The 41,427-nt window shown below is 63.4% G+C and carries 37 protein-coding genes and 1 tRNA gene; 14 read left to right on the top strand and 24 right to left on the bottom strand.

Annotated features, from left to right (window positions below):
- The 9 genes from RLN94_RS13285 to RLN94_RS13245 form a co-directional block, all read right to left on the bottom strand.
- Positions 1 to 273 (bottom strand): GDP-mannose 4,6-dehydratase (locus tag RLN94_RS13285; protein WP_350131296.1); only part of this gene is annotated, 273 nt, incomplete at its 3' end.
- 54 nt (positions 274 to 327) lie between these two features.
- On the bottom strand, positions 328 to 1,119 hold the full coding sequence (locus tag RLN94_RS13280; protein ID WP_350131294.1) for a glycosyltransferase family 2 protein: 792 nt from the start codon (positions 1,117 to 1,119) through the stop codon (positions 328 to 330).
- Positions 1,120 to 1,345: 226 nt separating this feature from the next.
- Positions 1,346 to 2,125, bottom strand: coding sequence for a class I SAM-dependent methyltransferase (locus RLN94_RS13275; RefSeq protein WP_350131292.1), 780 nt, complete (start codon positions 2,123 to 2,125; stop codon positions 1,346 to 1,348).
- Positions 2,126 to 2,578: 453 nt separating this feature from the next.
- A complete protein-coding gene (locus tag RLN94_RS13270) occupies positions 2,579 to 3,691 on the bottom strand; it encodes a glycosyltransferase (protein WP_350131290.1) in 1,113 nt (370 codons plus the stop codon).
- Entirely contained in the window at positions 3,688 to 4,908 is a 1,221-nt protein-coding gene (locus RLN94_RS13265; protein WP_350131288.1) for a hypothetical protein, read from the bottom strand. Before RLN94_RS13265 ends, RLN94_RS13270 begins: the two co-directional genes overlap by 4 nt.
- Positions 4,905 to 5,810 (bottom strand): hypothetical protein, encoded by a 906-nt coding sequence (locus tag RLN94_RS13260; protein ID WP_350131286.1) that lies wholly within the window; start codon positions 5,808 to 5,810, stop codon positions 4,905 to 4,907. Before RLN94_RS13260 ends, RLN94_RS13265 begins: the two co-directional genes overlap by 4 nt.
- The gene (locus RLN94_RS13255) at positions 5,807 to 6,448 is read right to left on the bottom strand and encodes a hypothetical protein (RefSeq protein WP_350131284.1); all 642 of its coding nucleotides are present in this window, start codon (positions 6,446 to 6,448) and stop codon (positions 5,807 to 5,809) included. The genes RLN94_RS13260 and RLN94_RS13255 overlap by 4 nt, the downstream gene beginning before the upstream one ends.
- Positions 6,445 to 7,707 carry a lipopolysaccharide biosynthesis protein gene (locus tag RLN94_RS13250; protein WP_350131282.1) on the bottom strand — a complete coding sequence of 421 codons (1,263 nt, stop codon included), beginning with the start codon at positions 7,705 to 7,707 and terminating at the stop codon, positions 6,445 to 6,447. Before RLN94_RS13250 ends, RLN94_RS13255 begins: the two co-directional genes overlap by 4 nt.
- Before the next feature lie 369 nt (positions 7,708 to 8,076).
- Positions 8,077 to 8,436: a MarR family EPS-associated transcriptional regulator gene (locus RLN94_RS13245; protein WP_350131280.1), complete on the bottom strand. Its 360-nt coding sequence runs from the start codon at positions 8,434 to 8,436 to the stop codon at positions 8,077 to 8,079.
- 446 nt (positions 8,437 to 8,882) lie between these two features.
- Between RLN94_RS13245 and nusG the strand changes: the two genes are divergently transcribed.
- The 3 genes from nusG to RLN94_RS13230 all read left to right on the top strand — a co-directional run bounded on the left by nusG (position 8,883) and on the right by RLN94_RS13230 (position 11,898).
- Positions 8,883 to 9,419 (top strand): transcription termination/antitermination protein NusG, encoded by a 537-nt coding sequence (nusG, locus tag RLN94_RS13240; protein WP_350131278.1) that lies wholly within the window; start codon positions 8,883 to 8,885, stop codon positions 9,417 to 9,419.
- 286 nt (positions 9,420 to 9,705) lie between these two features.
- The gene (locus tag RLN94_RS13235) at positions 9,706 to 10,845 is read left to right on the top strand and encodes a PAS domain-containing sensor histidine kinase (protein ID WP_350169085.1); all 1,140 of its coding nucleotides are present in this window, start codon (positions 9,706 to 9,708) and stop codon (positions 10,843 to 10,845) included.
- A 441-nt stretch (positions 10,846 to 11,286) separates the two neighbouring features.
- Entirely contained in the window at positions 11,287 to 11,898 is a 612-nt protein-coding gene (locus RLN94_RS13230; protein ID WP_350131274.1) for a hypothetical protein, read from the top strand.
- 497 nt (positions 11,899 to 12,395) lie between these two features.
- Here the strand turns inward: RLN94_RS13230 and RLN94_RS13225 are convergent, their stop codons facing one another.
- On the bottom strand, positions 12,396 to 13,382 hold the full coding sequence (locus RLN94_RS13225; protein ID WP_350131272.1) for a LysR family transcriptional regulator: 987 nt from the start codon (positions 13,380 to 13,382) through the stop codon (positions 12,396 to 12,398).
- An 82-nt stretch (positions 13,383 to 13,464) separates the two neighbouring features.
- Here RLN94_RS13225 and RLN94_RS13220 point away from each other — a divergent pair, with 82 nt between their 5' ends.
- The 4 genes from RLN94_RS13220 to RLN94_RS13205 are packed head-to-tail and all read left to right on the top strand — an operon-like array spanning position 13,465 to position 21,087.
- Complete coding sequence (locus RLN94_RS13220; protein ID WP_350131270.1) at positions 13,465 to 14,982, top strand: trimethylamine methyltransferase family protein; 1,518 nt, start codon at positions 13,465 to 13,467, stop codon at positions 14,980 to 14,982.
- Entirely contained in the window at positions 14,966 to 17,356 is a 2,391-nt protein-coding gene (locus RLN94_RS13215) for a GcvT family protein (protein WP_350131268.1), read from the top strand. The genes RLN94_RS13220 and RLN94_RS13215 overlap by 17 nt, the downstream gene beginning before the upstream one ends.
- Positions 17,353 to 19,764, top strand: coding sequence for a GcvT family protein (locus tag RLN94_RS13210; protein ID WP_350131266.1), 2,412 nt, complete (start codon positions 17,353 to 17,355; stop codon positions 19,762 to 19,764). Before RLN94_RS13215 ends, RLN94_RS13210 begins: the two co-directional genes overlap by 4 nt.
- 12 nt (positions 19,765 to 19,776) lie before the next feature.
- Complete coding sequence (locus tag RLN94_RS13205) at positions 19,777 to 21,087, top strand: aspartate aminotransferase family protein (protein WP_350131264.1); 1,311 nt, start codon at positions 19,777 to 19,779, stop codon at positions 21,085 to 21,087.
- Between the two features lie 13 nt (positions 21,088 to 21,100).
- Here the strand turns inward: RLN94_RS13205 and RLN94_RS13200 are convergent, their stop codons facing one another.
- From RLN94_RS13200 to RLN94_RS13190, 3 genes are all read right to left on the bottom strand, one after another.
- Positions 21,101 to 21,553, bottom strand: a complete 453-nt coding sequence (locus RLN94_RS13200; protein WP_350131262.1) for a YHS domain-containing (seleno)protein — start codon at positions 21,551 to 21,553, stop codon at positions 21,101 to 21,103.
- Between the two features lie 96 nt (positions 21,554 to 21,649).
- Positions 21,650 to 23,446 carry an ABC transporter transmembrane domain-containing protein gene (locus RLN94_RS13195; protein ID WP_350131260.1) on the bottom strand — a complete coding sequence of 599 codons (1,797 nt, stop codon included), beginning with the start codon at positions 23,444 to 23,446 and terminating at the stop codon, positions 21,650 to 21,652.
- A 150-nt stretch (positions 23,447 to 23,596) separates the two neighbouring features.
- A tRNA-Gly gene (locus RLN94_RS13190) sits at positions 23,597 to 23,670 on the bottom strand.
- Positions 23,671 to 23,886: 216 nt separating this feature from the next.
- Here RLN94_RS13190 and RLN94_RS13185 point away from each other — a divergent pair.
- Both RLN94_RS13185 and RLN94_RS13180 read left to right on the top strand, forming a co-directional pair.
- Positions 23,887 to 25,530: a GMC family oxidoreductase gene (locus RLN94_RS13185; RefSeq protein ID WP_350131258.1), complete on the top strand. Its 1,644-nt coding sequence runs from the start codon at positions 23,887 to 23,889 to the stop codon at positions 25,528 to 25,530.
- 234 nt (positions 25,531 to 25,764) lie between these two features.
- The gene (locus tag RLN94_RS13180; protein WP_350131256.1) at positions 25,765 to 26,244 is read left to right on the top strand and encodes an Lrp/AsnC family transcriptional regulator; all 480 of its coding nucleotides are present in this window, start codon (positions 25,765 to 25,767) and stop codon (positions 26,242 to 26,244) included.
- Positions 26,245 to 26,287: 43 nt separating this feature from the next.
- On the opposite strand, the gene wrbA is transcribed toward RLN94_RS13180, so the two are convergent.
- On the bottom strand, positions 26,288 to 26,911 hold the full coding sequence (gene wrbA / locus RLN94_RS13175; protein ID WP_350131254.1) for an NAD(P)H:quinone oxidoreductase: 624 nt from the start codon (positions 26,909 to 26,911) through the stop codon (positions 26,288 to 26,290).
- A gap of 100 nt (positions 26,912 to 27,011) precedes the next feature.
- On the opposite strand from wrbA, the gene RLN94_RS13170 reads away from it, so the two are divergent.
- The 3 genes from RLN94_RS13170 to RLN94_RS13160 all read left to right on the top strand — a co-directional run bounded on the left by RLN94_RS13170 (position 27,012) and on the right by RLN94_RS13160 (position 29,377).
- Positions 27,012 to 27,917: a LysR family transcriptional regulator gene (locus tag RLN94_RS13170; RefSeq protein WP_350131252.1), complete on the top strand. Its 906-nt coding sequence runs from the start codon at positions 27,012 to 27,014 to the stop codon at positions 27,915 to 27,917.
- A 404-nt stretch (positions 27,918 to 28,321) separates the two neighbouring features.
- A complete protein-coding gene (locus RLN94_RS13165; RefSeq protein WP_350131250.1) occupies positions 28,322 to 29,104 on the top strand; it encodes an alpha/beta fold hydrolase in 783 nt (260 codons plus the stop codon).
- Between the two features lie 96 nt (positions 29,105 to 29,200).
- Positions 29,201 to 29,377, top strand: a complete 177-nt coding sequence (locus RLN94_RS13160) for a hypothetical protein (protein WP_350131248.1) — start codon at positions 29,201 to 29,203, stop codon at positions 29,375 to 29,377.
- A gap of 33 nt (positions 29,378 to 29,410) precedes the next feature.
- On the opposite strand, the gene RLN94_RS13155 is transcribed toward RLN94_RS13160, so the two are convergent.
- From RLN94_RS13155 to RLN94_RS13115, 9 genes are all read right to left on the bottom strand, one after another.
- Positions 29,411 to 30,007 carry an ANTAR domain-containing response regulator gene (locus RLN94_RS13155; RefSeq protein ID WP_350131246.1) on the bottom strand — a complete coding sequence of 199 codons (597 nt, stop codon included), beginning with the start codon at positions 30,005 to 30,007 and terminating at the stop codon, positions 29,411 to 29,413.
- Positions 30,000 to 31,160: a transporter substrate-binding domain-containing protein gene (locus RLN94_RS13150; RefSeq protein WP_350131243.1), complete on the bottom strand. Its 1,161-nt coding sequence runs from the start codon at positions 31,158 to 31,160 to the stop codon at positions 30,000 to 30,002. The genes RLN94_RS13155 and RLN94_RS13150 overlap by 8 nt, the downstream gene beginning before the upstream one ends.
- Positions 31,161 to 31,175: 15 nt before the next feature.
- Positions 31,176 to 32,312, bottom strand: coding sequence for an AAA family ATPase (locus RLN94_RS13145; protein WP_350131241.1), 1,137 nt, complete (start codon positions 32,310 to 32,312; stop codon positions 31,176 to 31,178).
- A gap of 67 nt (positions 32,313 to 32,379) precedes the next feature.
- Positions 32,380 to 33,423 carry an aliphatic amidase gene (locus tag RLN94_RS13140; protein WP_350131239.1) on the bottom strand — a complete coding sequence of 348 codons (1,044 nt, stop codon included), beginning with the start codon at positions 33,421 to 33,423 and terminating at the stop codon, positions 32,380 to 32,382.
- A gap of 47 nt (positions 33,424 to 33,470) precedes the next feature.
- The gene (gene urtE / locus RLN94_RS13135) at positions 33,471 to 34,172 is read right to left on the bottom strand and encodes an urea ABC transporter ATP-binding subunit UrtE (RefSeq protein ID WP_350131237.1); all 702 of its coding nucleotides are present in this window, start codon (positions 34,170 to 34,172) and stop codon (positions 33,471 to 33,473) included.
- Between the two features lie 2 nt (positions 34,173 to 34,174).
- Complete coding sequence (locus RLN94_RS13130; RefSeq protein WP_350131235.1) at positions 34,175 to 34,903, bottom strand: ABC transporter ATP-binding protein; 729 nt, start codon at positions 34,901 to 34,903, stop codon at positions 34,175 to 34,177.
- 2 nt (positions 34,904 to 34,905) lie between these two features.
- Positions 34,906 to 36,009: an urea ABC transporter permease subunit UrtC gene (gene urtC / locus RLN94_RS13125; RefSeq protein ID WP_350131233.1), complete on the bottom strand. Its 1,104-nt coding sequence runs from the start codon at positions 36,007 to 36,009 to the stop codon at positions 34,906 to 34,908.
- Between the two features lie 10 nt (positions 36,010 to 36,019).
- Positions 36,020 to 36,889, bottom strand: a complete 870-nt coding sequence (urtB, locus tag RLN94_RS13120) for an urea ABC transporter permease subunit UrtB (RefSeq protein ID WP_350131231.1) — start codon at positions 36,887 to 36,889, stop codon at positions 36,020 to 36,022.
- A gap of 77 nt (positions 36,890 to 36,966) precedes the next feature.
- Entirely contained in the window at positions 36,967 to 38,193 is a 1,227-nt protein-coding gene (locus RLN94_RS13115; protein ID WP_350131229.1) for a transporter substrate-binding domain-containing protein, read from the bottom strand.
- Between the two features lie 398 nt (positions 38,194 to 38,591).
- On the opposite strand from RLN94_RS13115, the gene RLN94_RS13110 reads away from it, so the two are divergent.
- Positions 38,592 to 39,323, top strand: a complete 732-nt coding sequence (locus RLN94_RS13110; RefSeq protein ID WP_350169078.1) for an SDR family NAD(P)-dependent oxidoreductase — start codon at positions 38,592 to 38,594, stop codon at positions 39,321 to 39,323.
- Positions 39,324 to 39,367: 44 nt separating this feature from the next.
- Here the strand turns inward: RLN94_RS13110 and RLN94_RS13105 are convergent, their stop codons facing one another.
- Positions 39,368 to 40,030, bottom strand: coding sequence for an FMN-dependent NADH-azoreductase (locus RLN94_RS13105; protein WP_350131225.1), 663 nt, complete (start codon positions 40,028 to 40,030; stop codon positions 39,368 to 39,370).
- Between the two features lie 160 nt (positions 40,031 to 40,190).
- Between RLN94_RS13105 and RLN94_RS13100 the strand changes: the two genes are divergently transcribed.
- Positions 40,191 to 41,084, top strand: a complete 894-nt coding sequence (locus RLN94_RS13100; protein ID WP_350131223.1) for a LysR substrate-binding domain-containing protein — start codon at positions 40,191 to 40,193, stop codon at positions 41,082 to 41,084.
- The last annotated feature ends 343 nt before the right edge of the window (positions 41,085 to 41,427 follow it).

Raw genomic sequence — 41,427 nt, 5'->3', positions numbered from 1 at the left:
GACGTGGCTCTGCGCGGCGAGGTTATAGACCTCGTCGGGCTTCACCTTCTGCAGGATATGCGTCAGCGACGAGCTGTCCGTCATGTCCCCGTGATGCAGAACGAAACGGCCCTCACGCCCCGGCGCCCCCTCGATCAGGTGGTCGATCCGGGCGGTGTTGAACAGCGACGTGCGCCGCTTGATGCCATGCACCTCGTAGCCCTTGTCCAACAGGAACTCCGAAAGGTAGGCCCCGTCCTGCCCGGTGACGCCGGTGATGAGTGCTGTTTTCACCTTTGCTCCCCTCAAGAATTTGGCTGTTGGATTGCTCAAGAGCACATCGACGATTCAAAGAAACTGTGTGACCTTGGAAAAGTTCTTGGCGGCTAGTGTTCCCAGTCCACCAATGTGGTTTCGTCGGATAGCCGTATAATCTTCGCGACTCTTGCGAAGAATACGTTTCAAAGACCCGTTACTTGCTCCGCCTGTACGCATGCAGACCAAAACTTCAGGAATGTACGCCAGTTTGATACGCCCTTGGACAAAGTACCGCAACATCGCATCGTAATCCGCGGCAATTTGAAACTCGGTATCATAAAACCCCAATTGATCGAAGAGATGACGGCGCATGTAAAACGTGGGATGTGGTGGCATCCACCCCCATCGCAATTTGGACGCATCATAAGGGCCTGATTTCCAGTGTCGCAAGACTCGCGATGTGTCACTTGCCGCGACATAACTCAGATCGCCATATACGCCATCTACGTTCGGATCTTTGAATGCTGAGGCGACCTTGGACAGGACGTCGTCCGATGCGAAGTAGTCATCCGAATGCATCACACCGACCACATCGCCATTTGCGCGCAGTATGCCGCGATTTATCGCATCGTATATACCTGTATCGGGTTCACTAACGACACCTGTCGTGTCAGTTGCATGCTGCCGGACAACATCGAGGGTGCCATCCGTTGATCCACCGTCCTGAATGATGTGTTCAACATCGAAATGGTCTTGCGCATTAACACTTTCTATCGCCTGAGCGATTGTGTCTCGGCGATTGAACACGGCGGTGACAACTGAGATTTTCATAGTTTTCTGTGACCTATTACGATTTTGTTCGAGCATGGATACAAGGTACATGCTCTTAGCCTGATTGGCCTGTACTGACACACGTAGAAGGTTACGTGAAGATCAAAGCACAATTTTATGACGAGTGTGCGACGTGATACCATGAATTCCTGTATTCAACATGTTCATCGCATCAAACATCAGTAGGTTCAAATGCTCGATAACGCCGGCACCAAGCTGTATCTCAGCTCTCCGAACTCGATGAAAACTCAGTTGACACCCCCAGAGCCCCACACGCTCAGGCGGATTTCTCATCGTGAGCCGTGCGCACGCTAGAAGGTTTGCGGGCGCTGATGACAATACCCGACGCCAATGTGCTCAGGCCCAGCAGACGGCACACGTTTTCAAACAGCGTTACGCTTATAAAGGCGGGCGTGAAGAAAGCGAAATAGTCATTGGCGCGATAGAAGGGTTTAACGTCTATCTCGGTAAAACCGGCGGCGCGAAAAGCTTGCGTCATGGCGCGTGGCGTACAGAGATCGAAAAAGGCAGGATAGCCAGTGATTCCCTCGGTTCCCGGCCGGAGAATCGGAATGAGACGTCGCTGAAGCCGTGGCCCAATGGCGCGAAGTGCCAATGAATAGGGGTGCAATCCACACGGGATATAGTGATGCGTGCTCCCGCCGGCATTGAGACCTTCATACATAGCCCTGATTGATGCCGTATTGTTCGGCACGTGTTCGAGCAGGGTGAATGAGATGATCACGTCAGCCTTAACGGGCAACGGTATCTCGATGGACTGCACGAGGAAGCGGTCATAGAGACGTGCGCAGTCGGGGCGCTCGTCGATGTCGAGCCCGACGAACTCGTAATCTGGGGACCGATCAAGGACAGGCCGATCCACCCCCCCCGCTTCCAGCACCGTCCCCGGTTTCTTGATGCTGATATCGCGGTTAACGCGATCCAGTAGGGTTTCTCGATAACTTGGTTTTGGGTTAGAGAAGATGCGCGGGAACCGCATTGCGATCCACGCTGAAGCCGTACGGTTCAAACTCACGAAGTGGCGGATTGCGGACATCAGAATCTTCCTTCGTTGTAAATCGTTCAATCGACGGATGTAACCGATACCTCAAAGCACATTCCCGGTGATTATAGAAGCGCCTCTTGAACAGCTCTGACTTCTTGCACGCTAACCTACGATACGAATCGCCAGAGAATAGGGTTGCAATCCCCGCGGGATTATTGATGCATGCTCCTGCCGGCAGTGAGACTTTCATACATGTCAAAGATTGATGCCGAATTGCTCGGCACACGTGAAAGAAGAGTAAATGAGACAATCAAGTCGGCCTTTTCAGGCAGCGGTGCTTCGGGGCGTTTGTCGATGTGGAAGCCGACACACTCGTAGTCTGGAGATCGAGCAACAATAAACGATCAACTTCCACCGACCTCCAGCACCTTCACCAGCTTCTTGTTCCGGATTTCTTGTTCGTCCTCGCTCCATAATGGTCTCGATGAACCAGACAACACCTCTCTATGCGCGCTGTACTAACAACGCGGTATAGAGTGCTTTATATTCCTCTCCGATCTTTTGCGGAGAAAGCTCGGCCATCGCAAACCGCAGTGCCGCCTTGCAGGCGGCTGGATAGGAGCGCAGCAGAGACGCGATCTGGGCCGCGCCCTGTTCGACCCGGCCATCGAAATCGATCAACGCCCCAAACGTTGCCTCAAGATAGCTGTCCATCCCGCTTCCAATTTGCGCCACAACCGGGACCGCATGAGCTAGGGCCTCGGTCATCACATTCGGAGAATTGTCCAACTTCGACGGGCAAAGCAGGATATCAAAATTGGTAAAGGCAGTCGCCAGTGCGTCCCGCTTGAACGGTGGATGCGCCACGACCTCGATACAGTTCGTTGACGTCATTGTCTGATCGCTGCCTTCGCCGAAAAGGTGCAGTGCAACCGGCCCTGCGTGCGCGGCAAAAGCCGTTAGGACGGGTGGCACCGACATCAGCCCTTTGCGGGGATCATCGATGGGGTTGGAAATAAACCCGAACCGGATTTTCGCCCCCAACCGATCCCGTGGGGTGACGCCCGGTGCCGATGTAACCGCATTGCGGATGACCGTCGGTTGACGATCCGTCAACACATCGGCCAACCATTGCGACGGCGCAACAAATGCGTCTGGTTCGCCAGATCCATCGAAAATCATTCGGCGCAGCAGACGGTCGGCAACGCTTGGCGGGTCGGGTGGCGCGAGGTTATAATGCTTTGCGCCATGATAAGGCCAGAAATCGCTCAGCCGCTGGACGCTGGGACACGGGATATCATTTAGTTGGCGGAAGTCGATTGTATTTCCCGATATGTCGAACAGCTGCACGATATCGGGCCTGTGCTGTTCATAAAGCCTGACAAGATCGAAAACCGGCGACCATAGTTGCAAGCAATGCGTATCAGCGTTATGAAAGACGCGCTCATAGATGCGTTCGGTCGTGCGCATGGCGGACATTGCACAGCTCTTGGGCGTTTCGTAGGCTCCGAAAGCTACCACCTCCAAACCTGCCGCCCTCAGGCTGTTGATCGTATTGGATGCGCCTACTGCGGCGCCGCCCTTACACAGGGTCTTGGCAATCGCAAGAACTTTCATTGTCGAGGTTTAAACCTCATGCGACGGCCAAGCGCCACGGCGAAATAAAGGACGGCAAATACGTAGATCAGCCTGCTTCCAGTGCGGAGGTTGTACTGCATCAGAACAAGGAACGGGATCACGAAGAACGCTACGCATAAAATACCCTCTAGAAGGTCTCGCCGTGTCGACAGCACCCACCGCGCAGAAAGAAAGCTAAGAGCGGACAGGTAGACGACGAGAAGATAGATCGTTGGGCCAAGGAAAATGATGGCATATCCAAAGCCGGAGTAGGGAATGTTATTCCGGAAGCGGCTATGTGCGTCATACGCCGCTGTCTGATCTAAGAATGCCGAAGGCAAAGGCAGGATCGAGTACGTGAACCAGCGAGCCTCCGCCTCGACGGAGACAAACATCTCGCCTATCAGAACGAAAGAGAGGTTGAACAAGTAATTCACCCCATAACCCACCGCCGAAGTAAGAAGTTCGGGATCTCCACCAAACAATGTACGCAGGATGGCAAGCAAGCCTCCGCCGCCGTCCCAACGCAGGTAAAGAATGATGGCCAGCATCCAGATGCCCAGGATGGATATCATGATCGGAAACCATTTTCTGTGCCGCCTGACGATGAAGAACTCTATCGTTGCGAAGATTAGAAGCATTACAACACCCGACCGGCTCCCGATAAGCAAGAAAGCCAGCGATACAGAAAAGAGTACAAATAATTTAAGAGGCACACTTTTAATGAATGGGGTCATGATCGCAGATATGAAGAGCAAAAGATCCGCGAACCGCATCCAGTGGCCGTTATCCGTTTCCACAATAAAACTTGGCCGGTCCCAGAGTTCCGATAACGGGGTTGCGAGCAGGACGAAAAGGACCGGCAGCATGCAAAATAGCGCCCCGAACGGCCCGACGGAGAAGGCGCGCAGTGAAATGGATTGCATTCTCTTGTAAGGTCTGTGGTCGAATGCGCGAACAGATAGAAGCGCCAGAACGACAACCAGAAAATGCAGCGATATCATCGCGGAAACCTGGCCATACACCGGCTTTAGCGCGGCTCTATAATAGGTAAACGGCATAAACTCGCCAAATGAAAATACAAAAATGCTGAGGCCAAAATACCCGCAATATAGAATCGGGACGAGAACAATAGCAAACTCCAGCCACATTTTTCGTTGCCGAAGATGCCAGGCGGCAAAAAGCAGCAATGCATAGCTGGAGGAAGCAGCAATCATATCACCATGTCGCGGATATGATTGACATAGGATGAAAACAACGCGTCGAAATCTAGGGTTTTCGGAAGCGTTTCCTTGAGGAACGCGATTGTTTTGGGTCTTGGGGAAACCGGCTCAAACCGGTTACCAAACGAGACCGCCATCACGCCCGGGTGCAGCTTGGAGGAGATGATGGTTTTTGCCGCTTTGATATATCCAAGCTGGATGGTGAACTGTTTTTCCTCAATCACCGGAAAGCCAGGGACCGTGATTTCGCCGCCCGTGTTGCCGGCGCTTGTATGGGCCCTGAAGAACGCCGGACGCTCCTTGCGGGTTTTCCACAGAATCCGCGGGATCGCAAACGCCTTGCGCCGGGACAGATTGATCAGCGTGTTCGGATGGCCTGGAGGCGGATCGATCGGGGTCAGCCGCTTGTACCGGCTTGCGCACGTGCTGGTCAGCAGGACCACATCATCGAGGTGGCGCGCATTGGGCAGGCCGAGGGCAAGATCGCTTTCGAGGCGAACAGCCACGCTTTCGAGATGTCCGCCCCGGACAAGCGCTTTGCGGGCAAGCGACAGATGATCGAGCGTGTCGATGCCATCGCTGCCAAGCGAAACGCCATGCACCGGGATCGCGTTCTGGTTCACGTAATCCGCAAGCCGCTGGACTCGGCCTTCGATCGACTGTGTCGAGGCGTTCTCATTTTTGAAAAACGCCCCGCCCCCCAGCAGGAGAATGTCGGGCTCCGCAGCGGCCAAATCGGTGGTTGCACGGTATCCCATTTCGGTAAAGCGCGGGTTGTTCGAAAAAAGGATCGGGTATCCGCCGAGCTCTTCGATGAGCTCGTAAAAGATCATACCCATGAGATCGTCGCCGATGTTCCCCTGCTCATAAAACCCCCAAATCATTACTTTTTTCATGAACTTAGACGACCTTTTAACCGCTTGTAGAGACACTTGGCGATTCTGCGTGAAACCTTGGAGACTGGTCCAAGAACCTCTTTTTGGAATGGTGGGGTCTTGACGTTTTTATTTTCGGTACGTTCTTCCATCAACGCTTTGACCTGGGCTGGGTCAGGTGCCGATGCAGGCTTGCCGATTATTTCGGCAACGTTGCGAATGAGATCATCAATGCCATGCTCGCCAGTAACTTTATCAAAGAGATAAACCTTGTTAGCGAAAAGCGCACCGAAGCCCGTTGTCATAAGATAATCGAGATAGTGCAACATTAAGACACCACCGCGTTTCGTCGCGAGTGATTGTACGCAGGCATCCGGATTGCGCACAATAAGGATCGATGGCACCCGGTAGAAGCGGGCTAGAAGAAATTGCTGCCACGAGTGCACATGATGCGCGATGCGGGTTTCCGGAAATGCAACCTGAACATGATAGTAAATCCACGTATTTGCGCTTCTGGGGAAACCATCGATTACAAGTTCGCAGTTGGGCGTCACCAGCCTTGGAGCCAATCGATCAGGTGATTTGTGCAGCAGAAGATACCGAAGATCACTGCCAGGGAGGATTTGAAGTACGATTTTAGAAATTTGTCGATAAATCATGCGACCTGCCTTTGTTTGCGGTGCAGAGCCCAGTAAATAACACAGGTTTGCATGAGGTAGAAAATGGCTAAGCTGCACGAGTAAGCGAGAACAATGGTTTCCGGTGATGCAGCATTGATCTGAGGGATCCAGAGCGCAGAGGCAACCACGACAAGTCGTGTAAAGTACAGCAGGATAACCAAAAGGTGCGCTTCAAGGATGTCCAGACTTCGGATTACCGTTGCCGAGATGAACTGCGGAACAAGCGCGATGGCGAGAAACGCGATGAACCGGCCAGCCTGTGCCCATTCGGATCCAAGCACAAACGCCGCCAGCGGCTTTGCGTAAAGAAACAGGACCGCAGAGACGGGCAGCGCCATGAGCCCTAGCGTCAGCATGACATGCCGCATGCGGATGAGGATCTCGTCCGCGTTTTGAGCACCAAGCTTTGCCATCTCGCCAAAATAGGCGCGGCTGGTGGCTTGTCCGACAAGGGCAAAGGGCAGCGCGAAGGCGAGCATCGCGAGGGCCAACTGACCCGTTGTCTCCGCATCGAAGTATCCCGCCGTTAGCAGCAAGGGTGCGTGCATGCCAAGCGCCAGCAGAAACTGCGCCGGCATCCTGTTGATCGGGAAGCCGCGGTAGCGATAGGCAACGATGCGCATTTGCCTTACGGACAAGCGCGGAAGGAAGGCACGAAAGACCGCCCAGAACCGTGTGACAAAACTCCGCAAACCGCTGATCTGCCCAAGGATAAACCCGCTGATAAGACCAATGGGACCAACGGAAAGCACACCGAGCACGATTTTGCTCCCCTCGCCGGCCACCGCTTGCCATATCTGGGTCACGGCAATCACCCGGTAGGCCCGCGCGCGCGTCGCCCACATGCTCAGCGTCTCAAAGAGACTGGCGAAAAACACCCCGACCGGAATGAGAAGCGCATAGGGCGCAAGATCCCCGAACCCCAAGCCGATGAGCAGCGGGGCTCCGGCTAGGAGCACCACGACAAGGAGGACAAGGGAAAAGCCACCCAGGAGGACAAATGCAAGCGCGAGCACGGCAAAGGCCGCCCTGTCGGTCCGGGGCAGCGGAAGTGCCGTCATGTACCGAAACGTTGCAAGCGGGACGAGCAGCAGTAGGACGGAGGAGAAAAGCCCAAAGACCCCAAATTGCTCGGGGCTGTAGAGCCGCGTCAGGAGTGGGATGGACAACAGCGCTACGCCGCGGGCGCCGGTTGCACCTGCGGCCAAGGCCATCATCCCCTGCAAAATGCTCTTCAACGATGCCCCAATTCGCTTTGAGAAGAATTCATCTCTCACACATGAAAAATTTAAGTTGCCTTAAGGGCATGAGATTCATTTGATCGCATTCTGCGGAGCCGCCATCACACTCTCTGAACGATCGGGCGGAATTGTAAGCGGCAAGGTCGCAATAGCGTAGCGTGCCTTGTTGCTGGCCAGCCGCGGACGAAGGTCGCGTCGCGTCCATGCGTGGGATATCTTGCTCCTTAGTGGATCCGGTTTTCCCCAAGCGCTCGATTACTGAAACACTCGGCCTCGAGCGGTGAAGCGATGGCCAAGAAGACTTGACCTCCTTCACATAAAAGCACGCGAAATACTGTTCGAAAACACGCTCCAAGTAGCGGTTTCTCATTTCATGACTCGCGGCGCCACGTCTGCTCCGAGCGAAAGCTCTTCCTCAAGCGTCTCAATCTCGGCGCGCAGGGCGTCGTATTCCTTCCGCTTCCGGCGCAGGAAACCTGCCGTCAGCCGAGCTTTGCTGTCGAGACCTTTCGGCGTGAGGATATAGGCATAACGCAGCTTGTTGTTGGACGCACGGAAGTTGCGGATCTTGACTTGCCCTTTGCCCACCAAAGCCCGCAGCACGTAGTTGGTTGCTCCAAGACTTACGCCAAGCTCGCGGGCGATGTCTCGCTGAGAGAGATCCGGATTTTGCTCGAGAAGCCGTAGCAGCCGAAATCGGACATCAGCATCGATCGGCGTCTTCACGGCTACCGCACCGTGACTCGCTTGAACGGCCCGGCAAAAACGCAAGAAAGTGGAGCTGCGTTCATACCTGAACGCATACACCAATGTGGAGAAACTTCAAGGGGGAACTCTGCCTTTAGGGAAAAGGACGTTTCCCCTGATCGCGTCGTGTTGATCGTCAACACCCCATTTAACATTCATTGACGAAAAAACCGTGACACTCTCGTTGTCGTCCAAAGCGAAACCTCGAAATCAAAGGAGGTACATTGCTCACTGGCTCGACTTATCCTACCCAAACCACGAGGATTGCTACAGTGAAAGAGGTCATGCAGCACCCGCTGTGATCAGAGCCGGTTTCCGCCGACCTTAGCTGAAACTTTGGGTTTAAGCGGCGCGAAAGCTGCATTATTAGCTCGGATGAAAACACGCAGACCAGCCTAGTCTTCATTTTACTATCGCGGGGAAAAATGGCTCCATCCGAGGGTGCACCCGAAAACCTTGACGCGTCCAACTGGTTCGTCGCCATGGTGAAACCAAACGCCCTGGCCATCGCTACCACGCACTTGGAAAGGCAGGGATTTCCGGTCTTCTCCCCGCGTCGTGTCGAAACCCGCCACCGTGGTACAAAAAATCACACCGGTCCGCGCCAGTTGTTTCCGGGCTATCTCTTCATTCAGTTCGACCCAGAGAGTTCCTCCTGGCGCAAGATCAACTCGACGCGCGGTATCTCACGGCTGGTTCTGAACAACCCGAAATCGCCCCGCCCCCTGCCCTCGGCATTCATAGCTGGACTGCATGCTCGCTGTGACAAGGACGGCGTCTTGCAAGAGCTTGATGAGGTGAAAGCTGGCGACCAGATCCGCGTCATTGCCGGGCCGTTTGCTCATTTCATCTCGAAGGTCGAGCATGTGACCGACGACCAGCGTGTCCAGGTTTTGCTCAGCATGATGAACCAGGAAATCAGAGTCCGCCTTCCCCAGAACATTATCCAAAAAACCGGCTAGTGGTCTCCGACGAAACCGCTCTAAACTTCTGGAAACGTCATCCTCACATTTTCACGCCGCCATGAAGCACGGTCTGGCGGCTTAGCGCTTCTCACGCAATGTCACGAGGCCACAGACGAGTTTGCGTCGGTCGTATCGACCTACGCGCGTGTATGACCAGACAGAACAGCATACCAAACGGAATCCGGGCTTCCAAAAGCCGGACCCAGGCAGCTTCGAACCTTTCGTTGTAAATGGGCGAACGCTGATACACTTTTGATTGTCCGGCTTCGGCGGCAGGCGTAGAGTGAAAAGAACACTTTTGTTCCCTGCTCAAGCGTACATATATCGGCGAGATCTAAAGAAAGGCAAAAATGTGGAATCGGATCTGCCAGGAAACCACCATCAGTATCTGGCCGCCGTTGTCGAAGGCTCCGACGATGCGATCATTACGAAAAACTTGGACAGCACCATCCGAAGTTGGAACCCCGGTGCGGAAAGGCTTTTTGGATACACGGCCGACGAGACAGTCGGACAGCCCATCACGATTCTGTTTCCCGAGGATCGCATGGATGAAGAAGTTGACTTTATCGCACGGTTGAAACGGGGCGAGCGGATCGTCAATTTTGAAACTGTTCGGAAGCGCAAAGATGGAACGCTCGTTCCGGTTTCACTGACTGTCTCGCCAGTCCGCGATGCACTTGGTAACATCATAGGCGCATCGAAGATTGCCCGCGACATCACGCAGCGACGCAAGGCAGAGGAACAACAGCAGCTCCTCTTGTCCGAGATGCGGCACCGGGTTGGAAACTGTTTCGCAGTTGCCAGTGGGCTTCTGGCCATCGCAGGGCGTCATACAACCGAAGTCGACGATCTTGTTGCTGTTATGCGGCAGCGTCTTCACGCACTCGCATCTGTGCATGCGAAGGCCGTGAGTGATCCGACCGGCGCTGAACCAGAAGGCACCAATCTGGCTGATCTCGCCAACGCTATTCTCGAACCTTTTACCGGCGAGATTCCGGCGCATGTGAAGTTTCCAGAGGTTCGCGTCTACCCAGCTGCGATCACCCCCCTCTCCCTCATCTTTTTTGAACTCGCGACAAATGCGGTAAAGTATGGCGGTCTCTCCGAGCAAGGAGATGGCATCACGATTGACGGACAAGTTTCTGGCGACCGCCTGATTATTCGGTGGACAGAAGCATGCGTCATGTCTCCCGGTTCTGGCGATCACGATCATGTCGGTTTTGGAACTCGCATGAGTCAGAGTACGGTGCGCTCATTTCTTAGCGGCACCTTCACAAGAAATTTCACTCCGGACGGCATGACCGCCACACTCAACCTCGACTTGGCATGTGTCACGGGCGTAACTGAGAATGAACTCTCCGATGGCACTCCGGGCGCGGCTTCCATCGAACAGCTCAAATTCACCGCAGCTGCAAACACCTAATCACGCTCGTTCGGTGCACGTGACCAATAATATCTGGCATATTCCGAAACTATCGCGATGCGCAAACGCAACGTGGTGCAATCAATGTTGACAAGAGTTCCGCCGCGTTTAGGTCGCGTGATGCCGTGAACCCGAGAGGTGATGAGACGCGCTGAGCGAGGTCCTCGCCATCATCAAGAGCGGAATTCGGCATCTTCTGTGAAGGGTGATGTGCGACGCCATAAGTTCGCCAGTATCTCGACATTGGGGCGGTCCGGCGCACGCCATAAGTTGTTCAATTAAGGTGTTTTCATGGTTTTTGAGATATGCCGTTCGCACCGAGGCCGTTGCGCTTGACACTTCCGGATTATGCCGCACAGATTGCCGCTCGCTGCGGACGCAGAGCCATGAAGGCTGGTCCGAATTATCGAAAGATCTTTGAAAGATTCCTGGTCCTAAAAAATGATCAAAACGGTTTACAAGTATGTGGATTGGGGGGCGACTATTTTCGGTTTCCTCTCGGGCTTGGTTTGGATCTGGGCCCTGGTTTATCCCGGGCAAGCGGTCGACGTCCTGGAGGGATATGCCAATCGTTTCGCTGACGTCGAAGCCTCGGTGAAGCGAACCGAAGAAAAGGTGGATGATTTTTCGGAAGCCTATCTGTTCGGGCTCAGAGTCCATGAACTGTTGATCGAAGAGCCTTGTGAGGGCGACGTCGAGACTACGGGTACAGCTCCAGAATTGACCGTTTCTCTGAACATCGAGAACCAAACCTCTGATTTTCAACCTCTGCGTTTTCGACTTCTGGATCAGGCTGGACAATCCCTACATGAGAAGACGGACGTGTTGATCGCCGCCAATAGTTGGTCATATACGCAAGAGGCGTATGGTGGAGGCTCGCCTTCATATGTTTGCCTCATTAATACGGGCACAAAGGAACTACGAGCATACGAAGTCGCAGGTCTTACTCTGTATATGGCTACGTCCGTGGAGCAGGCTTGCCAACAGGATGGCAAGGTGATGAGAACCGTGATCCTTCGACCGACAGATCAAGCGAATGAAATCTGCCAGTAGGATCAGCGGTTCTTCGGATCCCACCAGAATTGCCGCCCCCGTGAATGCAATCAGACGAATGCTCTAAAAAGGTCAGCGAAGCCGGATGAGAGTTGAGCTGTCTTGATCGGTCCCGTCCGGATCAGGGCGGGGTTAGAATGGCGTCGGTTCCGGGTCCCATCAGGCGCGCCATCCGGATACAGACGGCCCCCAATCACCACAATTATCGGCTTTCCGAGGGCCAAAAACGGTTTACACCAACCAAGTAAGTCCTTGATTTTTAACACCCGGAATCGGGGGCGTTTACAATTTTTTCTAGGAAATTCAACGTGAGTCACCGGATTGCAAATCCGTGTACACCGGTTCGATTCCGGTACTCGCCTCCACCTAAGCTCAATGACATCCCGCACCTCCCACAGCGCGAGCCCACGGCGCCGCCGGCCGTCGCCGATCCCTCTTCCCATGAAAAAAGCGACGCAGCGCCCCCGGAACGGGTCCGAATGCGCTCCGGACAACCCTCAGTCCTCGCCGGCGAGCGTCACCGCCTCGCGGCCCACCTGCCCCATCTGCTGGTCGATCTGCGCCGCCAGTTCGCGGGTGGCGAGGGTCGCGATGCGCTCGGGCAAAGTGCCGAGATCGCCCGACCGTGCCACGACCTTGATCGAGCGGGAGAAGCCCGGGCCGGGCAAGGGGCGCACCACCAGTGGCATCCGCTCGACGAAACCGTCGATCAGCAGGCTGGGCGTGAGGATGGTGAACCCCAGCCCCTCGGCCACGCAGGCCGTGACCATGCTCGATCGGTCCGCCTGGATCACCCGGGGCGCCGTCAGCTTCAGGCGGCGCAGATGCTGTTCGGTGCGCCGGCCCACGCTGGTGGTCGCCGCGAAACGGACCAGCGGCAGATGGGTGAGGATATCCTGCAGCCGGCGCGACGGGCCGTCATAGGTCTGCGGCAGGACCAGGAGGAAATTCTCGGTCAGCACGTCGTGCCGCTCGAGCCCGTCCATGTCGTAGAACGGGTTCGACGTGATCACCAGGTCGGCCCGCTTGGTGCGCAAGAGCGTCTCGTGATCGCCGCTCTGGCCCGCGTGAAGGGTCAGGTCCTCGACCGCGATCTCGGATTTCAGCAGCCGCACCAGCGGCGGGGTCAGCGTGGTGGCGATCGAGGCCAGCATGCCCATCCGCAGCACGTTGATCGGCTGCGGCCCCTCGTGGCGCATCGAGGTGGCGAGATCCTCGACCGAGTTGAGGATGCGTTGCGCGTGGCGCAGGCAAAGCTCGCCCGCCTGTGTCAGGCGCACGGGGCGCACGGTGCGGTCGATCAGCCGCGCGTCGCAGGCGGCCTCCAGCGAAGCGAGTTGCTGGGAGGCGGCCGATTGGGTCATCCCCATCAGCCGCGCGGCCTGGGTGATTTGCCGGGTTTCCGCAATCGCCACAAAGACTTCCAGCGCGGTCAGGAGGTTCTTGTCTGAGCCGAGCCGGGTGGTAATTTTCGGCAGCTTCATAAGAGTTCCTAATACTGTCGCGTTTTCATTGCCCGAGCCGGGCGGTTTTGTCCATCCTCCCGCCAACAGCATGGAGGTTGTCGTGACACGCAGAGGCAAGCGGCGCAGCGAGGAGGCGAGAGCCGGGTCACCCCGCGCGCCGTATCTCGACCGCCATGTCGGGCCGCTGCCGATCCTGTCGGAGGAAGGCCTGCAGATCATCGAGGCCAATGCCGACCGGATCCTCGCCGAAACCGGCATGGAGTTCCGCGACGACCCCGAGATCCTCGGGATCTTCGCCGCGGCCGGCTGCGATGTCGACGGCGAACGGGTCCGCTTCACCCCGGGCTTCTGCCGCCGCACGATACAGGCGACCGCGCCGGCGCAATTCGCGCAACACGCCAGGAACCCCGACAACACCGTCCAGATCGGCGGCAATGCCTCGGTGCTCTGCCCGTCCTGGGGACCGCCCTTCGTGCATGACCTCGACCACGGGCGGCGCTATGCGACCTACCCCGATTTCGTCAACCTCGTGAAGCTGCACCAGACCATCCCGTGGCTGCACCATTCCGGCGGCGTGGTCTGCGAGCCGGTCGACCTGCCCGCCAACAAGCGGCACCTCGACATGCTCTACGCCCATATCCGCTGGTCCGACCGGCCCTTCATGGGCGCCTTCCTCGGGGCCGAGCGCGCGGGCCACGCGATCGACATGGCGCGCATCCTCTTCGGCGAGGCCTATGTGGCCGAGAACGCGGTGCTCTACTGCGTCTCCAACACCAATGCGCCGCTGGTGATGGATTCGCACATGTCCGGCGCGCTCAAGACCTATGCCCGCGCCGGCCAGCCCGTCGCCTGTACACCGTGGACATTGACCGGCGCGATGAGCCCCTCGACCGTGGCCGGCACGCTGGCGCAGGTGCTGGCCGAGGCACTGGCGAGCCTCGCCCTGGTGCAACTCGTCAACCCCGGCGCGCCCTGCCTGATGGGCTCCTTCGCCTCGACCATGTCGATGCAGTCGGGCGCGCCCACCTTCGGCACCCCGGAAGCGGGCCAGATGATCCTCGCCGCGGGGCAGCTCGCCCGCCGCCTCGGCGTGCCGCTCCATTCGGTCGGCACCCTGTCGGCCTCGAAACTCCCCGACGCCCAAAGCCAGCAGGAGGCGACCTGGGGCCTGATGATGGCGCTCTTCGCAGGCGTCAACGTGGTCAACCACGCCACCGGCTGGCTGGAAGGCGGGCTGGTGACAGGCTTCGAGAAGACGATGATCGACGCCGACCTCTGCGGCAAGATGATGCGCTTCTTCGCAGGCATCGACCTGTCCGAGAACGCCCAGGCCATGGCCGCCATCGCCGCCACCGGCCCGGGGCAGCATTTCCTCGGCTCCGAGCACACGCAGGCCAATTTCCTCTCGGCCCTCTTCCGGCCCGACCTGCCCGACAACAACTCCTACGAACAATGGCAGGCGGCGGGCGCCCTCGACATCGCCCAGCGCGCCAACGCGTTGTGGAAAGCGCGGCTCGAGGCCTATGAAGACCCCGGCCTCGATCCCGACATCGACGATGCGCTGAAAGACTACATTGCGCGGCGCAAGCTGGAGGTCGCGGATGCCGACTACTTCTGAGGCGCGGCGCACCGTCATCATCGGCGGCGGGGCGGTGGGCCTTTCCCTAGCCTATCACCTGGCCCGGCGCGGGGCCGAGGACGTGCTTCTGCTGGAGCGCAACCAACTCACCTCCGGCACGAGCTGGCACGCCGCGGGCATCGTCGGGCCGCTTAGGGCCACGCCCAATATGACCCGGCTGGCGATGTATGCCGGAGAGCTTTTCCCGAGGCTCGAGGCAGAGACGGGCCTCTCCACGGGCTACCGGGTGACCGGCGGCTACTGGCTGGCGCAGGTGCCCGAGCGGATGGACGAGCTGCACCGCATCGCCGCGCTGGGGCGGCATTTCGGCCTGTCGCCGGACATGATCACGCCCGACGCCCTCGGCGCCGCCCTCCCCTGCCTGTCGACCGACCATCTGCACGGCGTCATGGCCGTGGCCGAGGATGCCAGCGTCAACCCGGTCGACCTGTGCATGGCTTATGCCCGGGCCGCCCGCACGAACGGCGTCACGATCCGCGAGAATACCGGTGTGCGCCGGCTTCTGACGGAAGGGGGCCGGGTGCGCGGGGTGGTGCTAAACGACGGCACCGAGATCCGCGCAGGCCAGGTCGCCCTCTGCTGCGGTGCGTGGTCGAAACGGCTGGCGGAAACGGCCGGCCTCGCCCTGCCCCTGCAGCCGGTCGAGCACATGTACGTGGTCACGGAACCCCGGCCGGAATTCGAGGGCTTCCCGGTGCTGCGCGACCTCGACTCGGGCGTCTACATCAAGGGCGATACCGGCAAGCTGGTGATCGGCGGGTTCGAGCCCGACGCGAAGTGCTGGAACCCCGACGGCCCCGAGGGGAACCGCCCCTTCCTCGAACTGGCCGAGGACTGGGACCAGTTCACCCCCTTCATGGAAGCCGCGCTCAAACTGGTCCCGGCGCTGGAACACACCGGCATCCAGCATTTCATGAACGGGCCGGAAAGCTTCACCGCCGACACCCGCCCGCTGATCGGCGCGGCGCCGGGGGTCAACGGGCTTTACGTGGCGGCCGGGATGAACTCGGTCGGGGTGATGTCCTCGGCCGGCGTGGGAAGGCTGCTGGCCGACTGGATCGAGGACGGGCACCCGCCGATGGACGCGTGGGAGGTGGACGTCGCCCGGGCCGACCCGCTGGCCGCCGCCCCCGCCCACATGGCGGACCGGATGACCGAGGCCGTGGCCGACCTCTTCACCCTGCACTGGCCCTACAAGCAGCCGAAGGCCGGCCGCGATCTGCGCCGCTCGCCCCTGCACGACCGCTGGCAGTCGCAGGGCGCGGTCTTCGGCCTGACCGCCGGCTGGGAGCGCGGGCTGTATTATGCCGAGACCGACGAAGATCGCGCCCTGCCCTATGCCATCGGCGATCAGCCGTGGTGGCCCCTCGCCGCGCGCGAGGCGGCGCGGATGGACCGTGGCACGGTGCTCCTGGACCTCACGCCGTTCACCAAGCTGCGGGTCGAAGGGGCCGGCGCGCTGGACCAGCTCAACCGGCTCTGCCCGGCGCAACTGGACGTGGCCGAGGGGCGGGCCGTCTATACCCAGTTCCTCAACCCGCGCGGCGGCATCGAGGTCGAGGCGACGGTGATCCGGCGCGCGCCCGACCGGTTCGACATCACCACCGCCGCCGCAACCCGCTGGCGCGACCTTGCCTTTCTCCGCCGCGCGCTCGACGGCATATCCGTGACCGACATGACCGAAGATTTCTGCGTGATCGGCGTGATGGGCGCCGGCAGCCGCGACACCCTGCGCGCGCTTGCCCCGGAGTGGCCCGACATGCCCTTCGGCCATGCCCGCACCGTCACCGTCGCCGGTGTCGAGACCCTCGCCACCCGGCTCAGCTTCGCGGGCGAACTGGGCTGGGAGCTGCGCGTCCCCAATGACGACGCCCCGCCCCTCTTCGAGGCCCTCATCGCAACCGGCGCCCGCCCGATGGGCCATTACGCGCTCGACGGCTGCCGGATCGAGAAGGGCTTCGTCCATTGGGGCCATGACGTGGGCCCCGAGGTCACGCCGCTCGAGGCGGGGCTGGGGTTCAACATCGACTGGTCGAAGGACTTCACCGGCAAACCCGCGCTCGAAGCGCAGCGCGGGCGACTCACCCGCCGCCTCGTGCTCTGCCAGGTCGAGGGCGGCCCGCTCGTGCTGCATGACGAACCCGTCTGGGAGGACGGTCGGATCGTCGGCCTTACCACCTCCGGTGCCCGTGGGCCGCGTACCGGGCTGACACTGGCCTTCGCGATGGTCGAGATGACCGACACGCCCCTGCCCGACCGGCGCTTCGAGATCGAAATCGCGGGGAAACGGTACGCGGCCAGACCGTTGGACCGCCCGCCCCATGACCCCGAAGGCAAAAGGATGCGCGCATGACCGACGTGCAGGTTCTCATCATCGGCGGCGGCGCGATGGGCGTATCGCTGGCCTATCACCTGGGCAAGGCCGGCTGGTCCGACGTGGTGCTGACCGAGAAGAACGACCTGACCCACGGCTCCACCTGGCATGCCGCCGGGCTCTGCACCCACTTCGCCCACAATCCCACCATCCAGGAGCTGCGCGCCACCTCCGTGCGCCTCTACCGCGACATCCTGCCCGAGGAGACGGGCCAGTCCTGCGGCTTCCACCGCTCCGGCGCCATGCGCGTCACCCGCAACCCCGACCGGATGGACGAGTTCCGCCATGTTGCCGGCCTGTCGGATTTCACCGGCTACCCGCTGGAGGTGCTCTCTCCCGCCCGTATCGCCGAACTGCACCCCTTGGCACGGCTCGATGGTCTGCTGGGCGGGATATACGAACCCGATGACGGCCATGTCGACCCGACCCTCGCGACACAGGCCATGGCCGAAGGCGCCAAGGCGCGCGGCGTCAGGATCGTCCGTCAGAACCCCGTGCTCTCGATCACCCGCGAAGACGGCCGCTGGCGCGTGGAAACACCGAAAGAGACCTTCCGCGCCCGGCATCTGGTCAACGCCGCCGGCACATGGGGATGGGAGATCGGCCACATGATGGGGCTCAACATCCCCTCCGTTCCGGTCCTGCACCAGTATCTTGTCACCGACACGGTGCCCGCCATCGCCGACCGCATCGCGCAAGGCCTGCCCGAACTGCCCATCATCCGCGACCCCGAGGAAAGCTGGTACGTCCGGCAGGAGCGTGACGGGCTGATCCTCGGCCCCTACGAGAAGGAGGCACAGGTCTGGTCGGTCGACGGCGTCCCGCCCGAATTCGGCGCCGACCTGATGCCACCCGACCTCGACCGGGTGGAACATATCATCGAGGCCGCCATGGCCCGTGTTCCGGCACTGGAAACCGGCGGGGTCAAATCGGTCATCAACGGCCCGATCACCTTCACGCCCGATGCCAACCCGCTCATCGGCCCGGCGCACGGGGCCGAGAATGGCTGGCTGCTGACCGGCTCCTCGATGGGGGTGATGGAGGGCGGCGGCGCGGGCTGGTTCCTGGCCCACTGGATGACCCACGGCGCGCCGCCAATGGATGCGCTCGCCGTCGACTCGCGCCGCTTCGGGCCATGGGCCGACCGGGAGTACCGCGTCGCCAAGGCCATCGAGTGTTTCGGCCTGCAATTCGGAGTGCATTACCCGTTCGAAGAACGCCCCGCCGGCCGCAACCTGCGCCTGTCGCCGCTGCATGACCGGATGCTGGCCCGCGGCGCGGTGATGGGCGCCGCCCACGGGTGGGAACGACCCAACTGGTTCTCCGACACGCCCGGCGACGCGGCCAATGAAAGCTTCCAGCGCACCAACTGGTTCGACCCGGTCGCGCGCGAGGTCGAAGGCGTCACCAACCGGGTGGCCCTGGCCGACCTGTCGGTGTTCTCCAAGTTCGAGGTGACCGGCCCGGGCACGGCCGCCTTCCTCGCCACCCTCGGCGCCAACCGTCCCCCTGCCCCGGGCCGCGTCGGGCTGATCCATGCGCTGACGCCCGCGGGCGGCGTCGCTTCGGAATTCACCGTCGCGCGGCTGGCCGAGGACGCGGCCTACCTGACCAGCGCGGCGGCGGCGGAAGAGATGGATCACGACCTGCTCGGGGCGCATGCCACCCGCCACGATGTCCGCCTGCGCAACGTCACCGAAGAGATCGGCGTGATCGGCCTGATGGGCCCGCGCTCCCGCGCGGTCCTGGCCTCCCTCTGCGACGCCGACCTCGCCGACGGCTTCCCCTGGCTCAGCTTCCGCGAGATCACCGTCGCCAACATCACCCTGCGCGCGCTCCGGGTCTCCTATGTCGGCGAGCTGGGTTGGGAACTGCACGCCCGCGCCGCCGACCTGCCCCGCCTGTTCGACGCGCTGGAAGCGGCCGGCCAACCCCACGGCATCGGCCTATATGGCGCCTACGCGGCCAACGCAATGCGGCTCGAGAAAGGCTACCGCGCCTGGGGCGGCGACCTCACGACCGAGCGCACGCCGGACGAGTCGGGCCTCGGCTCCCTCATCCACCCCGAGGACCGCGACTTCCCCGGACGCGACGCCCTGCTGCGACGGATGGACAGCCCCGACCGTTGGGAGATGGTGCTGCTCCAACTCGACACCGGCACGCTCGACCCGTTCTACGCCCATACCGTCCGGCTCGAGGGCCGGCCCGTCGGCATCGTCACCTCCGGCGCCCACGGCCACCGAACCGGCCTGACGCTGGCGCTGGCCTACCTGCGCACCCGCGGCCTGCGCGAGGGCCTGACCGTCGACATCCTGGGCCAGCGCTTCGACGCCACGGTGCTCGACCGCCCGCCCTTCGACCCCGACAACACCCGACTGCGATCCTGAAGGAGAAATGACATGACAGAGCTTGCCACCGACTGGAGCACGCAAGGCACCGCCCGCCGCCGCGACACCTATTATGCCGCGACGCTGAAGAAATTCGTGCCCTTCCGCGATCCGATCGTCTTCCGCAAGGGCTCGATGCAATACCTGTGGGACGCCGAGGACAACAAGTATATCGACCTGCTGGGCATGAATGTCTGCATCTCGGTCGGCCATTCCCACCCCACGGTGGTGAAGGCGGCACAGGCACAGGCGGCCGAGCTCACCCATTGCACCACGATGTTCTACCACCCGGTGCCCGCTCACCTGGCCGAGGAGCTCGCGGAAACCCTCCCGCAGGGGCCCGACTGGGTCGTGCATCTCTGCAATTCCGGTGCCGAGGCGATCGACCTCGCAATGACCATCGCCCGCACCCATACCGGCAATCTCGACCTGCTGGCGCTGCGCACGGCCTATCACGGGCCCACCGCGGCGGCACAATCGGTCACCGGCATTTCCGGCTGGCGCCACCCCGGCATGCCCGGCAACGTGGCCTTCGTGGCCGATCCCAACCAGTATCGCGGCATCTTCGGCGAAAACGCCGGCGCCGCGCCCTATCTCGACGAGATCGAGCGCACCATCGCCACCGCCACCAACGGGCGGCTGGCCGGCATGCTGGTGGAATCGGTGCAAGGCTATGGCGGGATCATCCCGATGCCCGAGGGCTACATGTCCGGCGCGGCCGAGCGGGTGCGCGCGGCCGGCGGGCTCTACATCGCCGACGAGGTGCAATCGGGCTTCGGCCGCACCGGCGACAACATGTGGGGGTTCGAGGCCGACGGCGTGATCCCCGACATCATCGTCATGGCCAAGGGCATCGGCAACGGCTTCCCCCTCGCCGCCGTGGTGACGAAGCGCGAGATCGCCGAGCCGATGGCGGAAAAGTTCCTGTTCCACACCTACGGCGCCAACCCGACTAGCTGCGCGGCAGGCCGCGCGGTGCTTCAGGTGATGCGCGAGGAGAAGGTGCAGCTCAACGCCCGCACCGTCGGCGCGGCCCTTCTCGAACGGCTGCAGGACCTGAAGCAGAAGCACGAGGCCATCGGCGACGTCCGCGGCCGCGGCCTGATGCTGGCCATCGAGATGGTCAAGGACCGCCGGACCAAGGAACCCGACCGCGAAACCACCTCGGCCGTGTTCGAGGCCTGTCGCGAAAGCCGCCTGATCCTGTCGAAATCCGGGCCGACCCAGTCCGTCCTCCGGATGGTGCCGCCGATGTGCCTGTCGCTCGACGATGTCGACGAGGTGGCCGACGGGCTCGACCGGGCGTTCTCGGCCCTGGGCTGAGCCGGCGAAGACCCTATTTCGACAGGGGCCCGGGCCAGGTCGCGTCGGCCCGGGCGACATTCCCCGGAATATCCTCGGACCAGATGCCCCGAACGTCCCGGCTGTAGTTGAGGTACAGCTTGCCGTCATGCACCGTCCATGCGTCGGGCGCCGTGGGCGCGACGGCACCTTTCGACGCCGCATAGGCGCAATAGCCGCCGTATTGCGGGGCGTAGGCGTCGGGGTTCGCCTCGAACCTCTCGCGGTTGGCAGCGGTGGAGAAGCGCCATTCCGCACGCTGCCACGTGACGGCATGCGCGGGGTTGCCCATGACCGGTGCGCCTTCGGTGAAATACGCGACCGGGTCGTAGCCGCCGATGGCCGCGCCGCCCACGGAATAGATTTCCGGTTCCGCCGCCCGGGCAAGGCGCGGAAGGACAAGCAGCGCCGCGGCGGCGGCAATCAGGAAGAAGCGGCGGGTCGGCATCGCGGGCTCCGGCGTTGGGACTGGCTTCACCGGTTTACGCGCAGCGCGACCCGTCGCGATAGCCCCGCTACGCGAACGTGACCCCGCGTGAGCGGCTTACGCCGCCTGCCCGTCGGTGAACTGCAGCCGGGCCAGCCGGGCATAAAGGCCGTCCTCGGCCACGAGGCTGTCATGCGTCCCCTCGGCGGCGATACGGCCCTGGTCCATCACGATGATCCGGTCGGCCTTCTTCACCGTGGCCAGCCTGTGGGCCACGATGATCGTGGTGCAACGGCGCGCCAGCCGGTCCACCGCCTCCTGCACCGCCCGCTCGCTTTCGGCGTCGAGCGCGCTGGTCGCCTCGTCCAGCAGCAGCACCGGCGCATCGCGCAGGATGGCGCGGGCAAAGGCGATCCGCTGCTTCTGTCCGCCCGACAGCATCACGCCGCGCTCGCCGACATAGGTGTCGTATCCCTCCGGCAACGCCGCGATGAACTCGTCCGCGGCGGCGGCCTTCGCGGCGGCCTCCACCTCCTCGTCCGTGGCATCCAGCCGGCCGAACCGGATGTTCTCGCGCGCCGAGGCGGCGAAGATCACCGGGTCCTGCGGCACCAGCGCCAGCGCCTTGCGAAACTCCGGCCGGGCCATCTCGTTGAGCGGCACACCGTCGAGGGTGACCGTACCGGTCTCCGGATCGTAGAAGCGCAGGATCATCTGGATGATCGTGGTCTTCCCCGCCCCCGACGGGCCGACGATGGCCACCGTCTCGCCCGGCGCGATCTCGAGGTCAAGATGGTCGAGCGCCGCGGTCTGCGGGCGCGACGGGTAGGTGAAACTCACGTCGTGAAAGCCGATGGCCCCCTGCACCTTTTCCGGCAGGCTCCGAGGCTCGGCCGGGTCGCGCACCGCGTCCTCGGCCCTCAGCAACTCGATCAGCCGCTCGGTCGCCCCGGCGGCGCGCTGCAGCTCGCCCCAGATCTCCGACAGCGCGGCCACCGCCCCGGCCACCATGACCGAGTAGATCACGAACTGCACCAGCGTGCCCACGCTCATGCCCCCCGCCCGCACGTCGCGCGCCCCGATCCACAGCACGCAGACCACCCCGGTGAAGACCAGGAAGATGACGATGATCGTCATCAGCGCGCGGGTAAAGATGCGGCGGCGGGCCGAACCATAGCTTTCCTCCGTCACCTCGCCGAACCGGTCGCGGCTCGCGCCTTCATGGGTGAAGGCCTGCACTGTCTGGACGCTGGTCAGCGCCTCCGACGCGTTGCCGGAACTCCGCGCGATCCAGTCCTGGTTCTCGCGGCTGAGCTGCCGCAGCCGCCGGCCCAGCGTCAGGATCGGCACGATGATCACCGGCACGATCAGCAGCACCATCAGCGTCAGCTTGGTCGAGGTGAACAGCATCAGCACCAGCCCGCCGGTAAAGATCAGCAGGTTGCGCAGCGCGATCGACACGGACGACCCGATCACCGACAGGATCAGCGTGGTATCGGTTGTGATCCGGCTCAGCACCTCGCCGGTCATGACGGTCTCGTAAAAGGCCGGGCTCATGCCGATCACGCGCCCGAAAACGGCCTTGCGGATATCGGCCACCACCCGCTCGCCCAGCCTGGACACAAGCGCATAGCGCAGCCCCGTGCCGATCGCCAGAAGACCGGCGATGACGATCGCGGCCATGAAATACCGATCGAGCAGCGCGCCGTCTTCCGCGCGGAAATTGTCCACCACCCGGCGCACGGCCATCGGCAGGATGAGCGAAACCGTCGCCGTCAGGATCAGCGCCAGCACCGCGGCCCCGGCCAGCAGCCGGTAGGGCCGGATGAAGGGCCACAGCTCGGCCAGGGGGCCCACGCTCGCGGACTTCTCCCGTTCGATCCGATCCGCGCCATTCTCGGCCCTGCGCACCATGTTCCGCCCTCGTTTCTTGCTGTCCCGGCTTCTTGACCGGACGACGCTGACGGGTCAAGGGCCCTCGCCCCCCGGCGCCAATGCGCCGCACCACGACGGCGCGTCCCGCACACCGGGCGACCCCATTTCGCAGCTTGTTCGGAAGAGCCTTGGAGCGGGCGACGGGAATCGAACCCGTATCATCAGCTTGGAAGGCTGAGGTCTTACCATTACACAACGCCCGCTCGGCAATGCCGAGGAGTATTTCATGCGGATAAAAGGGTCAAGTGCCGCGTCGCGAACGGGCCTCTCCGAACCGTCCCCGCCTCGTTCGCGCCTCCCGCGCGTCATCGTCCATCTCGGTGAACGGTGAAACCACCCGCGGCGGTCTGGTCGCCTCGCACCGCCGCAACCAAGTCGTCGCGACGACATGACCACACCCATCCCAACGGAGACCCCACATGGACACCAATCCGAACCAGTCGCGGCACGACCTCGCCGTCGCGGACAACCAGAAAGCCCTCCGCCGGGCCCTTCGCTCCGAATACGATTTCATCGTCTGCGGCGCCGGGTCCAGCGGCTCGGTCGTCGCGGCCCGGCTGGCCGAACAGCCGGAAGTCTCGGTGCTGCTGCTGGAGGCCGGTGGCGACGACACGGCCGACACGGTCACCAACCCCGCCATGTGGCCCCTGAACCTCGGAACCGAGCGGGACTGGGGCTTCTCCGGGCAACCCGCCCCGACCCTCGCCGGCCGCAGGCTGCCGCTCAGCATGGGCAAGGGCCTGGGCGGCGGATCGAGCATCAACGTCATGGTCTGGGCCCGTGGCCACAAGGAGGACTGGGATCACTTCGCCGCCGAAACCGGCGACCCGGCCTGGGGATACCAATCCATCCTCGGCTACTACCGCCGTATCGAGGACTGGCACGGCGCGCCCGACGCCCCACGGCGCGGCACGGGCGGCCCCGTCCACGTCGAACAACCAGCCTCGCCCCAGCCCGTCGCCCGCGCGATGCTCGAGGCCGCGGGCCAGATGGGCATCCCGGTCTTCGACAGCCCGAACGGCGCGATGATGGAAGGCCCCGGCGGCGCCGCCATCGCCGATTTGCGCATCCGCGACGGCCGACGCCAGTCGGTCTTCCGCTCCTACACCTACCGCGTCATGCACCAGCCCAACCTGACCGTCCTGACCGGCGCCCTGGTCACCCGCATCCTGCTGGACGGCACCTCCGCCACCGGCGTCGAACTCCTGCTCGACGGCAAGCCCCGGCAGATCCGGGCGCGCTGCGAAACCATCCTGTCGCTCGGCGCCATCCAGACGCCGAAGGTGCTGATGCAGTCCGGCATCGGCCCCAGGGAAGAGCTCGCCGCCCACGGCATCCCGATCGTGCGCGACCTTCCCGGCGTCGGCCGCAACCACCAGGACCACCTCGCCTTCGGCTGCACCTGGGCCTATCACAAGCCCCAAGGCGTCGGCGGCGGCGGATGCGAGGCGACGCTCTATTGGCAGAGCGACTCGCGCCTCCGACAGCCGGATATCCTGCAATGCCAGCTCGAATTCCCGGTGCCCGCGCCCGCCGAAGCCGGCATCGAGACACCCCCGCATGGCTGGACCATGTTCGCCGGGCTGGCCCAGCCGAAAAGCCGGGGCCGCCTGCGGCTGTCCGGACCGAATGCCGACGATCCGCTCCTGATCGAGCCCAACGCCCTCAGCGAGCCCGAGGATCTGGAGACCGCCTTCGCCGCCGTCGAGATGTGCCGCGAACTCGGCAACCACCAGGCCTTCACGCCCCTCGTCCGGCAGGAAGTCGCGCCCGGCAAGCGGGATCGCAAGGCGCTGGCCGATTTCATCCGCAACTCGGCGGTCACCTACTGGCACCAGTCCTGCACCGCCAAGATGGGACGCGACGAGATGTCGGTCGTCGATCCTCAGCTCAAGGTCCACGGCATCGACAACCTGCGCATCGCCGATTCCTCGATCATGCCGCGCATCACCACCGGCAACACGATGGCCCCCTGCGTTGTGATCGGCGAGCGGGCGGCCGACATGATCGGCCTGCAGCACGGCCTGGCCCGCGCCGAACGGCTGGTCGACGCCGGCGCCTGAGCCTGGCGGGCCGCGGATCGGAGGCAGGACCCTTCGATCCGCAAAACCTGCCGCATCCGCATCAAACGGATCCCGCCCATACCGATCGTCGGCTCGACCCTGCCGGGCCCGCCCCTCCGCAGCGCGCATCGCGCGGCAACGCGCCCACAGCACGCTTTCCTCGAAACCCCACCTGTGTCTTAGATAAATCGGACAGGCGCGTCAGATCGCCCGATAGCCGCGAAAGGGCCCCACATGCCGGAAGATCCCGTCAGCCCGGATCTCGACCGGATCGACCGGAACATCCTGCGCGCGCTTCAGAAAGACGCCCGCATGCCCAATTCCGATCTGGCGAGGCTGGTGAACGTCAGTGCCGCGACATGCCACCGCCGCACCCAGCGCCTGATCGAACAGAAGTTCATCTCCTCCGTCCGGGCCCAGATCGCGCCCGCCAGCGTGGGGCTGGGAACGCTCGTGATGGTGGGCGTCGTGCTGGACAGGTCCACACCGGAAAGTTTTTCCGAGTTCGAAAAGGCCGTCGAAGGCATGAAGGAGGTGCTCGACTGCAATCTTGTCGCCGGGGATTTCGACTACCTGCTCAAGATCAGAACGCGGGACATGGAAGGGTTCAACCTACTGCACAGCCGGAAACTCATCACCCTGCCGGGCGTCCGCCAGATCCGCACCTTCTTCGTGCTGAAGGAAGTCAAGGACAACGCGCCCCTCGCGTTCTGACCGGGCGGCCGGGGGCCACGGCCCCCGAACCGCCCCCTTGCTCTCAGCCTGCCGTGATCCGTCGCGCCGCCTGCGCCCAGGTGGCCGTCCGCGCCCCCTGGTGCCGTGCCGCAAGCAGCGTCGCCTCGGGCAGCGCCGCGCCCTGCCCGTCGGTGAAGCTGGTGCCGTAGGGGTTCCCGCCAACCGCATGGATCGCCGGATCGGTATAGCCCGGCGGCACCATGATCCCGCCCCAGTGGTAGAACACGTTGTGAAGCGCCAGCAGGGTGGATTCCTGTCCGCCATGAACGTTCCCGGCCCCGGCAAAGGCACTGACGACCTTGTCCGTCAGCGCCCCGTTCATCCACAGCCCGCCGCAGGTATCCAGGAACTGCTTCAACTGCGCCGCCGGCAGCCCAAACCGTGTCGGCGTGCCGAAGACGAAGCCCTCCGCCCATTCCAGGTCCCCATGGGTTGCCACGGGAACCTCGCGCGTCGCCTCGAGGTGTTTCCTCCAGGCCGGGTTCGCGTCGATCGCCGCGTCGGGGGCCAGTTCCGCCACCCGCCGTATCCGGACCTCGGCGCCGCGCGCTTCGGCGCCGGCGGCGATTTCCTGTGCAATCGTATAGGTGTTGCCGGTACTGCTGTAATAGACGATAGCCAGCCGGACGGGTTCCTGTTCAGTCATGTCGCTTTCCTTTGATTGATGAGGGGAAAGCTAGGCGCGCCCGTCCGCCGCCACTATAGAGTCGAAATGCGCTTCACTGTCTGCCCGGATGGACAATCCCATGTCGAAATCGCCCAGCCTTGATGATCTGGCCCGCTTCCGAAAAGTCATCGAGAAAGGCTCCTTCGCCGCCGCCGCCCGCGACCTTTGCATTCCCAAAAGCACGCTCAGCAAGGCCATCGCCCGGCTCGAGCAGGATCTCGGCGTGCGCCTGCTCGAACGGACCACGCGCAACATGCGGCCCACCGAAATCGGGCGCATCGTGGCGGGTCACAGCAAGACGATGGTCGACGCGTTCGATGCGGCACAACGCGCGGCCAGCGACAGCGACGGGCCCTCGGGCCGTCTCCGCGTCGGCTGTCCGCCGGGTCTGCTGGACGATCTTCTCGATGACGTCATCGTCGACTTCCTCACCGACCTCCCGAAGATCCGGATCGAGCTTGTGGCGATGGCGGGCCCCCTCGACCTCGTCAGGGACGACGTGGACATCATGCTGCGCGCCCGCTCGCAGGTCGAGGCCGGCGCCTCGCATGTCGTGCGGCGCCTCGGCGGCTCGCGCGGGATCCTCGTGGCCGCCTCGTCGCTCGCCGGCGCAAGCGACCTGCGGACGCCCGGCGATCTGGAAACGGTTCCGACCCTGTCCCTGCCCGGCGACAACCACGTGTGGAGCCTGTTCGGCCCGGACGGCGCGCCCCATACCGTCAACGTCTCTCCGCGCCTCGTCACCAGCGACATCGCAACCCTGCGACACGCCGCGATAAGGGGGCTGGGCGTGGCCCTGCTGCCCGAGCACGCCTGCCTGCCGGATGTCGCAAGCGGCCGGCTCGTTCGCGTGCTGCCCGAAATCTCCACCGTCGAGGGCACCATCTACGCCGTATTCTCACGCGAAACCGCAAGGTCATCGGCCCTTCGCGCCTTCATCGACCACCTGGCCCGCGCCTTCAGCACCCCGCCCTTCCGGCAATAGGGGCCCGCCGGCACCGATCGCGAGAGACCGGGCGGCCCGCGGAACATTGTCCCGCTTCCCGCAATTCAACATCTCGCTTTATCCCAATTATCAAAACACCGCCAAACGCCTAATTTCCGGTCGCGCCCCAATCGAAGGAAAGGAGCAGACCGCACAACCGCTTACCGCCCCGCCGCCGATTCGCCAGAAAAGGCGGTGAAACAATCTTCCATATGGGCCACCCGCCTCATCGGCATACGCACCAAACGCCGACCAGAATGAACAATTCCCGCCAATCCCCACCGCAAACTTGCAAGCACCCCTCATCGCCAAGACGCTACTATGCCCGCGCCGGCGACGGGGATGCACTCCACCCTCCCACGGCCTTTACCGACCCCTCTTCATAGCGAACAAAGGAACTTCAAATGTCCAGAAAACTCAGGAATGCCGTCGCCGCCGCCGCTGCCGCCGCGACCCTCACCGCCGGCGCAAACGCGCAGGAAACCATCCCCGCCGAACAGCCGGTCAAATCCGTCGTCCTCGTCCACGGCGCCTTCGCCGACGGGTCGGGCTGGCGCGGCGTGTACGACATCCTCACCGCGCGCGGCTATCGCGTCAGCATCGTCCAGAACCCGCTGACCTCCCTCGCGGATGACGTGGCCGCCACGGCCCGCATCCTCGACCGGCAGGACGGCCCGTCGATCCTCGTCGGCCATTCCTATGGCGGAACGGTCATCACCGAGGCGGGCATAAACCCCAATGTCGCGGGCCTCGTCTACGTCTCCGCGCTGGCCCCCGACGTGGGCGAAACCACGGGCGACCAGTTCGCCGACATCCCCGCCCCGCCCGAATTCATCATCGAAACCGGCGAGGACGGCTTCGGCTTCGTCAACCTCGAGGAGTTCAAGACGGGCTTTGCCGGCGACACCACCGATGCAGACGCCGCCTTCCTCCGCGACAGCCAGGTGCCCATCAACATGGACATCTTCGGCACCCCTGTGAAACACGCCGCCTGGAAGGAAAAACCGAGCTGGGCCGTGATCGCGACCGAGGACAAGGCCATCGACCCCAAGCTCCTGCGCCACACGGCCGACAGGATCGGCGCGGTCTCGGTCGAGGTCCCCGCCAGCCACGTCGTCTTCCTGACCAAACCGGAAGAGGTCGCCGACGTGATCGACACGGCCGCCCGTGCCACCGGCGGAAGCTGACGCCGAAACCGAATGCGGCGGGGGCCACCCCCGCCGCAAGGCCCTTTCACCCTAAACCCTCACGCCGGGCCCTCCTCCCGGCAAGCGAGCCAGACCATGTGCCACACCAACGCGACCGCCATATTTTCATGGAGCGTCATCCTCCTCCTCATCTCGGTCGCGGCCTTCATCGTCGCCGCCTGCATCGTCAACATGGACAGCTTTTCCGGCATCCAGCAGCGCGCGGATCGGGCCGCCCCCGGGATGACGGCGGGGATGAACTCGGGAACATGACGATGCCGGCCCCTCCCGCACCGGACACGCTCCTCAGTCTCCCATGTTGCTCAGGATGCTCTCCGCGTTGATGATCGACTGGGCGATCTCCGTGGTGGTCGTCCGCTTGGCCATCGCCTGTTTCCGGATCAGGTCATAGGCCTCCCGTTCCGTGATCCCGCGATGCCGCATGAGGATGAACTTCGCATCGTTCACCTTCTGCACGTTGTCGAGCTTCTCCCGCAGCTTCGTCAGGTCCTTCTTGAAGCGAAGCTGCTCCTGCTGAAACCGCCGCGCCATCAGCATGCTGCTCAGCACGCCCGCCGCCCGCACCGGCTTCATCAGGACCGAATGCGCGCCTATCTCGAAGATCAGGTCGAGCACGGAGGGGTTCTCGTACCCGATGATCGCCACCACCGAGGGCGGCTTCGCATTGTTGCCGATGAAGGATTTCAGCTTCTGCGCGCTCTGGTCGGTGACATCCACGAAGACAAGGTCGAACTTCTCAGGAAGCGCCTTGGGCACCGGCCACATGTGGTCGAAATTGCAGCCGATCCTGTTGACCTGCTGCATGAGCTCGTCTGCGCTTCGGTCCCGCGGATGGACGACCAGCGCATGAAGGTCTCTCAGATCCTGGATCGGATCACTCATTCCGTCGTCCGCCTCCCGCCACCTTCAGCGTTCGGAAGCTCCAGTCATGGATGGCCGGATAGACAAGGTACGGGTCCGGCTTGATGGCGCGGCGCACCTTGGTCTCGACAACGAATTCCCCGGCCTCGTCCACCTTGGCGATCCGCGACTGAAGGTAGGTGTGGTTGTTGTCGGGGTCGATCTTGATCTGCCCCTGCGGCGCGTCGAAACTCGCCCCCAGCAGCGCCTCGCGCAGGCTTTCGGTATCCATCTCGCCCGTCTCCTCCAGCGCGCGGGCAAACATGTGCACCTGGCTGTAGGTCGCCTCGCAACAGCTGGTGACATCCACCGTCGAGCCGAACTTTTCCTCGTATGCCTTGAGAAAACGGCGGTTCGCCGGCGAACTGACCGAGCGGAAATAGGGGGCGGCCGTGATATGGCCGGCTGACGCTTCCGGGCCTATGGCGGCGATTTCGCCTTCATTCGTGGTCAGGCTGGCGATGGGGCATTCCCGGCCCCTGCCCCCGGCCGCGTGATAGGCCTTGTAGAACTCGATGCAGGATTGCCCGACCACCGTCGAAAAGATCGCATCCGGCCGGACCTGCATGATCTCGTCGACCGCCGTGGCAAAATCCTCGGCCTTTGCGTCCAGCGCGAAATAAATCTCCCCCGTCACCTCTCCACCGCCTTGGCGAAGGACATTGCGCATCACCCTGTTGGATTCCCTGGGGTAAATATAATCGGAACCGACGAAATAGATACGCTTTCCATACGCGTTCATCAGGTAGTTGGCGAGCGGCACGCTGTTCTGGTTCGGGCAGGCCCCGCCGTAGATGACGTTCGGCGAATACTCGAACCCCTCGTAAAGCGTCGGGTAGAAGAAAAGCGCGTTGCGCCGCTCGACCACCGGCAGAACCTCCTTGCGCGACGACGACATGTAGCAGCCGAAGATCACGTCGATCTTGTCCTCGACGATCAGCTTTTCCGCCAGCTCGCCGTAGCGCTTGACCACCGAGGCGGGGTCATACCGGACAGGCTCGATCGGACGGCCGAGAACCCCGCCCTTCGCGTTGATCTGGTCGATCGCCAGCAGGGCCCCGTTCAGCTGCGACCGCTCGATGATCGACGTGACGCCCGTTTCCGAGAAAAGCAGCCCGACTTTCCAACTCTCCAAAAGCTCATATCCTTCTCAATACTGCCGGAACGACACGGTTTCATTCCGGTACTGGGCCTCCAGCCTGACAATGGCACTTCCGGTCGGAGGAGAGAAGTCGCCATGATCTCCAAGCAGGTACCCGGCCAGCGGAAACTCCAGGTAGCGCCGCATCGCCCGGCGAAGCCCGCGGGCGCCAAAGCGTTTATCATAGCCCTTGGCGGCAATGAAAGCTCTCACCTCGCCGGTGATCTCGAGCAGAAGATCATGCTTCTTCAGCCGCCGGTTCAGCCGCTCCAGCTCGACATCCACCAGGTCCGGCATCCGGTCGCTGCCGATCCAGTTGAACGTGTCCACGTGGTCGATCCGGTTGACCAGCTCGGGCGGAAACCGGTCCAGCAGGCACCGCATGACGATATCCTGCGCCCGCTCCCGTCGCGGCTTGCGCGCCGTGGCCAGCCGCGACCACAGGGCGCGCGGCCCGAACCCGCCGCCCTCGTCCAGCGCCATCAACTCGCGCGCGCCGAGGTTGGAGGACATGAAGATCAGGCTGTTGCGGAACGAATAGGTCCGCTCGCCCGAGGCCACCGTCAGGATGCCGTTGTCGAACACGTTCATCAGCGCCAGCACCACCTCGTTGCTGGCCTTCTCCAGCTCGTCGAACAGCACGATCCCGGGCAAGTTCCGGGTGCCCTCGATCTTCTCCTGGTCAAGGATCGTGGTGCCCTCCTTCGATCCCACGTAACCGGGCGGCGCCCCGGTCAGGGCGGCGGCGTAATGCTCCTGCGACAGCGTGTTCATGTCGACCCGGCAGAACGCGTCGGCATCGCCGTACATCGCCCGGGCCACGGTGCGCACGGTTTCGGTCTTGCCGACACCGGTCGGGCCACAGAACAGGACCGAGGCCAGCGGCTTGCGCGGATTCCCGATATCGGCACGGACGACCTTGAGGATCTCCATCACCTGCCCGATCGGCTCGTCCTGCCCGATGATCGAGGCCCGCAATTCCGCCTCGATCGCGTCCAGGTCGAACGAAAACCGCGAGGCAAGGCCATGACCTTTCCGCGCCCCGTGCCCGCCATGGCCGGTCACCCGGGCGTTCTCGTCCGCCAGGGCGGTGGCCAGCTTCTCTTGCCTCTGCGTATCGTGCAGCCGGTCGGTCAGGAAAGGCATGTTCCCTCCATCAAGCATTCGGGCGCGGCGCGGCCCCTCCGGGCCGCACCGCCAGTCTCCCGGCGGATCACTCCGCCTCCTTCTCCTTCGCACCGGTCGGCAAGCCGCCCACCGGACAACAGGCCACCCCCACCGTCGAGCGCGTGAAGGATTCCACATGCAACCGCGTCTTCTCGGCATCGTTCACCCAGTTGCGGTAGAACTCGAACGGGCACTCGGCCACGCCGTTCTCCCCGTCGCCCGAGGCGTGCACGCCGGTATAGCCCCGGTGCAGCAGCTTGAAGAGATGGTTCTGCGACTGGTCGTTGGCCCGCGCATCCCGGATCTCGGGGATCGACAGCTGCGCATACTGGATGCCCATATCCTCCTCCCCGCATTCCCCCAGCGTGCGGCCGTCGAAACCGATGATCGCCGAGTGCCCGAAATAGCTGTAGACCCCGTCGAACCCGGCGGCATTGGCCACCGCCACGTAACAGTTGTTGGCCCAGGCCATCGCCTTCGACATGATCACCTGCTGGTCCTTCGCCGGATACATGTAGCCCTGGCACCGCACGATCAGCTCCGCCCCCTTCATCGCGCAGTCGCGCCAGATCTCGGGATAGTTGCCGTCATCGCAGATGATCAGGCTCACCTTCAGCCCCTTGGGCCCCTCGACCACATAGGTCTGGTCGCCCGGATACCACCCCTCGATCGGGTTCCACGGCAGGACCTTGCGGTATTTCTGAACCACCTCGCCCTTGTTGTTCATCAGCAGAAGCGTGTTGTAGGGCGTCTTCTTGGGATGCTCCTCGTGCCGCTCGCCAGTGATCGAGAAGACCCCCCAGACATTGGCCTTCCGGCACGCCCGGGCGAACACCTCCGTCTCCTCGCCGGGAATGGTGGCGGCGGTCTCCATCATCTCGTCAGGGTCGTACATGATGCCCTGCGTGCTGTATTCGGGGAAGATCACCAGGTCCATGCCCGGAAGCCCCTGCTTCATCCCGATCAGCATCTCGCCGATCTTCTCGGCGTTCTCCATGACCTCGGCCTTGGTATGCAGCCGCGGCATCTTGTAGTTCACGACGGCGACGCCGACCGTGTTCTCGCTGCTTGAAATGTCACCATGTCTCATGTCTGGTCCTTTCCTGTTGGTCCTTGATGGTGGGTTGGCCCGACCCGTCAGAAGGTCAGGTGTTTCTCGACGACCTCGTCGGAGAGATCCGCGGATGTCCCGCTCAGAACGACGCGCCCCTTGTCCAGCACCAGGAACCGGTCCGCCGCCGACCGGGCGAAGGGCACGTTCTGCTCGACAAGGATGATGCCCAGCCCGCGTTCGCGGTTGAGCCGCACGATCGCCTCCTCGATCTGCTTCACGATATTGGGCTGGATGCCCTCCGTGGGCTCGTCGAGGATCAGAATCTTGGGGTCCATCGCCAGCGCCCGGGCAATGGCAAGCTGCTGCTGCTGCCCGCCCGACAGGTCGCCGCCGCTCCGGCCGATGAACTCGTCGAGGATGGGAAACATCTCGAACAGGTAATCGGGGATCTCGCGCTTTCCGTCGGGCCGGGCGAAGGTGCCCATCAGGATGTTCTCCCGCACGGTGAACTGCGGAATGATCTCGCGCCCCTGCGGGATATAGGCGATCCCCAGCCGCGACCTCTGCGGCGTCGACAGCCCCAGGATGTCCCGGCTGCCGAAGGCAAGCCCGCCGTCGCACCGGTCGGTCAGCCCCATGATCGACTTGAGCAGGGTCGTCTTGCCCACCCCGTTGCGCCCCAGCACGGCCAGGAACTCGCCCGGCTCGAGGTCGAAGGACACGCCCTGGATCACCGGGCTCTTGCCGTAGAAGGAGTAAAGCTCTCTCGCTTGCATGTTTTCCATGATCAATGCCCCAGGTATGCTGTCTTGACGGCCTCGTTGGCCTCGATCTCGGCGATCGAGCCCTCGGCCAGCATCGCGCCGCGGTTCATCACGATGATCCGGTCGGCCACGGTGCGGACGAAGGACATGTCGTGCTCCACCACGATCAGCGAATGGCTGGCGCTCAGCTTCCGGAAAATCCGCGCGGTCTTCTCGGTTTCCTGAAGCGTCATGCCGGCGGTCGGCTCGTCCATCAGGATCAGCCGGCTGTCCTGCGCGATCAGCATGGCGATCTCCAGCCATTGCGTCTCGCCATGCGACAGGTTCCCGGCCAGCTCGTCCCGCCGGTCGGCAAGGTCCACCCGGTCGAGGATCGCACAGGCCTCCCGCGCATCCGAAAGCGCCAGCCGCGTCAGCGCGCTCCACACCCCCGGCCGCTTCGACCGCGCAACCGACAGGTTCTCCGCCACGGTCAGGTCCTTGTAGACCGACGGCACCTGGAACTTCCGCCCGATGCCCAGCCGCGCCCGGCGAAACTCCAGCATCTGGCTGATCTCCGTCCCGTTCAGCCGGATCGAGCCGCCGGTCGGCTGCGTCTTGCCGCAGATCAGGTCCAGCGTCGTCGATTTCCCCGCCCCGTTCGGTCCCAGAAGGCACAGGATCTCGCCCTCCGCGACCGAGAAGCTCAGGTTGTCCACGGCGCGCAGGCCGCCGAATTCGACCTGCAGATCGGTGACTTGCAGTTGTCCCATGATCAAGGCTCCTGCCCGGTTTCAAGCTGTTGCGTATGGGATGCCCGCGGCTCTGCCCCGCGCGCCCGGTTCGGGCCGCGAAGCCTTGCGCCCAGACCGGTCAGAAGGCCGTAGATGCCGCGCGGCATGAACATGACGACCAGCACGAAGATCACGCCCAGCATCATGTGCCAGCCTTCGACGAACACGTCGGAAAGCCGCCCTTCCAGCAGGTTGACCACGATCGCCCCGAAGGCCGCCGCGATGACCGACTCCCGGCCGCCCACGGCGCACCAGATGACGATGGCAAGGCTGAACGAGACGCCCATATAGGTGGGCGAGGCGAATTCCAGCACCATGGTGTAAAGCATCCCCGCCCACCCGGCGAGCGCGGCGGATATGCAGAAGACCGCGGTCTGGTAGGTCGCCACGTTGTAGCCGAAGAACCGCGTCCGGTCGGCATCCTCGCGGATCGCGCGCAGGATCAGGCCGAACTTGCTGTGGGTCAGGTAGACCCCGATCGCCAGCGCCACCGTCAGGCACCCGGCCACGAGATAGTAGAACCCCATGCTGTAGGGGTCGACCGTCCAGCCCGGCAGCGCCAGTTGCGCCAGCCCCGTCAGCCCGTTCTGCCCGCCCGTCTGGCCCTGCTGGTTGATCACCAGAAGCTGGAACGCCACCAGGAAGGCCAGCGTGATGATCGCCACGAACACGCCCGCGATCCGCGCCCGGAACATGAAGATGGCGATCAGCCCGCCGATGAAGGCCGGCGCCAGCAGCCCCGCCAGCAGGGTGAAGGCCAGCGACTCGAACGGCACCCAGAGCAGGGGCAGTTCGGGCACGTTGTTCCAGCCCATGAAATCCGGCAGCCCGTCGCTGGCCCGCAGCTTGAGATGCATGGCCATCGCGTAAGATCCCATGCCGAAGGTCGCCGCCTGCCCGAGGTTCAGCAGCCCGGCCGTCCCCCACGACAGCGCCAGCGCCGCCGAGACGATGGCAAGGGCCAGGTAACGCGCGAAGGTGTTGAGCTCGAAGCCGTCGTAATTCATCAGGGCGGGCACCCCGAAGGCGATCACCACGGCAAAGATCACGAGCGCGACGAGATCGTAGTGAAATCTGGATGTCATGCCGGTCTCCTCAGCGACGTGTTTCGGTTGGGAACAGGCCCCGCGGGCGGAACCGGATCAGCACGATGATCCCCGCCAGCACGGCAATCCGGCCCAGCGTGTCGTTGATCACGATCGAGAACAGCGCCGTCGCCTCCCCGATCAGCACCGAGGCCGAGGCCGCGCCGATCAGGCTGCCCAGCCCGCCGACGATCACCACCAGGAACGCGTCGACCACCAGCCCCGTGCCCATGGTCGGGATCGTGCTGAACAGCGGCGTGATCAGCGCCCCCGCCACCCCGGCCAGCCCGGCCCCGTAGGCGAAGGTGAAGGAATAGATGCGCTTGGCCTCGATCCCGTAGCACTCGGAAATCCGGCGGTTCTGGATGACTGCCCGCAGCTTCATGCCGAACTCGGTCCGCGTCATCAGAAGCCACGTGCCGTAAAGCACCGCCACCGAGAAGGCGATCACGAACAGCCGGTAATTCGACATGATCAGCGGCCCGATCTGGGTATTGCCCGACAGAAGGTCGGGCCCCCGCACGAACCGCGATTCCGCCCCCACACCCAGCCGCACGGCCTGCTGCAGGATGATGCCGATGCCCCAGGTCGCCAGGATCGTGTCCAGCGGCCGGTGATACAGGTTCTGCACCACCACCTTCTCGATGATCCAGCCCACCGCGGCCACCGCCACGAAGACCAGCGGCAGCGCCGGAAGAATGCCGATCCCCCCGAAACTCTGCAGCGCCCAGGTCGCATAGGCACCCAGCATGACGAACTCGCCATGCGCCAGGTTGATGACCCCCATCGCGCCGTAGATGATCGCCAGGCCAAGCGCGATCATCAGCAGGATCGACGCCATGCTCAGCCCGGCGAAAAGTTGGTTCGCTATCACGTCCATGAATACACCCCTCCCATGGGTCCGGCCCCTGTTTCAGAGCCGGACGCTGTTTTCGGTCTGGTTGCGCTTGGAAACGGTCAGGCCTTGACCAGGCCCTCGCCGGTACAGGACTGGCCCTCGTAGGCCGCGTAGGGCAGCGGCGCGATCCGCTCGCTGGATTCCACCAGCACCTCGGCCTGCCCGTTCGCCTGCCACTGGCCGATCTTCGGCCACAGGTGGGTGTGCAGGTTCTCGTCGATCAGAACCTCGCCCTGCGGCGCATTCAGCGTCAGTCCCACCGCCGCATCGCGGATGGCCTCGGGCGTGATGTTCGCAGGGTCCAGCTTCTCCAGCGCCGCCTTGAACTGGTAAACCTGGAAATAGGCCGCTTCGCTGACGAAATGCGTCACCGTATCGGCGCCATAGCGCGACTTATAGGCCTCCACGAACGCCTCGTTCTCCGGCGTGTCATGCCCCATGAAATACGGCGCGGAAGAGAAATGCCCCGCCGCCGCCTCGCCGCCGATCGCCTTCACCTCGACCTCCGACCGCGTCAGGCTGATCACCGGCATCTTCTCCGGGTCAAGCTCGGCCGCGTGGTACTGCCGCGCGAAGGCCACGTCCGAGTCGCCCACAACGGTGGCGAAGATCACGTCCGGCTCCTCCGCCCGGATCCGGTTGATCACCGAGCTGAAATCCGAATGCCCCAGCGGCACGTATTCCTCGTTCACCACCTCGCCGCCATGCTTGGCCAGCAGCGTCTTGCAGTAATTGTTCTCTTCCTTCGGATAGACGTAATTGTTGCCGATCATGAAGAAGCGCGGCCCGAAATTCTCGATCGCCCAGGGGATCAGGTCATCCTGCTGCTGGTTCGGCACGGCCCCGCCATACATCACGTTGCGCGAACACTCCCGGCCCTCGTAGAGCGTCGGATACCAGTAGAGGTTCTTGCGCTGCTCGGTCACCGGCAGCACCGCCTGCCGGCTGGCCGAGGTGTAGGAGCCGAAGACGCTCACGCATTTGTCCCGGATCATCAGCCGCCGCGCCCGGTCCGCATAGGTCGCCGGGTCCGACGCCGGGTCCTCGATGATCGGCCGGAGCTGCCGGCCATGCACGCCCCCCTCGGCATTGATCTCCTCGATCGCCATCAGCGCGGCGTCGTGCAGGGTGCTCTCCACCACCGCCACGGCGCCGGTCAGGGAAAACAGCAGCCCGACGGGAATATCGCCCCCCTGCGCCATGGCCCGTCCGGCCGTGGTCAGCAGCGCGGGGGCCGACAGGGCACCGGCGGCACCGACCGCTCCAAGAAAGTCACGACGTTTCATCAGGTTATCTCCTCCGTTGGTTGCGAGCAGCCGTTGAATCGGCATAAAAAAAGGCCCTCCTCCGCGACGTTCGACGCCACGATCGGAGAGCCTATTTGCTCATGATTTTTCAGACTCGCATTTGAGCCTGAAACTATCGTTCAGCAGAACACGTTTTTTTGCAATAAAATTTTTGCGCGGAAAATCAGACAGTTAAACAAGCAGCCCTTTTCCGACCCCCGGCCACCGCCGCCCGAAATCGGCGCCACTGGACAGGCCCGCCAATCGCATCATGTCCCTGCCCAACCCCATTTTCATCTCGACCCGGGTCACGGCACTGCGATAGGCATTTGCACGAGGATCCACCGCGGAACGGACCGGCCTGCACCCCGGCCCTGCTGCCACCGGAGATACGGACCATGTCGGACACAAGAACCATCCTGCTGACAGGCGCAAGCCGGGGGATCGGCCATGCCACGGTGCGCAAGTTCAGCGCCGAAGGCTGGCGCGTGATCACCTGCTCCCGCCACCCCTTCCCCAAGGAATGCCCCTGGGGCGGAGGCGAGGAGAACCACGTCCAGATCGACCTCGCAGACCCCAACGACACCATCGCCAAGGTCGAGGTGATCCGCCGAAAGCTGGGCGGGCGGCTCGATGCGCTGGTCAACAATGCCGGCGTCTCACCGAAGGGCCCGGACGGCGCGCGGCTCGACACCATCGACACCGACCTGCGGACATGGGGCCACGTCTTTCACGTGAACTTCTTCGCCTCCGTCGTCCTGGCCCGCGGCCTGAAACAGGAGCTGGCCGAAGCCGGCGGGGCCGTGGTGAACGTCACCTCGATCGCCGGCAGCCGCGTGCACCCCTTCGCCGGCGCCGCCTATGCCACCTCCAAGGCCGCCCTCAAGGCGCTCACCCGCGAGACGGCGCATGATTTCGGTCCGCTCGGCGTGCGCGTGAACGCGATCGCCCCCGGCGAGATCGAAACCGAGATCCTCAGCGCGGGCACGGAAAAGATGGTCGAAGACATCCCGCTCCGCCGTCTCGGACAGGCCGGCGAGGTCGCCGATACCATCTACTTCCTGTGCACCGATGGCAGCGCCTACATTTCCGGCACCGAGATCGAGATCAACGGCGGCCAGCACGTGTAGGCGGTGCCCCCGAAAGGCCCCGGCCCCGCCTGACCGGCCGCCCCTCACGCCAGCGCCGTGGCCCGGCCCTCCGCCAGCTCCGCCAGAAGCGCGTCGACCTGCGCCTGCGCCGCGGCGATGGACCGGTCATGCCGCGCGTCCTTGAACTCCTGGTACTCGATCGCAACCTCGTGGATCCGCGCCGCGCCAAGGTATTTCGAAACCGTTTTCAGATGCGGAACGAGGTGGCCCATGCCCTCGCGCATGCCGCCCGGGGCAAAGTCGAACTCGCCCGAACTGGTCAGCAGCACCAGCGTCTTGCCCGACAGGATCGGCTCCAGCGGGAAATCGCCGCGCGACAGATCGAAACTGAAGGTCTCGCCGATGCGCACCACCTGGTCGACCCAGGCTTTCAGCGCCGCCGGCATGCCGTAATTGTACATCGGCGTGGCGATGACGATCATCTCCGCCTGCCGGATTTCCTCGATCAACTCGTCGGACAGCGCGAGCATCTCCCGCTGGGCGGCGGTCCGATCGGGCCGGGGCGTGAAGGCCGCGGCAACCCACGCCTCCGAGATGATCGGCGGCGGGGTGGTACCCACGTCGCGATGCGTGACATCGCCTTGCCCGTCCCGGGTCCTCCACCCGGTCACGAACCTGTCGCCAAGCATGCGCGACAACGAGCCGGCCTTCCGGGCGCTGGCCGTGACGTAAAGGATATTGGTCATGCCTCTGTTTCCTTCCTCTGTAGCCCGTGCGTCGGCGACGTTTCTCGCGCGAAGCCCTCCGGGGCCGTGTTCCATACCCCTCCCAGATGCGGGTTCGGCCGCCGTCGCACAAATGCAAAATTCCTGACGACAATGAAGTTCTCTTCATCTATCAGGGGGCATGTTCCAGACCCTTCCCTCCCTGGCCGCGCTGCGAGCCCTGGAAGCCGCGGTTCGCCTTGGCAGCTTCAAGGACGCGGCCGCCGAACTGTCGGTCTCGCCGACGGCCATTTCGCATCACGTCAAGTCGCTCGAGACAAACCTGGGGGTCGCCCTTTTCGTGCGCGGCACCCGCAGGGTGACGGCGACGACGGCCGGATCACAGCTTGCCGAGGCGGTGAATCGTGGCCTCTCGACGATTGCCGCTGCCGTGGATGATCAGCTGGAAGATGAGAAAATCTTGACCGTCTCCACCACGCCGGCCTTCGGCGCGCTCTGGCTCGTGCCCCGCCTTCGGCAGTTCCAGGGCCGCTTCCCCCGCTACCGCGTTCAACTGGAAACCGACACCGCCCCGGCCGACCTTGCGCGCGACCGCCGGGTCGACATCGCGATCCGCTACGGCGCGGCACCGGCGGCGGGCCTCGCCGCCACCCCGCTCGCCCGGGAAACCTTCGGCGCCTTCGCCGCGCCGGGGTATCCCGACACGGGCCGCGGCCTCGAGGATTTGGACTTCATCGAAACCGGATGGCGGCAAACCGGCCTTCAGCACATCGGCTGGTCCGCCTGGTTCGAGGCCGCGGGCGCTTCGGACCACGCGACCACCGCCCGGATCCGCAGCTTCGAGCAGGAGCACCACATGGTGCAATGCGGCATCGCCGGTCAGGGCCTGATCCTCGCCAGCACGCTGCTGGTGTCGGACCTCGTGGAACAGGGCCTGCTGGCGCCCTACCGGCCCGAGATCCGCCTGCCCGGCCTGACCTACACGCTGCTCACCACGCCCGAGGCCGCGGCCTCCCGCAAATGCCGCGACTTCCGCAAATGGATCACCGCCGAGCTCTCCGCCACCGATCGCTGATCCCGCCCCCACTCATCCCCGCCCCGGACCCCGATCCGGGGCCTCTCCCCTCGACCCAAACCCCATCTGTCGTCTCTCTCGGCCCGCCCCGGACCCCGATCCGGGCCTCTCTCCCCGCCCCGGACCGCGATCCGCAGCCTCTCCCGGCCCGCCCCAAACCCCGATCCGGGGCCTCTCTCCTCGACCCAAACCCCATCTGTCGTCTCTCTCTCCCCGCCCCGGACCGCAATCCGCCGCACCTCCCGGCCCGCCCCCGAACCCATACCGGGCCAAGGCCCCCCCCCCCCCCCCAGGGCCCCCAACCCCCCCAATGGGGTTGGGCCCCCCCCCCCCCCCCAACCCC

Source organism: Roseovarius sp. (genome assembly GCF_040223625.1).
In the GTDB taxonomy this organism is placed as follows: domain Bacteria; phylum Pseudomonadota; class Alphaproteobacteria; order Rhodobacterales; family Rhodobacteraceae; genus Roseovarius.
This window is presented reverse-complemented; position numbering and strand designations above follow the sequence as displayed.

Excerpts from the sequence above, each read along its gene's own strand:
- RLN94_RS13280 (WP_350131294.1), bottom strand. The coding sequence starts at position 1,119 with ATGTACCTTGTATCCATGCTCGAACAAAATCGTAATAGGTCACAGAAA.
- RLN94_RS13275 (WP_350131292.1), bottom strand. The coding sequence starts at position 2,125 with ATGTCCGCAATCCGCCACTTCGTGAGTTTGAACCGTACGGCTTCAGCG.
- RLN94_RS13270 (WP_350131290.1), bottom strand. The coding sequence starts at position 3,691 with ATGAAAGTTCTTGCGATTGCCAAGACCCTGTGTAAGGGCGGCGCCGCA.
- RLN94_RS13265 (WP_350131288.1), bottom strand. The coding sequence starts at position 4,908 with ATGATTGCTGCTTCCTCCAGCTATGCATTGCTGCTTTTTGCCGCCTGG.
- RLN94_RS13260 (WP_350131286.1), bottom strand. The coding sequence starts at position 5,810 with ATGAAAAAAGTAATGATTTGGGGGTTTTATGAGCAGGGGAACATCGGC.
- RLN94_RS13255 (WP_350131284.1), bottom strand. The coding sequence starts at position 6,448 with ATGATTTATCGACAAATTTCTAAAATCGTACTTCAAATCCTCCCTGGC.
- nusG (WP_350131278.1), top strand. The coding sequence starts at position 8,883 with ATGGCTCCATCCGAGGGTGCACCCGAAAACCTTGACGCGTCCAACTGG.
- RLN94_RS13230 (WP_350131274.1), top strand. The coding sequence starts at position 11,287 with ATGATCAAAACGGTTTACAAGTATGTGGATTGGGGGGCGACTATTTTC.
- RLN94_RS13225 (WP_350131272.1), bottom strand. The coding sequence starts at position 13,382 with ATGAAGCTGCCGAAAATTACCACCCGGCTCGGCTCAGACAAGAACCTC.
- RLN94_RS13215 (WP_350131268.1), top strand. The coding sequence starts at position 14,966 with ATGCCGACTACTTCTGAGGCGCGGCGCACCGTCATCATCGGCGGCGGG.
- RLN94_RS13210 (WP_350131266.1), top strand. The coding sequence starts at position 17,353 with ATGACCGACGTGCAGGTTCTCATCATCGGCGGCGGCGCGATGGGCGTA.
- RLN94_RS13205 (WP_350131264.1), top strand. The coding sequence starts at position 19,777 with ATGACAGAGCTTGCCACCGACTGGAGCACGCAAGGCACCGCCCGCCGC.
- RLN94_RS13200 (WP_350131262.1), bottom strand. The coding sequence starts at position 21,553 with ATGCCGACCCGCCGCTTCTTCCTGATTGCCGCCGCCGCGGCGCTGCTT.
- RLN94_RS13195 (WP_350131260.1), bottom strand. The coding sequence starts at position 23,446 with ATGGTGCGCAGGGCCGAGAATGGCGCGGATCGGATCGAACGGGAGAAG.
- RLN94_RS13185 (WP_350131258.1), top strand. The coding sequence starts at position 23,887 with ATGGACACCAATCCGAACCAGTCGCGGCACGACCTCGCCGTCGCGGAC.
- RLN94_RS13180 (WP_350131256.1), top strand. The coding sequence starts at position 25,765 with ATGCCGGAAGATCCCGTCAGCCCGGATCTCGACCGGATCGACCGGAAC.
- wrbA (WP_350131254.1), bottom strand. The coding sequence starts at position 26,911 with ATGACTGAACAGGAACCCGTCCGGCTGGCTATCGTCTATTACAGCAGT.
- RLN94_RS13170 (WP_350131252.1), top strand. The coding sequence starts at position 27,012 with ATGTCGAAATCGCCCAGCCTTGATGATCTGGCCCGCTTCCGAAAAGTC.
- RLN94_RS13165 (WP_350131250.1), top strand. The coding sequence starts at position 28,322 with ATGTCCAGAAAACTCAGGAATGCCGTCGCCGCCGCCGCTGCCGCCGCG.
- RLN94_RS13160 (WP_350131248.1), top strand. The coding sequence starts at position 29,201 with ATGTGCCACACCAACGCGACCGCCATATTTTCATGGAGCGTCATCCTC.
- RLN94_RS13155 (WP_350131246.1), bottom strand. The coding sequence starts at position 30,007 with ATGAGTGATCCGATCCAGGATCTGAGAGACCTTCATGCGCTGGTCGTC.
- RLN94_RS13145 (WP_350131241.1), bottom strand. The coding sequence starts at position 32,312 with ATGCCTTTCCTGACCGACCGGCTGCACGATACGCAGAGGCAAGAGAAG.
- RLN94_RS13140 (WP_350131239.1), bottom strand. The coding sequence starts at position 33,423 with ATGAGACATGGTGACATTTCAAGCAGCGAGAACACGGTCGGCGTCGCC.
- urtE (WP_350131237.1), bottom strand. The coding sequence starts at position 34,172 with ATGGAAAACATGCAAGCGAGAGAGCTTTACTCCTTCTACGGCAAGAGC.
- RLN94_RS13130 (WP_350131235.1), bottom strand. The coding sequence starts at position 34,903 with ATGGGACAACTGCAAGTCACCGATCTGCAGGTCGAATTCGGCGGCCTG.
- urtC (WP_350131233.1), bottom strand. The coding sequence starts at position 36,009 with ATGACATCCAGATTTCACTACGATCTCGTCGCGCTCGTGATCTTTGCC.
- urtB (WP_350131231.1), bottom strand. The coding sequence starts at position 36,889 with ATGGACGTGATAGCGAACCAACTTTTCGCCGGGCTGAGCATGGCGTCG.
- RLN94_RS13115 (WP_350131229.1), bottom strand. The coding sequence starts at position 38,193 with ATGAAACGTCGTGACTTTCTTGGAGCGGTCGGTGCCGCCGGTGCCCTG.
- RLN94_RS13110 (WP_350169078.1), top strand. The coding sequence starts at position 38,592 with ATGTCGGACACAAGAACCATCCTGCTGACAGGCGCAAGCCGGGGGATC.
- RLN94_RS13105 (WP_350131225.1), bottom strand. The coding sequence starts at position 40,030 with ATGACCAATATCCTTTACGTCACGGCCAGCGCCCGGAAGGCCGGCTCG.
- RLN94_RS13100 (WP_350131223.1), top strand. The coding sequence starts at position 40,191 with ATGTTCCAGACCCTTCCCTCCCTGGCCGCGCTGCGAGCCCTGGAAGCC.